The organism is Mesorhizobium sp. SP-1A (genome assembly GCF_032460275.1).
In the GTDB taxonomy this organism is placed as follows: domain Bacteria; phylum Pseudomonadota; class Alphaproteobacteria; order Rhizobiales; family Rhizobiaceae; genus Mesorhizobium.
Genome location: NZ_JAVXZD010000009.1, coordinates 56169 through 113839 on the forward strand (window position 1 = coordinate 56169; position 57671 = coordinate 113839).

Consider the following 57671-nt stretch of genomic DNA (forward strand, 5'->3'; position numbering starts at 1 on the left):
CACGATGCCGCTGCGGTCGGCCTTCAGCTGCGCATAGGAAACCTGGTTCGTCGTCTGGCGGAGCGCGGAAAACGCCGCGTCCCGGCTCGCCGTGGCCTGCTGGTAGCCCAGCGTCGCCGCGTCGAGCTCCGCTTGGGAAGAGAACTTCCGCTGGAAGAGCTGCTGGGCCCGTTTCAGCGTGAATCCGGCCGTTTCGGCCTGCTTTTTGGCTGCGTCGAGATTGGCCTCGGCCGTCTGCACGGCCAGCTCGTAGTCCGTCGCGTCGATGCGGGCCAGCACGTCTCCCGGCTTCACGCGGTCGCCGACGTCGACCAGCCGTTCGATGATCTTGCCGGGAACGCGGAAGCCGAGGCTCATCTCGGTGCGCGCCCTCACCGCGCCGGAATAGACGAGCTCGCGGCCGGCATCGGCGCTTGCGATTTCGACGACCTTGACCGGCCGGATGGTTTCGACCGCCTCCGTCTTCGCCTCGGTGCAGGCGCTGGCACCAGCGCCGATCGCGCCGAACAGCGCGGCCAGGGCGAGAAACCTCGAATATCTGTCGAAGACGCTGAACGAATGCATCGTCCGTACTCCTGAGCCTGCCCCGATTAGGCCGCCCGCCCTATTTCAATGCCCTGATCGCGTAGTCGACGAGCTCGTCGGGCCTGGCGCGGTTCTGTTTCGCAAGGCACTGGGCCACCATCTGCGGGTGGCAGAGCGTCACCGTCGCGGCGCCGATGCACCTGGCGGCGACATCGACGTCCTGCTCGGCGAACTCGCCCGCTTCGATCCCTTCGCGGATGATGTCGGCATAGACCGCATGGAGGCGGTCGATGTGCTTCTCGATGACATGCCAGTCGCGCTCGATCGCCACCACCACCATTTCATGCACCTTCTGCTCGTCGAGCATCGTCTCGACGGTCAGCCGGTGCTGCTCGATGATGCAGCGGCGCAGGCGCTCCGAAGCAGGAAGCGGCTGCTTCGAAATGCCGAGGGCGAGATGCAGGCTCGCCGCCAGCATGCGCCCGCAGATCGCCTGATGGATTTCGACCTTGGAGGTGAAGAAGCGATAGATGTTGGCCGGCGACATGCCGAGGTCGCGGGCGATGTCGGCGACCGTGGTCTTGTTGTAGCCGTAGTGCCGGAAAAGCCGCTCGGCCGCCGCGAGGATGCGCTCGACATTCTCCTGCCGGCCTGGGTCCAGGGCGTTTTCGGCTGCTTCACTCATGGCCGTTCTATGACTTCTTACGTGTGACGAAATTTGATTTTCGTCACACGTAACTCTTTATCGGCTGTCCGTCAAGCGCGCATCCGTCCCGCCGTCGTTGCCGAACTGGCCATCCGGAGCGGGTCAAGCGATGGTTCTGGGGACCGCGCTCGAAACGGGCCGTGTCGCTGCATCCGGCGGAATGTGCTACCCGTCCGAGCGCCCTCCCAACCCGCCGACTCCCAAACCCGCTGCCCGAGAGGGAAGGGGTCGGTTCATTCTTCCAGGACGAGTTCGTTGTCTTCGGAAAACCCGTTCAATCCTAGATTCAGCCCGATGGCCGTCAATGCTCCCAGGATGGCTGACGATCCGAAGATCGGTTGCGACCATTGGGGCATGAATTTGAAGAAGTCTGGGCTTACAAGGGGAATGACGGACATGACGATGCTTATGCCGATGGTGAAATAATTGTTGAACGTCGTGTCGAAGTCGATCTTCCGGACGACCTTTATGCCGAAGACGACGAGGCAGCTGAATATCACGAAGCCGACACCGCCAACGACCGGTTTGGGCAGGCTGGCCACGAACATCGCCAGGAAAGGCGAAAGGCCGAGCAGCACGAGCAGCACGCCCGCCAGGGCGACGACCCAACGGCTCTTCACCCCGGTGATTGTGATCAGGGCGACGTTTTCGGTGATCGAGACATAAAGGAACGAATTGAAAAAGCCGCCGATGATGGTGGCCAAGCCGTCGGCCCGCAGCAGATCCGAGAAGGTGCGGCGGGTGGGCTTCCTGTCGACGATTTCACCCAGAATGATGGTGGTTCCGATAGACTCCACCCAAGTGATGGCCAGGATCATGCACAGCATCAGGATGGGCACGAAATGAAAGGTGGGCGGACCGAAGTGCAACGGTGAGACGAGAGCGATCGGCGCGCTTGAAGACACCTCGCTCAGGTCCAACATTCCCATGAACCCGGCGATGACGGACCCGATGATCAGCCCCAGGAAAACGGCAATGTTGCGCACAAAGCCCTTGCCAAACACATAGATCAGGATGATCGTCGAGAGAACCGCGAGCGCGAGCATAATGTATCGGGGGTTTCCGGCATCCGCCACGAAGCCGCCCTTCGCATACTGGATGGCGACCGGGATGAGGCTGAGGCCGATCGTGATGAGGATCGACCCCACCACCACCGGCGGGAATATGCGCACCACATAAGCGCCGATGGGCGCGAGCAGCAGCGAAACGATACCGGCTATGATGACCGCTCCATAAATCGCCTGCAAGCCGCCGGTTGGCCCGAGCTGGGTAAAGCCCGGGTCCGTGCCGATGGCGATCAGCGGAGAAAGCGCGGCGAATGTAAGCCCTTGCATCATCGGCAGGCGCACACCGAATCTCCAGAAGCCGACCGTCTGGATGATGGTGGCAATACCGCAGGTGATGAGATCCGACTGGATCAGCACCGAGATCTGCTCGGTCGACAGATGCAGGGCATTGCCTATGATCAGCGGGACGGCGACCGCTCCGGTATACATGACGGCGACGTTCTGTATCGCCAGCAGGAGTATTCGGAGCGGCGGGATGAATTCATCGACCGGATGAACGGAACTGTCCCGACCGTAAGACGTGTCGTTGGCTAAGGCTGTCATTGCAACTGGCTCCTCCACCGGTTGTCAATTGATTACGGCTGATGCGACGTGCTTTCTGTTGTGCTCACCAAAAACCAATGTGGTCGGCGACGATTTCGTTTTCCAGTTCGGGATAGGGTCCGCGGACTTCGACCTTGCGCTGGCCGGCCGCGAAGACTTCATGGCAGCTCAGGTTCATCGTTAGGTTTTCGGGATTGTCGCCGGTCAGTTCGGCAAGGCGTTTTTCGGGAGTACCGTAAAGAAGGGACCCGATACCGGCCCAGTAGATGGTGCCGGCGCACATGCAGCACGGCTCCAGTGGGGTGACGAGCGTGCAGCTTGCGAGGAATCCGGGTTCATAGAGCTTCACCGCCTTGCGGGCCAGGTTCGTTTCCGCATGGCCCACGCCCTTGTCTTCCTTATAAGAATTGTGGGCAGTGAGAATGACGTTCCCTTCGCCGTCGACGAGTAACGCGCCGAACGGATGGTTGCCTTCCAGCTTGGCATCCCGCGAAACCTTTATGGCCTCGCGCAACAGCTCGATGTCCTTGTTCAATGGTCTGTCTTTCCTTTTGAAATGAGGCTGTGGCTGATCATCGCGATGGCGTCGCGCTTCTCAAAGTAGAATTAATCGTGCATCGTGTTGCGAAAATTCGTACACCTCACCTGCCATTTGCCTGAGAGGGAGCCAGCCAGTGTGGGCTTTTTCGCGCGAGCTGCAGTCGTTCGTTGTTGTCGCCCGCGAGAACTCCATCCGCCAGGCCGCCGAGAAGCTCAACGTGTCGGCATCGGCGCTGAGCCGCCAGATGCAGATCCTCGAACGCAGCCTTGGAATAACCTTGTTCGTCCGAGACCCGCAGGGAATACAGATCACCGAGCGGGGCCGCCTATTGCTTGGCCGGATGGAAAAATGGGCGATGGAAGGAGACGTGCTGAAATCGTCTTTGCGCCTGGACCCCGCGAAAGAAGGTAAACAGTTTCGGATCGGCATCATGGAATGCCTGGTTCCTCACGCCATTCCTCTTCTGGAGCTGACCAGGACCTATCCGGGATGCCGGCTGCAACTGACGATCGGCAACACCAGGCTGCTGACGACGCTTTTGAAGCGAAACGAACTGGATGCGAGCATCGCGTTCAACGTGCCACCACAGCCGCACATCCGCATCCACACCGAAAAGGAATTCCTCATCGGGCTGGCCCATGGCCACACCATGATCCCGGAAGGCACGCGGCCTTACCGGCTGGAAGACTGTCTCAAATGGCCCATCTGCCTGCCCGACCGTAGCCTGCAAATCTTCACCCGGCTGGAAGCCGAGATCAATCGCTGCAAGTCCGACGCCAACATTGTCTCGAGAACCAACTCTTTCGAGTTCATCAAGCTGTTCGTTGCCAGCGGGAAAGGCGTGGCCTTCGCAACCCACCTGGACGTTTCGAGCAGCGTGAAGCGCGGGGATTTCTTGTTCTCTGAAATCGCGAGTTATCGCCTGTCGCAAACCTTGCAATTGTGCAGTTCGCGGCATCAAAACCTGGAGCCGCCGATGCTGGGTATCTTGGAGAGGTTCTGGACGACCCTCTAGCGTCGGGCTCGTTCCGAGCCAAAGGCCCTTTCAGAGTCATACAGGCAAAAGACCGTAGGAGTGTGAAGCCGGGCGCCTTGAGACATGTCGACGCGTGGCCGAGTTTGCCCTGGGCGGCCTGCTTTTCCGGGTCGGATTGTTGCGAACTCGACTGGCGGCAGGTCAGCGAGCCGAATGTGCCGAGGCACCCGACCGGGAGCCCGATACAACCGACCGGCACCGCTTGTAGGTGATCGGTCACATGAGCCCGGCCTTGCGCAGGCCGTTCACCACCTTGTCCGTATAGTCCTGGCGAACGCGTTTGAATGCGAAATCGCTGTCCAGGTGACGTTCATATCCCGGCCGTAACGCCTGCAGCTCCTGCCAGGCGGCCATTGCCTGCTTCCTGTCGCCAAGAGAACCGAATGCAGCGGCGCGAAAGAGCGGGACCATGTAATATTTTTCGGCATTGGCCATGTAGAGATGCTCAATCGACTGCTTGTAGTCTGCGTTGAAAAACTCCCAATAGGCGTTCGGAAGATAGAAAATGTCCCCTGTCTGGTCCGCCTCGGCCTGTGCTTCGCGCGCCAGTTCCAGCGCCTCGTCGAAGCGGCCGAGCCGCGAGACGGTCAAGCCGATGCGGCCTTTCAAAAACGGATCGAGGGTGAAAAGCTGTCGTAGTTTCGCGGCGACCTGATCGAACGTGGCCAGCCTGCCGACGTTGAATGCCGTGAACATGCGCGCCTGAAGGGTGAGATAGGTGCCAGGCGCCAGATAATCGGCTTTCTCGGCCGCCTCGCGCTGCAATTCCACAAAGGGTTGCGGATCCTGGCCGTATGAGGAGGCAGCCTGCGACGACCAATTGTACGATAAACTCAACAAGGCCCATGCAAGGCCATTGTCAGGCTCGTTCGCCACGATCTGGCTCAGGCAATCGACTGAGTCAGACTGGAGCTTGTCGTCGTAGAAAAGCGCCCGCCGCTGGGACCGTGCAAGACATTTCAGGTTGGTGCTTGCCGCATTGTCGTTCTCGCTGAGCACGACGGACAACGCGCCCTCGGTGCCCAGGATGTCGCTGGCGATCGCAGCCACGATCGTTTTGGCATCGGCCCCGTTCCCGATCGTGCGCCCCGCGCCGACAACGCGTTGTTTGCCGATATAGGTCAAGCGCCAGTTGACGGTATTATCCGACGACGAACCGTCAACCGTCACCTGCAGCGCAAACGTGTCGTTCCGTTCGGTATCGGACAGCGTGTCGGCCCGCGACAGATCGTTGCTTTCCATGACGGTGACATTGCCATATCCGGACAGCGCGGGACTGAGACGCTCGGAAATGAACCCGACAAGTTCGTCCGCGTTTCGGGAACTGCCGATCGCTACCACCTTGTCCAACAGCAGGATCGGCCGTTGCGCGCCCGCTGGCGCGTTCGCAACGAAAGCGGCATATCCGCCGTAGAGTGCGATGGGCAACAAAAACAGGCCCAGAAGCGCATATGCTCCATTGGATCGGATTTCCCTGATCCAGCGCGGCGGCTTCGGCGCGGTTTCCGGTATCGAAGCGGGGGCAAGCAAAGCCGCCGAGTCCGAATTCGCGTTGTAGAGATGGAAGACGGGGACGTATGATCCCTTCTGCAGGCTGATCCTGACGCCGTCTTTAGCCGCCGAACTATAATTGTAGGCGTCGAGCGCCTTTCTCAGCCTGTTTGCCGTCGTGCGAACGATGGAATCGTTGAATGCGTCATAATCTATACGGCGTTTGAAGACTTCAAGACCGATCGTATAGGATTTCAGGTGGCTCGACCTGCCTTCAACGATCTCCATGACAATGAATCTTAAAAAATCTTCGAGCCGTTTTGCATTGGCAAAATGATCTGATTCGAGGATTTCTTCCAACGTCGCGAGTATAGAATCTCTGTTTAAATCATAATCGGATATTTTCTCAAATAGCAGATTTGTCACCCCGCCTCCTGTCAATTCCGATCAAATCTGCCCCCTCGTACCGTACGAACCCCCGTCTAACGGTTCTATCATTGAGCTGAATCAATCGCCCAGATCATCAGGGTATTTCACCTGTTACACACGGTATGAAACGCTCCGAATCTCGCAAATATCATTCATTGTTCGACTAGCTACTTGACCCAGTGACGTTGCAACAATGGCGGGTTTGTGACGAGTGAGTGTGGAAGATCCCATAGGCAGCAACACTTTGCCGACCGGCAAATCCGAGCTTCGGGAAAGTGTTGCCAATGATCAGTCGCTTGATTCGACCGCAGGGTTGCTGGGCCGGCGGGTTCAGAGCGCCTGGAAGGCGATCGAGCACGCATACGGCAACCGGCTAAAGCCGGCAGAGCTGGATTATATGGTTGGCCGTTACGTCCTCGGGCTGACCATTCCTTTTCATTCCCGGAGCGATCCGGGCCTTCACCTCGGCGAATGCCGGCGTCTTCTGGACGGCATCTGGTCTCGCGACAGGGTCGAGCGGGCTTTGCACAAGGCGCCGCGCGAGACCAGCGACTGGGTTTCGCAGGCGTTCGGGAAAGCCCAGGAACTCGGCCTCAAGGCCGGAACAGGCATCCGCCACAGCGCGGAATGCGGTGCCGATCATCCCATTCACAGAGAGGGAATCTAAATGGGTATTTCCAACATTCATGGTTTTGGCGCGCAGCGCCCGCACCGCTCCGAACGGCGCCGCCTGATGGCCGTGCTGCGCCTGGCGCACAAATGCCTCGGCTTCAAGCGCAGGGGTCTGGCGCTCGGTCTCGTCGGACCTGGCGCGCTCGCCGCCGTCGTGCTTGCATCGGCCGGCGCGCATGCCGCCGATGCCACATGTGTCATCCCCGGAACCAACACGCCGATCGGCGATGTTTCCGCCGCGGGCGATCAGGTTGCCTGCGGGCAAGGTGCGATCGCTTCCGGAACCGACGCCACCGCCATCGGCGTAGGCGCCCGGGCTGAAGGAAATTATTCCACCGCTATCGGTGAGGAAGCGCATACCACTGGTCCGTTTGCCAACGCCATGGGTTATCAAGCCACGGCGGGCGGCCAGCACTCCATTGCCATTGGCTCGCTTGCGACCGTGGCAGGCGATGGGACGATCGGGATCGGCGACAGCGCCGGTACGGGGTCCACCGCCACTTTCAGCACTTTCATCGGCAACTCGGCTGGCAACAACAGCTCTGGCTACAACCAAATCGCCATTGGTATGAACGCTGGCGATTCTTCATCCGGCCAGTCCGTTGTCTTTATCGGCTCACTGGCAGGCATGCAATCAAACGGCCATTTCAATTCCGCAATAGGTTGGCAGGCCGGTGCACGTGTCGAAGGTGACGCCAACACAGCCATGGGCACCAGTTCTGGCGATCAAGTCACCGGGACGGGTAACTCAGCACTGGGTTTTGCTGCGGGAACCGCTGTCACCGGAAACCAGAACCTTAGCCTGGGATTTGAGGCAGGATTCGGGACGCAGGGCAATGATAATATCGGTCTCGGATTCTTTGGCGGGGGTGCTACCCAAGGCAACGCGAATATTGCACTCGGCAATATGGCTGGCGTCGCGACTGTCGGCGATGACAACCTCACGATGGGAAACTTGGCCGGCGCCTCCCAGAAGGGTAATCGCAACATCAGCTTCGGTTACAATGCCGGTGCTACAATCGGTGATATAAACGACCCATCAACCTGGGTAGCGACGAACGCCAACGATACGATTGCGCTCGGTTCGCATTCGTTTGCCAATGCCGACATGTCGGTCGCCATCGGATCAGGCGCGCAAAGTCTTGTCACCAACAACGTTTCCCTCGGCGCCGGCTCGGTCGACCGGGCCTATACCCAGGTCACGGGCGCCGACGTGAACGGCATGCAGCTCACGGGCTTCGCGGGAACCGCGACAGGCGTCGTGTCGGTCGGCGCGCAGGGCGCCGAACGCCAGATCGTCAATGTCGCTCCGGGAGAGGTTTCCTCAACGTCCACCGACGCCGTGAACGGCAGCCAGCTCTACTCCGTCGCCACGAAAATCGACAGCATGGAAAACGGCGGTGGCATCAAGTACTTCCACGCCAACTCCACCGCCGCCGACAGCCAGGCGACAGGCGCTGAAAGTGTTGCTGCCGGTCCGGCTTCGGTTGCCAGCGGCACCGGCAGCGTCGCCATGGGCTCCGGCGCGAATGCGGCTGCCGATGGCGGCGTCGCGATCGGTCAGGGCGCCGTTGCCAACAATGCCGGCGATGTCGCCCTGGGCGAAAATTCGGTTACGCAGGCGGCCGTCGGCACGGCAGGCACGACGATCCGCGGGCAGGACTACAGCTTCGCGGGCGCCGCGCCGGCAGGAACGGTCAGCGTCGGTGACGTTGGCAGCGAGCGCACGATCACCAACGTGGCGGCCGGACGCCTGTCCCGGGACTCCACGGACGCCGTCAATGGCAGCCAGCTCAACGCCACCAATCAGGCGGTCGAGAACATCGAGGCCGGTGTCGGGCAACTGGACGAGTTCGCCGTCAAGTACGACAAGAACACGGACGGGACCAGAGCCAACTCGGTCACGCTCATAGGCGGCGATCCCAATGCACCCGTTGTCCTGTCCAATGTTGCCGACGGCGTGAAGTCGAGCGACGCGGCCAATGTCGGACAGCTTCAGGCAGGACTGTCCAACACGCTCGTCCAGGCCAACGACTACACCGACACGCGCGTAAACTGGGCGGTGGACACGGCCAACAGCTACACCGACCAGGTCGCCAAGACCACGTTGAACCAGGCGAACGACTATACCGACTACAAGTTCGGGCAGATGAATGCCGATATCGACGGGGTGCGTTCGGAAGCGCGCCAGGCCGCGGCCATCGGCCTTGCCGCCGCTTCGTTGCGCTATGACGACCGCCCCGGAAAGGCGAGTGTGGCCATGGGCGGCGGCGTCTGGCGCAGCAAAGGGGCGCTGGCCTTCGGCGCCGGATATACCAGCGAGAACAGTCGCCTGCGCGCCAATGTCTCGGCCACCACGGCCGGAGGACATTGGGGGGCAGGGGCGGGGCTGAGCTTCACCCTCAATTGAGGCTCGGCATGAGAAAGCAGGTCAACAGCCCCCTAATCCCGTTGGTCTGCCTGCTCCTGTCCGGAGCACCCGCCCACAGTGCCGGACAGGAGCCCCCATCCTTCCACGTCAAGAAGTCGGAGGTCGTACTGCCCGAGGGCGTCAAGCCCGGGCAGTACCGCAGAATGATCCAGCCGTTCACGAACTGGACCCTGATCTGCGACGAGGACCTCAAGGCCAAAAAGAGGGTCTGCAACATCAGTCAGATCATTGTCGATGCATCGGACCGGACCGTGTTCAGCTGGTCGTTGGCCGCAACCGAGGAAGGCAAGCCGTATCTGATCGTGCGCACGCCGGCGGACGCCGACACGAATGCGGATTTGTCGTTCGGATTCGCAGGCGGTTCTGCTTCGGTCAAGCTTGCGTTCGAAGGTTGCAATCAGTCGGTCTGCATCGGCAAGCTGCCGGTCGGTCCCATTCTTCGCGGCGAAATCGCCAAGGAAAGTGACGTCAGGATCACCTACCAGTCCCGCAATTCCGGTCGCATGGATGTGACCGCGCCGCTCGCGGGCCTGAAGGCTGCGCTCGCGGCGATAAAATGAAACCGACTACCCATGCAGCACCGCTCGATTGCCGACCTGATAACAGCGCATCATGAAGATGCTTGCGACGTGAAGCCTGCCGTTGCAGATGCGCCTCCCGTTCCCCGACGATCAAAGGTGAAGATTGCCGTGCTTTGCGCGATGGCGCTGATCACGCTCGGCATCATACCCCTCCTTGTGAAGGACATGGCGAATATCGCGGTCTTTCGCTCCAATTCGTCGGCCCCCGCAAAGGTCGATCTGCCGGCTTCTCCCTTTCTCGATCACGTGCAGCAGGCGAATTTGACGACATGCGGCGAGTTGTTTCCCGCTCTCGGCCAGCTCGTGAGCGACGGAGCTCAATACAAGATCCAGTCGCGATGGAACCAGCAAGCTCCCAATGAACATGCGGTCTCGTCCGTGGTCGGCCTCGAATACGCATCGAAACAATACACGGGACCGGCAGCGGGACTCATATTTGCAGCGCCGCTGAACGGCTCGACCTGTGCGGGCGCGGCAATCCGTATTGTCCCGTATCCCGCAAGTTGCGAGGCTCTCCAGGAGCAGCTCCCGAAAGGCAGCGCGCTGACCGGCAAGCTCGATTCGGTTTCCGTCTTCACCTTCAACAACGACACGGGCCAGATATTGTTTGTTCCGGATGACGGTCGTTGCGTTGCCGTGACATTCCTGCGCGCCGCAAACGACGAGGCCCGGAGATAAAGCGGCCGTTCCGGAATCCGTATGGCGGGGCAGCAACAGGGGACCGGCGGCATCGGCCGATTGCCGGACATGGAGGGGACAAGACCGCGAAGCGGAAGTTGATGTCTTGCCGACCCGGTTCCGTTCGTCGTATGGCATACCAAAAACCAGCTGGGGTGAACTCATGGCAGGCACGAAGCTGTCTTCATTGCGTGTCACGCGGCCGCAGAAGACGTTGCGGGAGTTGACCCTCGATCAGATGCGCAACGCGATCATCGACGGCCATTTCAAACCCGGCGAGAGGCTGGTCGAGCGGGATCTGTGCACGCAGCTCGGCGTCAGCCGCACCATCGTGCGCGAGGTGCTGCGGCATCTGGAATCGGAAGGGCTGGTGGCGACCGTCGGCACGCGCGGTCCGGTCGTTGCCGTCACCACCCCGGAACAGGCCCTGCAGATCTACGAGATCCGCGGCGCGTTGGAGGGCATGGCCGCCAGGGCCTGCGCGGAAAGGCGCGATCCCAAGCTGGCCGCAGCCTTGCAGGCGGCGCTCGACCGGATCAAGGCGGCCTATGGCAGGAAACGCATGGACCTCGTGCTGGAGGAGACGACGGAATTCTATCGCGCGCTGTTCGCGGGGGCGGAACGCGACGTCGCCTGGGGCATCGTCAGCTCGCTCACGGCGCGCATCAACCGGCTGCGCTCCATGACCATCAAGACGCCGGGCCGCGACCATGAGGGGCCGACGCAGATGCAGCGCATCGTCGACGCCATCCGCGACGGCGACGGCGACACCGCCTTCCGCGCCGCGCAGGAGCATGTCGGCATCGCCTCGTCCATCGCCCGCGCCCTGCTGGCCGAAACCACCGCCGCCTGATCCACCCGGATATTCCCCGGACATTCAATGAGTTGAACGAAATGTGCCTGCGGGTGCGCGGGGCCGCTTGACTCCGGCGAGTTTGGCATACCATAATACAGTCATAGAGATCAGGAATGGAGATCGAGGTGCCGCTCGTCATTCGCAAGACCCTGCTTCAGGTGGAAACGACGCTGGTCGAGGGCGGCAAGGAGGCAGGCGCGCCGCTGGTTCTCTATGCAGCGCTCGCGGTGCTGAAGAACCCCTGGGCCGGGCGCGGCTTCGTGGAAGACCTGAAGCCGGAGATCCATGCGGCCGCCCCCGTGCTCGGCAAGCTGCTGACGGGCATGATCGTCAAGGCGGTCGGCTCGGGCGCCGGCGTGGAGGGCTACGGCAAGGCTGCCGTGGTGGGGCTGGACGGCGAGATCGAGCACGCCTCGGCGCTGATCCACACGCTGCGCTTCGGCAACCATTATCGCGAGGCGGTCGGCGCCAAGAGCTATCTCGCCTTCACCAACACGCGCGGGCCCGCCAACGCGCCGGTCATGATCCCGCTGATGGACAAGGCCGACGAGGGCCGCCGCTCGCACTACCTCACGATCCAGACCTCCATTCCCGACGCCCCCGCCGCCGACGAGATCGTCGTGGCGCTGGGCGCCTCGGTCGGCGGGCGTCCGCATCACCGCATCGGCAACCGCTATCAGGATCTCAAAGAGCTTGGCCACGATGTCGACAATCCCGCAGCGGTCTAGCACCCGCCACGGCGCCGCCTATGCGGAGAAGGGCCAGGGCGAGCCCCTGCTCCTGATCCACGGCGTCGGCATGCGGCTGGAGGCCTGGGCGCCCCAGATCGAGGCGCTGTCGTCCAGCCGTCGCGTGATCGCCGTGGACATGCCCGGACATGGCGAAAGCGGGAGGCTGCCGGCCGGATCGCTGCTGCCGGACTTCGTCGCCTGGCTGGGCAGGATGCTGGACGATCTTTCGCTCGACAGCGTCAACATCGCGGGCCATTCCATGGGCGCGCTGATCGCCGGCGGCGCGGCCGCAACCTTCGGGAAGCGTGTCAGGCGCGTGGCGCTGCTCAACGGGGTCTATAGGCGCGATCAGGCGGCGCGGGCCGCCGTCCTTGCGCGCGCCAAGGCCATCCGTTCCGGCAGCATCGACGTGGAAGGGCCGTTGCTGCGCTGGTTCGGCGAGGACGGCCGCGACACGGAAGCCTACCGCCTGACATGCGAATGGCTGACGGGCGTCGATCCGGAAGGGTATGCCACCGCCTATGCCGCTTTCGCCGAAGGCGACGGCACCTATGCCGATGCCTGGCCGCGCGTCGCCTGTCCCGCCCTGTTCCTGACTGGCGAGGACGACCCCAACTCGACCCCGGCGATGGCGGAAGCCATGGCCGCCGCCGCGCCGCTGGGGCAGGCGCGCGTCGTCGTCGGACACAGGCATATGGTGAACCTGACCGCGCCCGAGGCCGTCAACGGCATGCTGGCCGAATGGCTGGCGCGGGAGGAGGTGCGCGCATGACCCTCGCCGTCGATCCCAGAGCCCTGCGTGACGCCTTCGGGGCCTTCCTGACCGGCGTGACGGTGGTGACGACCCACGATGCCGAGGGCCAGCCCGTCGGCTTCACCGCCAATTCCTTCGCCAGCGTGTCGCTCGATCCGCCGCTGCTGCTGGTCTGCCTCGCCCGCACCTCGCGCAATTTCGAAACGCTCACCCGGGCCGGACGCTTCGCCGTCAACATCCTCTCCGAAAGCCAGAAGGACATTTCCAACACCTTCGCGCGGCCGGTCGAGGACCGCTTCGCCGGGCTCGATTGGCAGCCCGGCCCGCATGGCTCGCCGGTCTTCGCCGGCGTCGCGGCGTGGTTCGACTGCTCCACCGACAAGATCGTCGACGGCGGCGACCACGTCATCCTGATCGGCAAGGTGGAAGCCTTCGAGAACGGCGAGATGAACGGCCTCGGCTATGCCCGCGGCGGCTATTTCACGCCCGGACTGGCGCAGAAGGCGGTGTCCGCGGCCAGCTCCGACGCCGAGATCATCGTCGGCGCGGTGGCGGCGCGCGACGGCAAGGTGCTTTTGGTGGAAGACGGCAAGGGCCGCTACGCGCTGCCTTCCCGCACCATCGCAGCGGGGCAGAGCCCGAAGCTGCTTCAGGATCATCTGGCGCGCGTCACCCGCCTGCCTGCGGCGCTCGGCTTCATCTACTCGGTCTATGAGGTGACGGGCGCGGGCCGGCACCACATCGTCTACCGCTGCGAGCTTGGTTCGGGCGAGTCGGCCAAAGGCCGCTTCTTCGACCTCGACGCGCTTCCCCTCGACAGGCTGGTCGATTCCCCCACAGCCGATATCCTCAGGCGCTACGCGGCCGAAAGCGCGCTCGGCAATTTCGGCATGTATGTCGGCAACGAGCGCAGCGGCCGTGTCCACCCCGTTTCCGGAAAGGCTCCGCAATGAAGTTCTCGCTGTTCGTCCATATGGAACGGCTGGACGCCGACCAGAACCAACAGACGCTCTATGACGAGTTCATCGCGCTGTGCGAGATCGCCGACCGCGGCGGCATGCATGCGATCTGGACGGGCGAGCACCATGCGATGAACTTCACCATCGCGCCCAATCCCTTCATCAACATCGCCGATCTCGCCCGCCGCACGAAGAACGTGCGCCTCGGCACCGGCACCGTGGTCGCCCCCTTCTGGCACCCGGTCAAGCTCGCCGGCGAGGCGGCGATGACCGACATCATCAGCGGCGGACGGCTGGACATCGGCATCGCGCGCGGCGCCTACAGTTTCGAGTATGAGCGCCTGTCGCCGGGCCTCGACGCCTGGACCGCCGGCCAGCGGATGCGCGAGATGATCCCGGCGCTGAAGGGCCTGTGGGCGGGCGACTACGCCATGGACGGCGAGTTCTGGTCGTTTCCCTCGACTACCTCGGCGCCGAAGCCGCTGCAACAGCCGCATCCGCCGCTGTGGGTGGCGGCACGCGATCCCAACAGCCACGAATTCGCCGTCGCCAGCGGCTGCAACGTGCAGGTGACGCCGCTCTGGCTCGGCGACGAGGAGGTGGAAAGCCTGATGGGGCGCTTCAACGATGCCTGCGCCAAGCATCCGTCCATGCCGCGGCCCAAGATCATGGTGCTGCGCCACACCTATGTCGGCTCGGACGAGGCGGATATCCGCCAGGCGGCGCGCGAGATCAGCGTCTACTACAATTATTTCGGCGCCTGGTTCAAGAACGAGCGGCCGATCAGCCAGGGCCTGATCGAGCGGCTGAGCGAGGCCGAGATCGAGGCAAACGCCATGTATGCGCCGGAGGCCATGCGCCGCAACAACATCGTCGGCACGCCGGGCGAGGTCATCGACCGGCTGAAGCGCTACGAGGCGCTCGGCTACGACGAATATTCCTTCTGGATCGACACCGGCATGAGCTTCGAGCGCAAAAAAGCCTCGCTGGAGCGCTTCATAGCCGACGTCATGCCGGCATTCCAGGGCTAGGAAGATGCAACGGTTCCAGCACTACATCGATGGACGCTTCGAGGACGCCTCGGCCAACTTCCCCAGCATCGACCCGGCCACCGGCGAGCCGTGGGCCGAGATGCCGGAGGCGCGCGAGGCCGACGTCGATCGCGCGGTCGAGGCCGCGCACCGCGCGCTGCGGGGAGGGCAGTGGGCGGGGCTGACCGCCACCCAGCGCGGCCGGCTGCTTTATCGGCTGGCCGACCTAGTGGCGGCCAATGCGGCCAGGCTTGCCGAGCTGGAAACCCGCGACACCGGCAAGATCATCCGCGAAACCTCCGCGCAGATCGCCTATGTGGCGGACTACTATCGCTATTATGCAGGGCTGGCCGACAAGATCGAGGGGTCCTACCTGCCCATCGACAAGCCGGACATGGACGTGTGGTTGCGGCGCGAGCCGATCGGCGTGGTGGCCGCGGTGGTTCCCTGGAACAGCCAGCTCTTCCTCGCCGCCGTCAAGCTCGGCCCGGCTCTCGCCGCCGGCTGCACCTTGGTGGTCAAGGCTTCGGAAGACGGGCCGGCGCCGCTGCTCGAATTCGCGCGGCTGATCGACGAGGCCGGCTTCCCGGCCGGCGTGGTCAACGTGCTGACCGGCTTCGGCGCGACCTGCGGCGCGGCGCTGACGAAGCATCCCAAGGTCGCGCACATCGCTTTCACCGGCGGCCCGCAAACCGCGCGCGCCGTGGTGCGCAATTCGGCGGAGAACCTGGCCAGCACCTCGCTGGAACTGGGCGGCAAGTCGCCCTTCATCGTCTTCGCCGACGCCGATCTTGAAAGCGCGGCCAACGCGCAGGTCGCCGGCATCTTCGCCGCGACCGGCCAGAGTTGCGTGGCCGGTTCGCGGCTGATCGTCGAGGCATCGGTGAAGGACCGTTTCCTGTCGGTCCTCAAGGCCAAGGCGGAGGCCGTGAAGATCGGCTCGCCGCTCGACAGGGCGACCGAGGTCGGGCCGCTCTGCACGGCGCGCCAGCGCGTCCTGATCGAGGACGTGGTCGGCCGCTCGGTCGCGGCGGGAGCGGTGCTGGTGGCGGGCGGGAAGACGCCCGACGGTCCCGGCTTCTACTATCCGCCGACGATCCTGGATTGCAGCGCCGTCAAGGCGCCGTCGGTGGAACGGGAACTGTTCGGGCCGGTGCTGTCGGTTCTGAGCTTCGAGGACGAAGCCGAGGCGCTGCGCCTGGCCAACGACACGCCGTTCGGCCTAGCCTCCGGCCTGTTCACCCGCGACCTGACGCGCGCCCACTGCATGATGAAGCGCATCCATGCCGGCGTCGTCTGGGTCAACACCTATCGCGCCGTTTCGCCGATCGCGCCGTTCGGCGGCTACGGCCAATCCGGCCACGGCCGCGAGGGCGGCATCGCCGCGGCGCTCGACTTCACCCGCACCAAGACGGTCTGGCTCAGGACATCGGACGACCCGATCCCTGACCCGTTCGTGATGCGGTGACAGGAAACCATTCATGGGAGGAATGACATGCGCAGATTGATGATGACGGCGGCCTTCGCCGCCGGACTGGCCTTGACCGGGGCGGCACTGACGAAGGCGGCCTCCGCCGCGGACCTCGTGTTCACGAGCTGGGGCGGCACCACGCAGGACGCCCAGAAGGCGGCGTGGGCAGACAAGTTCACCGCCCAGAGCGGCGTCAACGTGCTGCAGGACGGGCCGACCGACTACGGCAAGATCAAGGCCATGGTGGAAGCCGGCAACGTGTCCTGGGACGTCGTCGACGTCGAGGGCGACTATGCCGTGCAGGCCGGCAAGAACGGCATGCTGGAGAAGCTCGACTTTAGCGTCATCGACAAGTCCAAGCTCGACCCGCGCTTCGTCACCGACTACAGCGTGGGCAGCTTCTATTACTCCTTCGTCATCGGCTACAATGCCGACACCGTGAAGGATGGGCCCAAGACGTTCGCCGACCTGTTCGACACCAAGAAGTTTCCGGGCAAGCGCACCTTCTACAAATGGTCTGCGCCGGGCGTGATCGAGGCTGCCTTGCTGGCCGACGGCGTGCCGGCCGACAAGCTCTATCCGCTCGACCTCGACCGCGCCTTCAAGAAGCTCGACACGATCAAGAGCGACATCGTCTGGTGGACAGGCGGCGCGCAGTCCCAGCAATTGCTGGCTTCGGCCGAGGCGCCCTACGGCATCTTCTGGAACGGACGCCTGACGGCGCTGAAGCAGACCGGCGTCAATGTCGGCGTCTCGTGGGACCAGAACATCACCGCGGCCGACTCGCTGGTGGTGCCGAAGGGCACCAAGAACAAGGAGGCCGCGATGAAGTTCATCGCCTTTGCCACCAGCGCCGAGGCGCAGAAGGACATGTCGGTCGCCACCGGCTACGCGCCCACCAACACCGGCTCGGCCGCGCTGATGGACGAGGCCACCCGCAAGACGCTGCCGGACGCGCAGCAGGCGACCCAGGTCAATGCTGACATGAACTACTGGGCCGAGCATCGCGACGAGATCGGCGAGCGCTGGTACGCCTGGCAGGCGAAATAGCCCGCGAAGCCGCGTTGCGGTCGCAAGATCAGGCGCGGCGGCCCCGCCGCGCCGCGTGAGGAGAACAGGATGACACTGGCAGCGAATGTGCCCGCCGAGAGGCTGGAGGCCCGCCGGGAGCGCGCGGCAAGCGGCTTTGCCTACGCCCTGCCGGCGCTCGCCCTGATCCTCGTCTTTTTCGTCGTGCCGGTCGTCGCGCTGCTGCTGCGCAGCGTGCTTGAGCCGGTTCCGGGCCTCGGCAACTATGTCGAACTGCTCGGTTCCTCCACCTATCTGCGCATCTTCTTCAACACCTTCGTCGTGTCGGCGGTGGTGACGGTGCTGTCGGTGGCGATCGGCTTTCCCGTGGCGTGGATGCTGGCCATCATGCCGGCACGCTGGTCAGCGGTGCTGTTCGCCATCATCCTGCTGTCGATGTGGAGCAACCTTCTGGCCCGCACCTATGCCTGGATGGTGCTGTTGCAGCGCACCGGCGTCATCAACAAGGTGCTGATGGGCCTCGGCCTGATCGACCAGCCGCTGGCGCTGGTCAACAACCTCACCGGCGTCACCATCGGCATGACCTACATCATGCTGCCCTTCGTCATCCTGCCGTTGCGCGGCGTCATCAAGAACATCGATCCGGCCGTATTGCAGGCGGCTTCGGTCTGCGGCGCGACGCGCTGGCAATGCCTGACGCGCGTGCTGATCCCGCTGGCGCTGCCCGGCGTGGCGGCCGGCGCCCTCATGGTGTTCGTCATGTCGCTCGGCTATTTCGTCACGCCGGCCCTGCTCGGCGGCACCTCCAACATGATGCTGGCCGAGATGATCGCCCAGTTCGTCCAGTCGCTGGTCAACTGGGGCATGGGCGGGGCGGCGGCCTTCGTGCTTCTGGTGGTCACGCTCGCCATCTACGGCGTCCAGCTGCGCCTGTTCGGCGCCGGCCGCCTCGGTCAGGGAGGGTAGTTGCGATGCTGCTCGATTTCGACCGCCTCGGCGCCTGGAAATGGGTGCTCATGACCATCACGGTGCTGGTGGCGCTCTTCCTGCTCTTGCCCATCGTCTTCATCGCCGCGCTGTCGTTCGGCAATTCGCAATGGCTGATCTTCCCGCCGCCCGGCTGGACCCTGCGCTGGTATCGCGAGCTGCTCGCCGACCCGCGCTGGCTGGAATCGGCCTGGACCAGCGCGCGCATCGCTTTCTGCGTCACCGTGCTGTCGGTGGTGATCGGTCTGCTGGCCTCGCTGGCGCTGACGCGCGGCTCCTTCCGTGGCCGCGAGGCGCTGCGGGCGCTGTTCATCACGCCGATGATCCTGCCGGTCGTGGTGCTGGCCGTCGCGCTCTACGCCTTCTTCCTCAAGGTCGGGCTCAACGGCACGCTGCTCGGCTTCGTGCTGGCGCATCTGGTGCTGGCGCTGCCCTTCTCCGTCATTTCCATCAGCAACGCGCTGGAGGGGTTCGACAAGTCGATCGAGGACGCGGCCATATTGTGCGGCGCGACACCGTGGGAGGCGCGGTTCCGCGTCACGCTGCCGGCCATCAGCCACGGGCTGTTCGCGGCGGCGGTGTTCTCCTTCCTGGTCTCCTGGGACGAGGTGGTGGTGGCAATCTTCATGGCTAGCCCGACGCTGCAGACCCTGCCGGTCAAGATCTGGACCACGCTCAGGCAGGACCTGACGCCGGTCATCGCCGCCGCCTCCACGCTGCTTGTCCTGTTCACGATAATCTTGATGCTCGCCGCGGTGCTGGTGCGCAAGGGAATGAAAAGATGACGACCCCGTTTCTCCAGATCCGGAACGTGCGCAAGGTCTATGGCGACGTCGTCGCCGTGACCGACGTGACGCTCGATATCGCCAAGGGCGAGTTCATGACCTTTCTCGGACCGTCCGGCTCGGGCAAGAGCACCACGCTCTATGTGCTGGCCGGGTTGCAGGAGCCGACCTCCGGCGACATCCTGCTTCAGGGCCGCACCCTGCTCGACACGCCCTCGCACAAGCGCAATATCGGCATGGTGTTCCAGCGCTACACGCTGTTCCCGCATCTGTCGGTCGGCGAGAACATCGCCTTTCCGCTGCGGGTGCGGCGCAAGCCGAAGGCCGAGATCGACGCCACCGTGCGCCGCGTGCTGAAGCTCGTGCGGCTGGAAGGCTTCGAGGACCGCATGCCGGCCAAGATGTCGGGCGGCCAGCAGCAGCGCGTGGCGCTGGCCCGCGCGCTCGCCTACGACCCGCCGGTGCTTCTGATGGACGAGCCCTTGTCGGCGCTCGACAAGAAGCTGCGTGAGGAGATCCAGTTCGAGATCCGCCGCATCCATCAGGAGACGGGCGTGACCATCCTCTATGTCACCCACGACCAGGAGGAGGCGCTGCGCCTGTCCGACCGCATCGCCGTGTTCTCCAAGGGCGTGATCGACCAGGTCGGCACCGGGTCCGAGCTCTATGCCGATCCCGCCACACGCTTCGTGGCCGAGTTCATCGGCGACAGCGATTTCCTGAAAGGGCAGGTGGAAGCCGTCAACGGCAGGCATGCCGACATCCGCATCGGCGGCGACCTCGTGGTGCCGTCGGTCTCGGTGCATGGCGCGCCCACGAAAGGCAACGAAGCGGCGGTCATGCTGCGGCCCGAGCGCATATCGCTGTCACAGGCGCCGAACGGCAGCGCCGGCCTGCCGGTGACGGTGGTGGATATCACCTTCCTGGGCAACAACACCCATGTGCTGACCGAGACGAAGACGCGCGAGCGGCTGTCCGTGCGGCTTCCCTTCGGCCATGTCGCCGCCGACGGGCTGCGCCCGGGCCAGCCGGTCTGGGTGAGCTGGGAGCCGTCCGCCGCGCAGGCCTTCTGCGCCTGATCGGCATGCCGGCGCGCGGCACCGAGCCGTGGCCGGCTGACGACGACGTCCACCCGGTAATTGGAAGCCACCGGCTCTCGCTGTAGGTTGCTCCGGCGCTTGTGCCGTCCGGTGCCTGGAAAATTCCGCTGGCACGCAGAGTGGCAAAACAGGCGAAATTCGCCGAACAATGGTCGCTGCCTGTGGTGCGACGCCACGGAGGCGGCGGATATCGCCACCAATCCAATCGTGCTCATCGACAGCAGGGCGGCTTTCGCCGACCGGCTGTCATCCTCTGCACGCAGCACTGTGGCAAAAGAAACCAATCAGAAAATTCATATGAGATTCTTAGAAAGAACTAATGTTCATAAGACTTAGGACATTAAGACCTACTATTATTTTCCTCAAAACTTCGCTCAAAAAAAGAGCATTTTAACACTCGGTCATTACCAATTGAAGGGTGAGAGCGCATCTGTCGGCGTATCGAGAATAGCGTGCGAAGGAGATTGCCTTGACCGGCAAGAACACATTCAAAAACTTTGCGCACGCCCTTTTTATTCCGACAGAAGACCCGTCCATTTCCGTTGCGCAATGTTCCGCGCTTTCGCGGCTTGTTCCGCTCATGTATTTCATTCTCGTGGTGAACAGCTGGATGCTGGCCGCAAGCTTCTGGCATCAAGCGCCGTTTTGGCTGACGTTCTACGTATCGTCAGGACTTACGGTCGTATGCGGGCTTCGCCTGGCGGTGTGGTGGCGCAGTCAGGGCAAGCTGCTCACGCCGGCCCGGGCAAAGAGGGAGTTGAGGCGGCTTCCGATCATGACCGCGATACTGGCGGTGGCCTTCACCAGTTGGGCTATCGCGCTGTTCCCTTACGGCGACGAGCAGGCGAAGGGCCATGTCGTTTTCTATCTCACCATTTCCCTGATCAGCACGATGTTCTGCCTGATCCATGGACGCTATTCGGCGCTGATCCTGGCTGCGATTGCCGGCACCTCCGTTGTCCTGTTCCTGCTGTGGCAGGATTCGCGCACATCCTACGCGATCGCGCTGAACATAACCCTCGTCACCGTCGCGTCCGCCATTGTCATCCGCATTCAGAGCCGCGATTTCATCCGCATGGTCAATGCGCAGACGCGCACCGCCGCATTGAGCGACGAAAACTTCATACTGGCCAACCTCGACAGCCTGACCAAGCTGCCGAACCGACGCGCATTCTTCAGCCGGCTGGATGTCGCCTACAACCAGGCCGAACGCACGAACACCCGCCTTGCGCTGGGTGTCATCGATCTGGACGGGTTCAAGCCCGTCAACGATCTCTATGGGCACACGGTGGGCGACCGGCTTCTGGTGGAGGTCGCCACCCGCCTCGAGAGCTCGTTCTGCAACGACACGCTCATCTTCGCGCGTCTGGGCGGAGACGAGTTCGCCTTCATCATCACCGACGCCGCCGACAACGACACGCTTCGCAAACTGGGCAGCGAGATCTGCGCCGCATTGGGCTTGCCGTTTGTCCTGCCCGAGGCGACGGTCCAGATATCGGGATCGATCGGTGTTGCCGTCTATCCTGAAATGGCAACATCGCCGGCTCAGCTCTACGAACACGCGGATTATGCGCTCTATCACGGCAAGGCAACGCAGCGCGGCACCGCCATGCTGTTCTCCGCCCAGCACGAGCAGAAGCTCAACCGGGAAGCCCGCATCGAGCAGACGATGAAGTTCGCTAATCTCGACACCGAACTGTCCGTCGTCTTCCAACCGATCGTCGACATGCACAGCCGCAAGACGCTCGGCTTCGAGGCGCTGGCGCGATGGGAAAGCCCGTTGATCGGGAATGTTTCGCCGACCCAATTCATTCCGATCGCTGAGCGGGCCGGCATTATCGGCTCGCTCACGCGCCCTTTGCTGCGCAAGGCGCTGACCGCCGCTGCAACCTGGCCTGAGGGATTGCGGCTTTCCTTCAACCTGTCGGCGCATGACCTCAACACGCCCGAGAATGTGCTGGCCGTCATCGCCATCATCGAGACGGGTTGCTTCGACCCCAGGCGCCTGGATCTGGAAATCACCGAAACGGCTTTCCTGCATGATTTCGAGCTGGTTCGGCAGTCCATCGAGATGCTGCGACTGATGGGATGCGGCGTTTCGCTGGATGATTTCGGCACAGGCTATTCCAGTTTTTCGCGCCTCCACGCCCTGCCGCTGACAAAAATAAAGATCGACCGCAGCTTCATCAGCGGGATCGACCGCAATCCCACCGCCTACAAGATCGTGAAGTCGCTTCTGGCGCTGAGCCGCGACATGAACCTGGAATGCATCGTGGAAGGCGTCGAAACCCATGGCGAGGCGGATGCACTGAGAACGCTCGGAAAAGTGATGGCACAGGGATATTTCTATTCGCCTCCCATCGCTGCGACGGCGGCTGCGGATTTCGCATGCGAAGGCGCTGCCAAAAAGCCGTCGAGCCACCCCTGACGGTGCTGCTTGCGCTCTGGCCGCAGCGATCTTTGACGGCAGTCCGGAAATCGGCGTCACCCTGGCCCCGACAGGCGTGCTTTCCCTTTTACCGCTTTCGCCCGATCGGGTCCTGCCGGATTGAGGAGCGCGCCGGACATGTATCCCGACAACTATGCGCCCCGATCGACGCCGTGTCGATGCTGGACGTCGTCATGTCGGCGGATGCAGGCTGGCCATCATGTTAGATTTTCAACTTTCATGTTGACTGATGTGAGTAATATCACATAGCTTTCCCGAAGTGCCGAACGGCACATGGGAAGATCGGGAGGAAAACGAGATGAATTGCTGGAGCAGATCCCGTAAGCGGGCTGCGGGTGTGGTGTTGCGCGGGGCTACCCTCCTCGCGATGGGTCTGGGCTCGGCCATGCCGGCCTTCGCCGACGATGTCATCCGCGTCGTTTCGCCCTACCAGACCACGACGCTCGATCCGATGCGTTCCGCGGCCGCCGGCAACATCGAAACCTACGGCCAGCTCTATTCGCGCCTGCTGCGCCGCAACTCCGAAACCGGCGCGCTGGAGGCGGGCCTTGCCGAGAAATGGGAGATTTCGGCGGACGGCAAGACCTACACCTTCCACCTGCGCGACGCGCAGTTCTCCGACGGCTCGCCCATCACGGCCGCCGACGTGGCCTTCAGCCTCGACCGCATCCGCACCGACAAGAAGTCGGCCTATCCGGCCCCGCTGGGCGCGGTGGAGTCGGTTACGGCGTCCGATCCGAAGACCGTGGTGGTCCAGCTCAAATCGGACTTCGCGCCGTTCCTCGGCAATGTCGAGATCTGGAACATGGGCATCGTGTCCAAGGCCGATGTCGAAAAGCGTGGCGAGGAAGCGGCGTTCGCCACCGTTCCGGTCACCTCCGGCCCGTACGAGGTCCGGCAATGGAAGCCGAACGAGAAACTGGTGCTGGAGCCGAACCCGCACTATTGGCGCAAGGGCTATCCCAAGTCCGACGCCGCCGTCGAACTGATCGAGATCGCGTCGCCCGAAACCCGCATCGCCATGCTGAAGGCGGGCGAGATCGACGTGGTACGTGTCGTGCCTTGGGCGCAGATCGACGCGCTGAAGGTCGCCGACAACATCGACATGCGGCTGGAGCCTTCGACCACGATCTACATGACGCTGCTCAGCGAGAAGCGCGAGCCCTTCTCGAACATGAAGGCGCGGCAGGCGGCGGCCATGGCGATCGACAACAAGGCCATGGCCAAGGCCGTCACGCGCGGCTACGCCCAGCCGGCCAACACGACCCTGCCCGGCAGCATCGACTTCCACGACGACGACTATCCCGGCATCCCCTTCGACCCAGCCAAGGCCAAGGAACTGCTCGCCGAATCCGGCATGGCCGGCCACGAGGTGAAGATCCTGGCGACCGCCGACGCAACAGCGCAGCAGATGGCGCTGCTGCTCCAGGCGCAATGGGAGGCGATCGGGCTGAAGCCGGTCATCGTCAATGTCGACGGCGCCGCCTGGTGGGACGCCACCGGCAAGGGCGACTACGACGCGACCGCCAACTGGTGGTACAACGAAACGCCCGATCCCGACCTTGCGGTGCGCTGGGCGGTGTGCGGAAGCTGCGGCTCGAACTCCTACAACACCTTCTATAACAATCCGAAGGTCGACGAACTGGTGGAGCAGGGCACGAAGGAGTCCGACAAGGCCAAGCGCGCCGAGATCTACAAGGAGATCCAGAAGATCACCACGGAGGAGGTTTCGCAGATTCCGCTCTACTACGCGCCGAACGCGGTCGCCTATTCCAAGCGTCTCGACGGCCTCAAGCTGACGCCTTCGCTGCAGTGGACGCTGGAAGACACCACCCTCAAAAAGTGAGCCATGGAGCGCGGCGGCGCCCCTGCCAAGGGGCTGCCGCGGCATCCCGCATCGGAGAACCGGCTTGGCCCTTCTGCAACTCATCGCGCGGCGCCTGATGCAATTGATCGGCGTGCTGTTCGGCATCAGCCTAGTGACGTTCCTGCTGGTGCACATGGCGCCCGGCGATCCGGCACGGCTTTTGGCCGGCGACCGGGCGAGCGCGGAAACCATTGCGGCGATCCGTTCCCAATACGGGCTGGACCTGCCGCTCTGGCGCCAGTTCCTGACCTATCTGGCGAACCTTGCTTCCGGCGATATCGGCCTGTCGTTGCGATTCCAGCGGCCGGTCAGCCAACTCATCGGACAGTTCATATGGCCGACCCTGTTCCTGACCGTCTATGTCGTGTGCCTCGCCGTGCCGCCCACGGTCGTGCTCGCCATCCTCGGCGCCCGCCGCCCGGGTGGGACCGCGGACCAGGTCATCCGCCTTGTCGGCATCGCCGGCCTGACCATTCCGGTGTTCTGGCTGGGCATCATGATGTCGCGCTTCTTCGGCGTCACTCTCGGCTGGTTCCCGGTGTCGGGCTACGGCGCCGGCTTCACCGACCATCTTCATCATCTTTTCCTGCCCGCGCTTTCGACCGCCGTCTGGCTGGTGCCGGTGCTGACCCAGAGCCTGCGCGCCGCGCTGATCGAAAAGACCACCGCCGACTTCGTCACCGCCGCCCGCGCGCAGGGCGCGAGCGAGCGCGAGATTTTCTGGCGGACCATATTGCCCAACGCCGTTTTACCGACGCTCAACCTGCTCGGCGTCCTGGTGGCCTTCATGATCGGCGGCGCCATCATCGTGGAAACCGTCTATGCCGTGCCCGGCCTCGGCACGCTGATGGTCAACGCGCTGCTCGGGCGCGACTATTATGTCGTGCAGGGGCTGACGCTGGTGTTCGCGGTCTCGACCGTCCTGGTCACACTGGCCGTGGACCTGCTCACCGCCTTCATCGACCCGCGCGTCAGGCTTTGAGGAGATCGCGAATGGCCGACGCCTCGACATTGCCGCAGACCGCGCCGCGCGCGCGCCGCATCACGCCCGCCATGGCGGTGGCGCTCGCCATCCTTTCCGGATGGCTGCTGCTGGCGCTGGCCGGCCCGGCGATCGCGCCCTACGATCCCGACGCCGTCGACATATTGAACATGCTGTCGCCGCCGAGTGCGGCGCACTGGTTCGGCACCGACCAGGTTGGCCGCGACGTGTTCTCGCGGGTCCTGTCCGCCAGCCGGGTCGACATGTTCCTTTGCGTGGTCGGCGTGCTCCCGCCTCTCCTGATCGGCACGACGGTCGGCCTGCTGAGCGGCTATTTCGGCGGCCTGGTCGACAGCGTCTTCATGCGCGTTTACGACCTGACCGTCGCCTTCCCGTTCTTCGTACTGGTGCTGGCGATCGTCGGCGTGCTCGGGCCGGGGCTGGTCAACTTCATCATCGCGCTGACGCTGGTCGGCTGGGTCAGCTACGCGCGGCTGGTGCGGGCAGAGGTGCTGACGATCCGCGAGAGCGAATATGTCCAGGCGGCCAGGTGCCTCGGCTATCCGCCAGTCGCGATCCTCACCCGCCACATCCTGCCCAACGCCATCGGCCCCGTCATCGCCTATGCGGTCAGCGATGCGGTGCTGGTGATGCTGGCCGGCGCGAGCTTCGGCTTCCTCGGCATGGGCGCGCAGCCGCCGCTCGCCGAATGGGGCGTGATGATCGCCGACGGGCAGGCCTTCGTGCAGCAGGCGTGGTGGATATGCCTGTTCCCCGGCCTGGCGGCGATTTCGCTCGGCCTTGGCTTCGCGTTCCTCGGCGACGGTCTCGGCCAGATGCAGCGCGGGCAGGCGACGGCATGAACGGCATGGAAACCACGCAAGCACCGCTGCTCCAGGTCGAGGACCTCACCGTCGATTTCGGCGGCTTCGAGGCGGTCAAGGGCGTCTCGTTCGACCTGCGGCCGGGGGAAATCCTCGGCATAGTCGGCGAAAGCGGCTCGGGCAAGTCCGTGACCTGCCGCGCCGTCATGGGACTTCTGACCGGCGCGGCGCGCGCCAGCGGCAAGGTGACGCTCGCAGGGCGCGACCTTCTTGCGCTCGGCGAAAAGGACTGGTGCGCCATCCGCGGCCGCGAGATCGGCATGGTCTTCCAGAACCCGGCCTCGCATCTCGACCCGCTGCGCCGCATCGGCGCGCAGATCGCCGCACCCATGATCCGACATCTCGGCATAGGCCGGCGCGAAGGCATGCGCCGCGCGGTCCGGTTGCTCGATGACGTCGGCATCCGCGAGCCGGAACGGCGCGCGCGCGCCTATCCGCACGAATTTTCCGGCGGCATGAAGCAGCGCTCCATGATCGCCGCCGCCATCGGCTGCGCGCCGAAACTGCTGATCGCCGACGAGCCGACCACGGCGCTGGACGTCACTGTGCAGGCCCGCATCCTCAACCTGCTCAAGGACCTCAACCGCGAGCGCGGGCTGGCGATCATCCTCATCTCGCACGATCTCGGCGTCGTGGCCGACATCTGTTCGCGCGTGGTGGTGATGCGCAACGGCGAGGTGGTGGAGCAGGGGCCGATCGAGGATGTGATCCACCGGCCGCAACATCCCTATACGAAGCTGCTGATCGAATCCCAGCCGGGCCGCAGGACCTATGCTGCGGCCGGCCGGGAGCAGGGCGTCCCGCTGCTCAGCGTCGAGAAGCTCACGGTGTCCTTCCCCGTCCGCCGCGACCTGATCGGCGGCAGCGGATCGTTTCTCGCCCTCGACGCCATCGACATGCAGGTCGCCGCCGGCGAGACGGTTGGCATCGTCGGGGAAAGCGGCTCCGGAAAGAGCACGCTGGCCCGCGCCATCATCCGCCAGAACAGGCCGAGCGGCGGCACGATCCGCCTGAACGGACAGGATGTCGGCGCCCTTTCCGGCGAGGCGCTGACGGCGTTCCGCCGCCGCGTGCAGATGGTGTTCCAGAATCCCTACGACTCGCTCAACCCGCGCATGACGATCGCGGACGCGGTAGCCGAGCCGATCTGGCGGCACGGGCTGGCCGACCGCAAGGCGGCGCAAAAACAGGCCGACGAGCTGCTGGAATTGGTGGAGTTGCCGCGCGCCCTGCACGACCGCAAGCCGCGCCAGCTCTCGGGCGGACAGTGCCAGCGTGTCGGCCTGGCGCGGGCGCTGGCGCTCAGGCCGCAACTGCTCATCGCCGACGAGATCACCTCGGCGCTCGACGTCACGACGCAGGCGCAGATATTGGAGCTGCTGGTCAGGCTCCAACGCGAAAGGTCGCTGACGCTGCTCTATATCTCGCACGACCTCTCCGTGGTCGGGAGCCTGTGCCAGCGCGTCTATGTCTTCAAGGGAGGGCGCGTGGTGGAGCAGGGACCTGCCCGGCAGGTGCTTTCGACCCCGCAGGACGCCTACACGCAAGAGCTCGTCGGCTCGCTGGCTCAACTGGCTTCCGCGCAACCATCCCCCGTTTCAGGATCGGTCCCGACCCATGCGACTTGACGAATATGCGAGCCTCGACGGAACCAGCCTCGCCCGCCTGCTGGCGAAGGGCGAGGTCACGCCCGGCGAACTCGGCCGCTGCGTGGAGCAGGCGGTCGCTGCGGTCAATCCCGCGCTTAACGCCGTCGTCGAACTCTACCCCGATGCGCTGGAGGCCCTGCCGGAGACGGCCGCCGCCGGATCTTTCCACGGCATTCCGACTCTGACCAAGGATTTTCCGATCGAGGCGGGGCGGCCGGCGGAATTCGGCAGCCGGTTGGCCGAGGGATTCCGCGCTGCGCATGATGCCGTCTGGTGGACCCGGCTGCGCGCCGGCGGGCTGATCAATGTCGGCCGCACGACCAGCTCGGAATTCGGCGTGCCGGCGGCAACGGAATCGCCCCTTTACGGCGCGACCCGCAATCCCTGGAACCCGGAACGCGGCGTGGCCGGTTCCAGCGGCGGAGCGGCGGCGGCCGTGGCGGCCGGCATCGTGCCCTTCGCTCAAGGCAGCGACGGCGGCGGTTCGATCCGCAATCCGGCTTCGTTCTGCGGGCTGGTCGGGCTGAAGCCGTCGCGCGGCCGCGTCACCGGCTCTCCGCATGCGAACGCGCCGCTTCTGGGTCTGGGGACGGCCTTCATGCTGACACGCTCGGTTCGCGATACGGCGGCATTGCTCGACCTGTGCCACGGTCCCGACGCCGGCGACGGCTATGAGATCACCCCGCCCGAAACCTCTTACGTCGAGGCCATGCGGCGTGTCCCGAAGGGGCTGCGGATCGCGCTGTGCACGCAGTCATGGTCGGGCGTCCCGATCGACTCGCAAGTCGCGGCTGTGGCGCAATCGGCGGCCGAACGGCTCGCTTCCTTCGGCCACCACGTCGAGGAAGCCTCGCCGGCCTTCGACTATGCCGCTTTCCTCCATGCACAGAAGGTGATCTGGGCCGCGGACGCCGCCGCCGACATGCCGGCGATGGCAAGGCATATGAACCGGAAACTGGAGGACGCGCTCGGCGCGAGCGTGCTGGCGCTGTACCGCTGGGGGCTGGGCCTGAGCGCCGCGCAACTTATCGACGCGCTGGCCGTATACGATCACATCACGCGCCAGCTCGGCCGTTTCCTCGCCCGCTACGACCTGCTGCTGACGCCCACCGCGACCATCGTGCCGGAGCCGGTCGGGACGTTTGATCCCAACCGGCCCGGCATCGACGCGGACGGCGTGTTCGACGATCTGGCGCCCAAGGAGACGTTCACCGCGCTGTTCAATGGCACCGGGCAGCCTGCCATCTCCCTGCCGCTCGGGCGCAGCCGGGACGGCCTGCCGATCGGCGTCCAGCTCGCTGCCCGTTTCGGACGCGACGACCATCTGCTTGCGGTCGCGCGGCAACTGGAGGAAGAGTCGGCCGGCCGGCCCGGCATCTGGGGACAGGGCATCCCGGCCATATATGCCGGCAATTTCTAGGAGCGGGGACTGTGGCTAGAACGCGCAACGGCAAAGGCGCCAGCAAGACCAACGGCGGCGAGGAGAAGATCGACCTCGAAGCGATCCTGCGCGCGCGCATGTCCGATTTCTCGCCATCCGAGCAGAACCTCGCCGCCTATATGCTGGACAACATGCAGATGCTGCCCTTCGAGACGGGAAACAGCATCGCGCGGGCGGTGGGCGTCAGCGAGATGACCGTAACCCGGTTCGTGCGCGGTCTCGGCTTCGAGAACCTGCGCGATCTCAAGAACCGGCTGCGCGTCTCCGTCGCCGAAAAGGACAGCGACATCGACGATTACATGGCCCGCTTCCAGATGCGCGAAGGCCGCCAGCAGGCGCTGCAGGAGAGCCTGCGGCTCGAACTGGACGCCATCGTGAAGGCCTATGCCTTGACCACCACCGAATTGTGGGACGAGGCGGCCGGCGCGCTCGTCAAGGCGCGCACCATCTATGTGGTGGGTTTCCAAGCCTCCAAAGGACTGGCGATGGATTTTGCCAGCCGGCTGCTCTGGGCGCGCCCGAACGTCATCTTCGTGGACAACGCCTCGGGCACCTTCGGCGAGATCGTCAACGCCGATCCGAAGCAAAGCCTCGTGGTGCTGGTGGACACCGCCGCCTATGCTACGCGCGGCATCAAGCTGGCCGAAAAGCTGAAGGCGCTGGAGATGCCGCTCGTCATCGTCACCGACAAGTTCAGCCATTGGGCCTTCGCCTACACGCGCTTCGTCTTCGAGGCCCACACGCATGTGAAGACGTTCTGGGATTCGACGGCGAGCCTTGGCGTCGTGCTTAACCTGATGATCGACGCGGTGGCCACCCGGCTCGGCCCCAAGGCCAAGCGCAACTTCGCCATGATGAGCGACATGGGCAACCTGTTCGGCGAATTCGTCGGCGGCAGCTATCTGCGCCGCAAGGACTGACCCGTCCGCGCCTCCCCGAAAAACGAGAAAGTCGAGCAATGACCAGCACTCCCACGTTCCGCGACCCGACCATGCCGGGCAAGCCGATCATCCCCCGGATGGACTGGGACCGCGCGCCCTGGAACCGCTGGACGTTCCAGCATGTGCGCGACATGGTGCCGACCGCGCAGGTGTGGCGCGGACAGGGGCCCGTGAGCCCGCTGCCTGAAAACCCGCAGGACATCGACGCGGTCGGTTTCGACGCGGACGGCCGCCGCGACACGATCGGCGGCTTCCTGCAATCGAGCTATGCCGACGGCATGCTGGTGCTGCATCGCGGCAAGGTCGTCGCCGAGCGCTACCTGAACGGCATGACGCCGCACACGCCGCACCTGTCGCAATCGGTGGCCAAGTCCGTGGTCGGAACCGTGGCCGGCATCCTGATCGGGCGCGGCATCGTCGATCCGGCCGCGCCCGTCACGCAATATCTGCCGGAGCTGGAGGCGACGGCCTATCGCGGCGCGACCGTTCAGCAGGTGCTAGACATGACCAGCGGCGTGGTCTTCGACGAGACCTACACCGCGCTCGATTCCCACATGGCGCAAATGGACGTCGCCTGCGGCTGGAAGGAGCGCAGGGACCCGAGCTGGCCGGGCAATGTGTGGGAGCTGATCCTGTCGCTGAAAGAGTCCGAATGTGCGCACGGCGCCTCCTTCCGCTACCGCTCGATCGAAACGGACGTGCTGTCCTTCGTGCTGCAACGGGCCGCCGCGGCGCCGCTGGCCGAGCTGGTCAGCCGCGAATTGTGGGCGCCGATGGGGGCCGAAGAGGATGCCTATTTCACCGTCGATCCGGCCGGCTATGCCCTTGGCGACGGCGGCTTCAACGCGACCCTGCGCGACTATGCCCGGTTCGCGCTGCTGCATCTCGGCGGCGGCGAGATCAATGGCCGGCGCGTCGTTCCGGCCGCCTGGATCGAGGAGACGCGTTCGGGCGCCCGGCCGGACCTGTTCGGCGGCGTCTATCACGAGGTGCTGCCGGAAGGCGCCTATCACAACCAGTTCTGGGTCGAGGACGGCACGCGCCGCGCCTACATGGCGCGCGGCGTGTTCGGCCAGCTTGTCTATATCGACCCGGAGGCGGAGTTCGCCGCGGTGATCCTGTCGAGCTGGCCGGAATTCGTCAACGCCGGCCGCACCCGCACGGCGCTGGCGGCCGTTAGGGCCATCCGCCAGGCGCTGTCGTCATAAGAGCGGGATGCCGCAAGCTACGCATTTCGGTTTCACGAGCGCAGGAACCGAAGCGCAAGAACCGGACCAGCATGGGGGATGGCCGTTCGGCGCGAATGCCGGGTCGCCGCCGGAAAGCTCACAGGCAGGCAGGAACTTCAGGCGAGCATGGTGCGTTTCACTCCATTGCACTGATTTCAGCGACGGGGTGAGGAACGCCGGATGTTTGGCCTGCTCCAGGTCGTGGCTGTCATGATCGTCGCGCTGCCGACAGCGCTGTCGGTGGCGCACGCCTTGGAGCTTCCGGGCAAGATGCGGCTGGATGAGCGCACGTATCGGGTGGTACAGCGCATCTATTATCCTGGCTTCACAATCGGAGGCGCGTCCGAACCCCTCAGCATACTGGTGACCGGACTTCTGCTGTTCCGGACCCCGACCGGAACGGCCGCGTTCTGGCTGACCGGGGTCGTCCTGATCGCAATGCTGGCGATGGTTGCAATCTATTGGACCGTGGTTCACCCGGTGAACAAATACTGGATGGAGGGCGCGGCGGTGGGTCCGTCCGGTTCGACCTTCTTCGGAGCCGGGCGAAAAGATCGAGGCCAAGAGCCAGGCTGGACGGAACTTCGCGATCGGTGGGAATACGGCCATCTCGCGCGGGCCGTTATCACAAGCATGGGCTTTCTGGCGCTGGTGATCTCCCTTGTCGTCCGCTCATAGCGTGCCTTCGCCGAGGATCGACCGGCCTGATCGGGACGTCGACACAACCCGGTAAGTTTGATCAGATTCCTGAGGATATGGTCTGGCCGCCCGTGGAGTCCGGAGCTTGCGGCGGCCGGGGCGCCGATTGGCTATCCGTTGACGAAGGCGGGGCGTGCAAGAGGGTGGACGATCGTTTCATCGGGCTGCCCGGTCTCGAGCATCGTCACGACGAATTCGCATGGCGCCGCCAGCGGCGTGAATCCGAGGTGCCAGCAGTTCCGGGCATAGACCACGCCTTGATGGCCCTGCGCCAGGAAGGCGCGGATGCTGGCGGGGTCCGGCGCTCCCGACGCATCGGATTTCGCGACCACGACGATGTGGGGATGATCGCCGCGCGGGATGAATGTCTGTGGCGAATGCGGGTGCCGCTCCAAAGCCCTGATTTCCAGCGGAAGCGTAGAAGCGTCTTCGACCCTTGCGATCCAGATGACGGGCCGGCCCTCGTCCGCCGGAGAATATGCCGAAGGGATATGAAAGCGGCGGCCGGCGCCATCGTGGGCCACCACCCGGCCGAAGGGTTCGAACGCGCTCGCGGTAAGCGGTTCCAGCTCGATTGCATGGGTGACGGTCACGGGATTCCTCATGGCTTCCTATTTTTGATCATAAATTGAGATTAATACGGTTGACAACGGCAGATATCGCAAGTTTATGATCATATCCATGGGAGCAGATACAAGCACGATCATCGACCAGATCCGCAGCGACATCGTCGACGGAGCGTTCGGGCAGGGCGCCCGGCTGCGCATAGACGATCTCGCAGGGCGCTATGGAGTGAGCCCGATGCCGGTGCGTGAAGCGCTGAACAGGCTTCACGGCGAGGGCCTGGTCGTGATCGCCCAGAACCGTGGCGCTCGCGTGCGGCAGATCGATGCGCGTTTCGTGGAGAACCTGTTCGATATCCGCGCGGCCCTGGAAGCCATGCTGGCGCTGCGCAGCGCCGAACGCCGCACGGACGCCGATATCGAGGCGCTGAAAGCGGAGCAGGAGAGGTTCGAGGACTTCGTCTCCTGCCGCGACTATCCGGCAGTGCTGCAGTCGAACAAGCTCTTCCATCAGATCGTCAACGAGGCCGGCGCGAACGAGGAAGCCTACGCCCTGTCCAACAAGCATTGGGTGCTGATCGCGACCCTGTGGAAGCGTTTCGGCTACCAGGAGGAGCGTTTCGCCGGGGTCATCAGCGACCATCGCGAACTGATCGCAGCGCTGGAGGCGAGGGATGGTTCCGCAGCCTCGGCGATCATGCAGGCGCATGTGATCAAATCCAAGCTGAAGATGCTTCAGGTGCTGAAGCGCCACGAGGACGCGCAGTCGTGACCGTGGCCAGAATGACGGGCCTCCGCATCGCGCGGGTTGCGGTCTCGGAGCGCACGACGTGGCTGCTCGTCGCGCTGGAGCTGGACAACGGCGTCAGCGGTCTGGGCGAAGCGACGCTGGACGGAAGCATCGACACCGTGGCGCAGCATCTCGCGCGGCTCGGGCGGCAGGGGCTCGAGGCATCGGCGACCGCGGCCGACATGTTCGCCTGTCTTCCCGATCCCCAGGGCGATCTCGCCCTGGCGGCTGCCGTTTCGGCGCTCGACCATGCGCTGAACGACTGTCTTGCGCGTGAACGCCGGATGTCGGTGGCGAACCATCTCGGCGGGCAGCGGCGTTCGAAGATCGGTCTTTACGCCAACCTCAACCGCCGCACCGTCGACCGCAGCCCGGCCGGCTTCGCCGCCAGTGCGCGCGATGCGCTTTCGGCAGGCTTCGCGCACCTCAAGATCGCACCTTTCGATGAGGTCTTCCACGATCCGCGCGCCGAAGCGCCGGCCCGGGCGCTGGACAAGGGGCTGGAGCGCGTCGCTGCGGTGCGCAGCGCCATGGGGCGCGACGGGCGGCTGATGGTGGATTGCCATTGGCGCTTCACGCCATCGGGCGCGGGCGACCTGATCGATGCCTGTGCCGGGCTCGACCTGCATTGGATCGAATGTCCGCTGCCGGAGAGCGCGGAATTTATCCCCGACATCGCCAGGCTTCGCGGCAGGGCCAATCGCAAGGGCATGTTGCTTGCGGGGGCCGAGAACGTCGTGGGGCTCGCCGGCCTGGAGCCGTTCCTCGAGGCGTCGGCCTACGACGTGCTGATGCCCGACGTCAAATATGCCGGGGGGCTCGCCACGATGCTGCGCATGGCCGAGCGCCTGGAATCGGCGAAGGTCCGGTTTTCTCCGCACAATCCGAGCGGTCCCGTGGCGCATGCCGCGAGCGTGGAAGTCTGTTCGGCGGCCGGGACGGTCGATCTCCTGGAATACCAGTTCGAGGAATCGCTCCTGTTCGACGACCTTGTCGTGGCGCCGCTGGCGCGTGCGGGTGGAGAGATAGAACTGGGGCGCCGGCTCGGGCTAGGCGTCGATCTGAAGGACGAAATCCTGAAAGGAGCAGGTTTCGTTCAGGAGCTTACGGTGGAGGAATCGAATGTATCCGGTGTCGTTTAGGAATTTTCTGAGGGGTAGCGCCCTGGCGCTCCCCGTCGCGCTGGCAACCGCGCTGGGGGCGACGGCGCTCGCCCATGCCAAGGACAATCTCGTGGTGGGGCAGAATGCCGATCTGGCGTCGCTCGATCCGACCGAACTGCGCATGGGCACCTATGTCTCGACCCATCTGCTCTACAATTCCCTGATCCGCCTCGACCAGGACGGCAAACCGCAACCCGAACTGGCGAAGTCCTGGACGAAGAGCGACGACGGCAAGACGCTGACGCTCGACCTCGAGCAGAACGTCAAGTTCCACGACGGGCGCAAGATGACCTCGAAGGATGTCGCCTTCAGCCTGGATTACGCGAAAAACCCGTCCGTGGGCGCCAACATCCTGCCGCTGGCGCAGATGATCGAAGCGATCGACACGCCCGACGACAACACGGTCGTGCTGCATCTCAACGGCGATTCCGATGCCGTTTTCGATCTGCTCGATCTCGCTTTCGTGGTCGACTCCCAGAACCCGGACAAGATCAAGACCGGCGGCAACGGCACGGGACCGTTCAAGCTGGAAAGCTACGAGCCGGGGCAGGGCGCCACGTTCGCGCGCAACGAGGACTATTGGCGCAAGGCACCCGAACTGAAACAGGTCGAGCTGAAGATTATCCCCGATCCGCAGTCGGCGGTGGCGGAATTGCAGTCGGGCACGGTGGACTTTCTGCCCATCCTGAGCCGGGAATCGATCGAATACCTGGCCAATTCCGGCATCAAGACGGGCGTCGCGTCGGCCGAAGGGCGCGTGCTCGACGTCGGCATCAACGTCAAGTCCGCGGTCTTCCAGAAGCCCGAGGTCCGCAAGGCCATCAGCCTGGCGATCGACCGCGAGCGCATCGCCAAGGACATCGTCGGGCCGGGAGCCATCCCGAAATGCCTGCCCTGGGCGGAGCGTAGCAAGAAGGAGACGGCCGGCCTGGAAGGCTCGTGCAAATACGATCTGGCCGAAGCAAAGGCGCTGATCGAGAAGGCGGGAGCGAAAGGGGCTTCGGTGGAACTGCTCGCTTACAGCCAGGCCGAGCCGGCGCTCGGCGGCATGGCGCAGATCCTGCAAAGCTCCTTCCAGGAGATCGGCATCAACGCCAACATCTCCGAAATGTCGGAAGCCGCCTTCGTCGCCCGCTTCCGCAAGAGCAATTTCGAGATCACCACGCACGTCTATGTCCGCGCGGGGCGCAGCCCGTCCGCCATCCTGCTTTCGGCGGTGCCGTTCCGCTCCAGGAAGAATGTCGCCGGCGTGGAGTCCAAGGCCTACCAGGACGACGTGGGCTATGTGACGACGCACAGCGACAGCCCGGAGACCGAGGCCGCCTGGAAACGCATCGACGAGTTCCTGCTCAACGAGAACTGGGTCCTGCCGGTCTCCACGCTGCCGGTGCAGTGGGCGTCTTCGCCGCAGTTGAAGGACGTCCACTTCAATCTCGACGGCATGCCGATCTTCGAGGCGGCGAGCTTCGACCAGTAGCCGGAACGGAACCTGCTTCCGGGAGGGGAGCTGAACAATGGCGACTTACCTGACCCGCCAGATCCTTCAATGGATACCGGTACTGTTCATCTCGAGCGTGCTGATATTCGCTGTCGTGCGCGCCCTTCCCGGAGATCCCGCCGATGTGATCGCCGGGCCGGACGCGACGCCCGAGGTGGTGGAGCAGATCAGGTCGGACTACGGGCTCGACCGGCCCTTGCCCGAACAGTATTTCTCCTGGCTGAAACATGTCGCGCAGGGCGATTTCGGCCAGTCCTACATCTACCACCGTCCGAACGGCGAGCTGATCTTCAGCCGGCTGCCCTTCTCGCTGCTGATCGCCGTGACGGCGCTTCTGGTGGCCGTGGCCGTCGGCATTCCCGCGGGCCTGGCTGCCGGGATGAACGAGGGCCGGCTGCCGGACTGGCTTATGTCCATGGGTTCGGCGCTGTCGATCGCCACGCCCGACTTCTGGTTCGGCATCGTCATGGTCATCATCTTCTCCGTGTCGCTGGGCTGGCTGCCGCCGGGCGGTTTCGTCAGCGCCTTCGATTCTCCGTGGAGGTTCTTCCTGTCGCTGGTGCTGCCCAGCCTGACGCTGGCCCTGCATGGCTCGGCGGTGCTGGCCCGCTTTACCCGCAATGCGGTGATCGAGACGCTGGGCGAGGACTACATCCGCACCGCGCGCGCCAAGGGCCTGCGTCGCGGCCGCATCGTTCGCTGGCATGTCCTGCGCAATTCCCTGATACCGATCGTGACCATGATGGGCATTCTGCTCGGCCGCATGCTTGGCGGCGCGGTCGTCATCGAAACGGTGTTCGCTTGGCCGGGCGTGGGCAGGCTGCTGGTGCAGTCGATCATCAACCGCGACTATGGGGTGGTTCAGGGCATCCTCGTCATACTGGTGCTGTTCTTCCTCCTGCTCAATCTCGTGGTCGATATCCTCTACGGCTTCGTCGACCCCCGTATCCGCGTGGCGCAGGAGAAGGCGAAATGACGGACCTGTCCATCCGCCCGCCGAAACCTTCCCTGCTGGGCAGGCTGGGCAGAGGCCGGCCGCTCGGCAATTTTGCCGGTCCGATCGGCGTGGGGCTGGTCGGCATCGCGGTCCTGGTCGCGATTTTCGCACCGCTTCTGGCTCCCTTCGACCCGAACCAGCAATTCGCCGGCCTGCGCCTGGCGGCGCCGGGCACGGCGGGTCATCTGCTGGGAACGGACGAGCTTTCGCGCGACATATTGAGCCGGGCGATCTACGGCACCCGCATATCGCTGCTGGTCGGTTTCGCCAGCGTCGCGATGGGCGCCAGCATCGGCATCGTGCTCGGCATTCTTGCCGGTATGACGAAGGGTGTCACGGACACGCTGATCATGCGCGCCTGCGACATATTGCTGGCCTATCCCGGCATCCTGCTCGGCATCATCGCGGTGGCCGTGCTGGGCGCCGGGCTGACTTCGGTCTGCATCGCCGTGGCCTTCGTGAACATTCCCGTATTCGCACGGCTGACCCGCGCCTCCGTGTTGCGCGAGCGTGAACTGGACTATGTGAAGGCCGCCATCGTGCAGGGAGCCGGCAGATGGCGCATCATGACCCGGCATCTCCTGCCCAACAGCATCGGCAGCGTGGTCACCCAGCTTTCGGCCGCGGCCGGCCATGCCATCCTGCTGGAAGCGTCGCTGTCCTTCGTCGGCCTGGGCGTGCAGCCGCCGACCGCTTCATGGGGCTCGATGCTGAGCAAGAGTCGTGAATATCTCGGCATCGCTCCGCTCTACGCGATCGTTCCCGGCCTGCTGCTGCTTATTCTCGTGCTGGGGCTGAATTTTCTCAGCGACGCCATGCAGAAGGCGCTGAACCCGGCGAGCAAGAAACGATGACCATGCATGAAGCGAAGCGGCATGTGCGATCGGCCGGCCCGGTCCTGTCGGTGCAGGGCCTGACGATCGAACTCGGCCTGGCCCGCACCGGCTATCCGCTGGTTTCCGACGTCAGCTTCGACGTGATGCCGGGCGAGGTTCTGTGCATCGTGGGCGAATCCGGTTCCGGCAAGACGCTCACCGCGCTCTCCCTGATGTCGCTGCTGGCGCCCCCCGTGCGCCTCGCCGGAGGCAGGATCGAACTGGACGGCGAGGACATGCTGGCCATGCCCGAGGCACGGCGCGAGGAGATCAGGGGCGGTCGCATCGCCATGGTTTTCCAGGACCCGATGAGTTCGCTCAATCCCGTGCTGAAGATAGGCGCCCAGATTGCGGAAACCATCGCCCGCCACCAGCCCTCGCTCTCCAGGGAGCAGCGCATGGATCGGGCCGAACGGCTTCTGTCCATGGTCGGCGTGCCGGGTCCGCGAGAACGGCTGGACGTCTATCCGCACGAAATGTCGGGCGGCATGCGCCAGCGCGTGCTGATCGCCATGGCGCTCGCCAACAACCCGCAGGTGATCGTGGCCGACGAACCCACCACCGCGCTGGACGTGACCGTGCAGGCGCAGGTCATGGACGTCATGCGCTCGGCCTGCGAACAGGCCGGCGCCGCCCTCGTGCTGATCACGCACGACATGGGCCTGGTCGCCGAAAGCGCGGACCGCGTCATCGTCATGTATGCCGGCCGCATCGTCGAGGAAGGGCCGGTCGACGCGTTGTTCCGGCAACCGCGCCATCCATATACGAGCGCGCTCCTGTCGAGCATCCCCAATCCGCGCATGCCATCCGGCCAGGAGCTTCAGTCGATCGAGGGCGAACCGCCGAATCTTGCGAAGGAGATCAACGGCTGCGCCTTCCATCCCCGCTGCTGGCTGGCGCGCGGGCGCAGGCCATGCGCGACCGTCCGGCCCGAAATTCGCGATCTCGGGGAGGGACAGTACAGCGCATGCCACTTTGCCGAGGAGGTGGCGGAAGCGTGGCGGCTCTCGAATGGAGGCGTGCGATGAACGCGATCGTTGCCGGGCCTAAAGCCATGTCCGCCGCCGACGGCGCCGCGCCGTTGCTGCGCGTCAGCGGATTGAAGAAGCATTTCCCCATCCGCACCGGCGTGCTCCAGCGCGCGACGAGCTTCGTCAAGGCGGTGGATGGCGTCGATTTCCAGATCGCGCAGGGCGAGACCCTCGGGCTGGTGGGAGAGTCCGGATGCGGCAAATCCACCGTCAGTTCGATGCTGGTGGGACTGACGCCGCCGACCGAAGGCAGGATCGAGTTCGGCGGCCGCGACATCACCGATGTCGACAGGCGGAGCGACGCCCAGCTGTGCCGTGACCTGCAGATCGTCTTCCAGGACCCCTATGGCTCGCTCAACCGGCGCATGCGGGTGTTCGACATCGTCGCCGAGCCGCTCCTGATCCACAGGATCGCTTCCGGGGCGAAACTGAGAACCATGGTGCTGGACGTGTTGTCTACGGTGGGGCTGAACGCAGACCAGGCGCAGCGTTACCCCTCGCAGTTTTCGGGCGGCCAGCGCCAGCGCATCGGCATCGCCAGGGCGCTGGTGCTCAATCCGAAGCTGATCGTGCTGGACGAACCGGTCTCGGCGCTGGACGTGTCGGTCCAGGCACAGATCCTCAATCTCCTGAAGCGGCTCCAGCGTCAGCTCGGCCTGTCCTATCTGTTCATCTCCCACGATCTTTCGGTGGTGCGCTACATGGCCGAACGCATCGCCGTCATGTATCTCGGCAAGATCGTGGAGACGGCCGATCGCGATCCGCTGTTCGAGCGTCCGGCCCATCCCTATACGGAAGCGCTCCTGTCCTCGATCCCTTCGGACGATCCGGGCCGCAGGTCGCTCTCGGGCCGCATCATCCTGAACGGCGACCCGCCCAGCCCGGCAAACCCGCCGTCCGGCTGCGCCTTCCACAAGCGCTGCTTCCAGGCGCGCGACAAATGCCCGGCCGAGACGCCCCCGCTGTCTCCCGTCGCCGGCGGCAACCGCAAGGCTGCATGTTTCTTTCCACGAAACCTGCCGGCCGAACTCAACCAACCGGACTGAGCAGAAATGTACGAGATCGGAATCAGCCGCGACTTCCTCAACGGTCGCGGGGAAATCGCATGGGGCGATATCGGGCTGTCGCGCATCGAGGCCGATCCCCGGTTGCGCCATCGCATGATCGGCGATGGCGACGTGGCCGAGAACTTCGCCGGCTTCGACGCCGTTCTCGTGCTGCGCCAGCGGATCGACCAGAAGCTGCTCGACGCCGCTCCGCGCCTGCGGCACGTCAGCCGCTGGGGCGCGGGGCTGGACAGGATCGATCTCGACGCCTGCACCCGCGCGGGCGTCATGGTCACCAGCACGCCGCTGGGCGGCAAGGTGCCGGTCGCCGTGGCCGCGCTCACCTTCGTGCTGACACTTACCCATCGCGTGCTCGAAAAGGACCGCCTTGTGCGGGAAGGGCGCTGGGCCGAGCGGGCGGACTATATGGGCATGGGCCTCGCGGGGCGCACCATAGGCATCGTCGGCCTCGGCAATATCGGGCGGGAGTTCGCGCGCCTGGCCGCACCGTTCCAGGCGCGGCTGGCCGCCTACAGCCCGCGCGCGGAAAAGGCGCAGGCCGATGCCCTCGGCGTCGAGCTCGTCGGTCTGGATCAGTTGATGGAACGCTCGGATATCGTCGTGGTGACGGCGGCGCTCACCCCGGCGACGCAGGGCATGATCTCGGCGGAGCGCATCGCGCGCATGAAGCCCGGCTGCATATTCGTCAACGTGGCGCGCGGCGAGATCGTTGATGAGGACGCACTGATCGCCGCCCTGAAATCGGGCCGGATCGCCCGGGCCGGCCTGGACGTCTTCCGCGAGGAACCGCTGGCGCCGTCCAGTCCGCTCATGCGCATGGACAATGTGTTGCTTGCGCCGCACGCGCTCGCCTGGACCGACCAGATCATATCCGGAAACGCCGTGGACGCCATCGGCTCCCTGCTGTCGGTGGCCGCCAACAAGCGCCCGGGCTTCATCGCCAATCCACAGGTGCTCGACCACCCGCGCTTTGCGGACATGTCGTCGTGATCCGTCAAGACACGGGCCTGGGGCCGTTCGAAACCGAACTTCAGGGCTTCCTCGCCGGGCTCGATTGCAACCTGATGCTCAAGCCGGCGCATGTGTTGCTGCGCCTGCACCGCGCGCCGCTGGCCACGCCGATGAACACCGTCTTCGGGCCGCTGCACAGTCGGCCGTCGTTGGTCGTGACGGTGGAGGACGCGGACGGCACGCGCGGACTGGGCGAGATCTGGTGCAACTTCCCGCCGGCCGGCGTGGATTACCGCCATGCGCTCGCGCGCGACATATTGCCGGCCGTGGCGGTCGGCGCGAGCTTTCGCAACCCCGCCCACGCCACGGACGAGTTGCAGCGCCGGCTGCACACGCTGGGCCTGCAGGCGGGGGAGGCGGGTCCGGTCGCGCAGATCGTGGCCGGCCTCGATACCGCGCTGTGGGACCTAGTGGCGCGAAGGGCGGGAAAACCGCTTTTCGCCGTTCTCGGCGGCCGCGCGGACGTGCCCGTCTACGCAAGCTCCATCCCGCCGGACGAGCCGCTTCGCCTCGCGACGGCGGCGGCGGAGCGCGGACATACGGCCTTGAAGCTGCGCGTCGGCTTCGGCCGGGACAAGGATCTCGACAACCTGGCCGCGCTGCGCGGCGAATTCGGCGACGCCGCCCTGATGGTGGATGCCAACCAGTCATGGACGGCCCCGCAAGCGGTGGAGATGGCCGGCCTCATGCGCGAACACCGGATCGACTGGCTGGAGGAGCCGCTTCCCGCCGACCGGCCCTTCCATGAATGGCGCCGCGTGGCGCAGGAAGGCGAGGTGCCGCTTGCAGGTGGCGAGAACCTGCGCCGGCTCGGCGATTTCGCGGTGTCGATCGCGCGGCGCGCCGTGACGGTCGTCCAGCCGGACGTCGGAAAATGGGGCGGCGTCTCCGGCGCCCTGATCGTAGGCCGCGTCGCGAGGTCGGCCGGGCTGCGCTATTGCCCGCACTGGCTTTCAGGCGGCGTGGGGCTTGCCGCCAGCCTGCATGTCCAGGCCGGGCTGGGCGGTGCGGACTTCGTCGAATTCGACGCCAATCCCAACCCGCTGCGTGAACTCCTCTGCGATCCGCAGGTGAAATCCGGCCGCGTGACCCTGCCGGACCTGCCGGGTCTGGGCATCGATCCCGGGTTGAAAGCGATCGAGAAATTTCTCAGCAACTGAAACGACCGGCCGGAAGGACGCAAAAGTGAACGATCTCGACAACAAAACCACGCTCGTGACGGGTGCCGGGCAGGGCATCGGGCGCGCCATCGCGGCCGCTTTCGCCGCGCGCGGCGCAAAGGTCTGGGCGACCGACCTCAACGAAACGGCGCTTCACGGCCTCGATTGCGCCGAGCGCCGCAGGCTGGACGTGCGCGACGGCGCCGCCATCAAGGCCCTCATCGGCGAGATGGGAGCGGTCGATATCCTCGTCAACGCCGTCGGCTTCGTTCACAACGGCACCGTGCTCGAATGCGGCGAGCAGGATCTGGACTTCGCCTTCGACGTCAACGTGAAGTCGATGTGGCGCACCATCTCGGCAGCCCTGCCGTCCATGCTGGAGCGCGGTGATGGATGCATCGTCAACGTCGCGTCGGTGGCGGGCAGCATCAAGGGCGTGCCGAACCGCTTCGCCTACGGCACCACCAAGGCCGCCGTCGTCGGCCTGACGAAGTCGGTGGCCGCCGATTATGTGGCGCGGGGCATCCGCTGCAACGCCATCTGCCCCGGAACGGTCGAGAGCCCTTCGCTCGAACAGCGTCTGCGCGCGCAGGGCGATTACGAGAAGGCGCGCGCCGCCTTCGTGGCGCGCCAGCCGATCGGCCGTATCGGCACGCCCGAGGAAATCGCCGACCTGGCGCTCTATCTCGCCACAGCCACTTACACGACCGGCCAGACGCACATCATCGACGGCGGCTGGGCCAACTGACGCGCTACGGAAAGGAAACTGCCTTGAAACTGCTTCGCTACGGACCCGCCGGCCGGGAAAAGCCCGGACTGCTCGACAAGGACGGCAACATCCGCGACCTTTCCGGCCACGTCGCAGACATCGCCGGCGCGGCGATCCTGCCCGAGGGGCTGGACAGGCTGCGCGGCATCGATCCGGCCAGCCTGCCGCTTGTCGCAGGCTCGCCCCGTCTCGGCCCCTGCGTGGCGGGCACGGGCAAGTTCATCTGCATCGGCCTCAACTATTCCGACCATGCCGCCGAGACCGGAGCCACCGTGCCGCCGGAGCCGATCATCTTCATGAAGGCGACCTCGGCCATCGTCGGACCCAATGACGCCATCGAGATCCCGCGCAACTCGACCAAGACCGACTGGGAGGTCGAACTCGGCGTGGTGATCGGCAAGACGGCCAAATATGTCTCCGAGGCCGAGGCGATGGAGCATGTGGCCGGCTATTGCCTCATCAATGATGTGTCCGAGCGCGAATTCCAGGCCGAGCGCCAAGGCCAATGGACCAAGGGCAAGAGCTGCGACACTTTCGGCCCCATCGGCCCCTGGCTGGTGACGCGCGACGAGATCGCCGACCCGCAGAACCTGGCCATGCGTCTCGAGGTGAACGGTCGCCGCTACCAGGACGGCTCCAGCGCCACCATGGTCTATGGAGTGGCTTACCTCGTCTCCTATCTCAGCCAGTTCATGAGCCTCCAGCCCGGCGACGTCATCTCGACGGGAACGCCGCCCGGTGTCGGCCTTGGCCAGAAGCCGAATGTGTTCCTGAAGGCCGGGGACGTGGTCACGCTTTCCATCGAGGGCCTTGGCGAACAGCGGCAGGACGTCGTGGCCTATGGAGCGGACGGCAGGTAAAGCCGGAAGGGACCCTGCCGGAACAGGCGCAGATCGTATCGCAAGCCGCAGCCGAGGCGGGCATGAAATAGCGTGCCCGCCGCCGGGCCGATGCCGTCACCGGAACGCCGATCCGGCACCGTAGCCTCATGCGGCCAGGCGGTGCACCTGCGGCCGGCTCACGGCCCTCGCGTCCCGTTTCGATCTGAAGCCCTATGGCTTGCCGCCTTTCAAGGCGAACGCCATCACATAATCACCCTTGTCGGGCGAATAGGGAGCTCCGCCGATGGAAATCAAGACATATTGCTTCCCGCTCGCCGGCGAGACGTAGGTCATCGGCGTGGCGCTCGAACCGACCGGCAAAGGATATTTCCACAGCTCCGTGCCGTCCTCCGCATCGTAGGCGCGCAGATAGTAGTCCTGGAAGCCGGCAAAGAAAACCAGTCCGCCCGCGGTAGCGCTGGTCCCCGCATAGGTCGGCAGGCCCATTGGCATGGGCATGTGCGACTTGATCCCGAGCGGACCGAGCTGCTCGGCCGTACCCGCTGGCACCTGCCAGGCGATCTTGCGGGTGTTCATGTCGATGGCGGTAATGGTGCCGAAAGGCGGGTTGACGCAGGGAACCCCCAATGGCGAGGTCCACATCTCGGTCGCCATTCCATACGGGGTTCCTTGCTGCGGCGAAGGGCCGTGGCCTGTGCCGTCGGCATGGGCTTTCTTGGCAAATTCGGGATACGCCTCGCGCCGCACGAGCGAGAACAGGCTCGGCGCGCGCACGTCGTTCATGAAGACCCGGTTGTTGGGTATGTCGACGGAGACGCTGCCCCAGTTCAGCCCACCGATGTTTCCGGGCTGCTCGATCGCATAGCCGCCCAGGCCGATGGGGGTGAAGTCGCCCTCGTAGCGCAGTTTGCGGAATGCGATACGGCAGGCGAGCTGATCGAACATGGTCACCCCCCACATCGATCGCTCGGTCAGCCGCTCGGCGCCGATCGTGGGCATGCCGACCGAATAGGGCTGCGTGGGCGAAAGCCGTTCCTCGGGCGCGGCCCCGGTCTGCGGAACGGGCTTTTCCTGCACCTCGGCCAACGGCTTGCCGGTTTGGCGGTCGAGCAGGAAGAGTTGCCCGCGCTTGGTGGTTTGCAGCACCGCCGGAACCGTGCCGCCCTTGCCGTCGGGTACGTCCAGCAGAGCCGGTTGCGAGGGCAGGTCGTAGTCCCACAGATCGTGGTGGACGGTCTGGAACTTCCAGCGCTCGCGTCCGGTCGTCACGTCGAGGGCGACGAGGGTGGCGTTGTATTCATCCGAGAAGGCCGGACGGTCAGCGCCGAAATAGTCGGGCGTGGTGTTGCCGAGCGGCGCATAGATCAGGCCGAGCTTGTCGTCGAAGGCGGCCGTCGTCCACATGTTGGGCGTGCCGCGGGTATAGGTCTTTCCTTCGGGCGGCAGTTTCGTGATCGATGGGTCACCGAGGTCCCAGGCCCATTCGAGCGCGCCGGTGACCGCGTTGAACGCGCGGATGACGCCGGACGGCTCGCCCACCTCCTGATTGTCGACCACCCATCCGCCGACCACGATGAGATTGCGCGCGACCAGCGGGGCAGAGGTCTGGAAGTAGAAACCCGACTTCACTTCGCCCATGCCCTGGGAGAGGGCAACGGTGCCGCGGTCGCCGAATTCAGGGCACAACTCGCCCGTCTTGGCGTCGATGGCGAGAAGACGCGCGTCGATCGTCGTTTCGATGAGACGTTCGTTGCAGGGCTTGCCGGCGACCTGCTCGGCCTGGGGCATCTTGTAGTAGCCCAGCCCTCGGCACCGCTGCCAGAAGGGGGCCGACGCCTTGGGATCGAACTTCCAGACCGGTTTGCCCGTATCGCCGTCGAGAGCGGCGATGACGTTGCTGGTGTTGCAGGAGTAGACGAGGTTGTCGATCTGCAACGGGGTATTCTGGTCGAGCCCGATGCCGCCATTGTCCGTGCGGTAGGTCCAGGCCAGTTCGAGCTGGCCGACATTGTCGCGATTGATCTGGTCGAAAGGCGAATAACGCAGGCCTTCGGTCGTGCGCCCGTAGGAGTCCCAGTTCGCCGGCGAATTGTTTCCCTTGGCCGGCGCGTAGGCCGCGATCTCCTGCGAGGGCCTCACGATGCCATGGGGAACGAACGCCATGCCGAAGCCGACGACGAAGAGGGCGGCGGCAATTGCCGCGCCGCCAAAGGCCAGTGCGCGGCGAACCTTGCCGGCGAGCCAGGGCGCGAACAGCAACGCAAAGCCGGCTATGGCGATCGGCGACATCAGCCGGGCGAACAGTCCCCAGAAATCGCTGCCGGCCTCCAACCATGCCCAAGGCACCGACAGGACCGCGACGAGCACGGCGAGATAGGCACCCGAGGCCTTGCCCCGCAGCAGCAGGAAGGCCGACGCCAGATAGGCGATGCCGACGACGCAATAATAGAAGGAACCCCCAAGACCTATGAGCCAGGCTCCGGCGGCCGCCAGTCCGATCCCGATAAGTGCCAGGGCGATGAGGTACAATTTTGCGAGAATGTTCAACGCCCTGCTCCTATGCCTTGTGGTCGGCGACGGCACGGACCGTAATGCACGGATGAACAATTACAAGGGCTTGCGACAGGTTTGTTCCTTTCCGTGCCGGCAAAAAGCATTTGCGTCCTTTCCAGGACGGAGGTCGAGTTAAACGATCTGACAGACTTTGGCGCTATCGTGAACGGCGCTCCACCTGAGAGGATGGCATGTCACCGATCTGGCAATCACTGCTCGCGAATCTCGCGCTCGTTTCGAGCCTCCTGGTGGCCTGGGACCTGGCATCGGACTTGACCGACCGCCTTCCGCAACGAACGCAGTCGCTGCTCCTGGGTGTCATCCTGTGCTTTGGCACGCTGGTTTCGATGGCCAGCGCGCAGCAGTTCGTGACGGGCTTTTTCTTTGACCTGCGCTCGCCGCTCGTCGCCGCCGCAGCGTTCTTCGGCGGTTGGCCCGCCGCGCTCATCGCGGCCGCCGGAGCGATCGCCTACCGGCTGCATCTCGGCGGCCTGGGCACCGCTTCCGGAGTGATGGGCATCTTCCTTGCGGCGGCGCTCGGGCTGGCCTGGCACAACATCGCCGAGAACCGCGGCCGCACGCTTGCCACGATATTCGGCCTCGGCCTGTCGCTTGCCCTGGCAAGCCTCATCAATCTTTTCACCGTTACCGCCGAGATTCGTGCCAGCCTGATCGAGAAAAGTACGGTTCCTGTTTTCTTCCTCACCCTTTTGAGCACCGTCATCATCGGCGTTCTGCTCGACCGCCAGATCAGACGTCGCGAACTGTCGACGGCAAACATGATCTACAGCGCGATGGTTCGTGAGCTGCCCGATTGCCTCAACATGAAAGACCTGGACGGCCGCTTCCTCGCGGCAAATCCCGCTACGGCGAGCCTTATGCGGGCCGGATCGGTCGAAAACCTGATAGGCAAGACGGATTTCGACTTCTATCCGCGGGATCTCGCCGATCAGTTCCGCAAGGACGAGCTGGCGGCGCTGCAAAGCGGCTTCACCTTGAGGATCGACCAGCCGGCCACCTTTCCGGATGGCAGGGAAGGCTGGCTTTCCACTGCAAAAACGCCGTTCAGGGATCAGAGCGGGCGCGTCGCCGGGCTGATCACCTACAATCGCGACGTGACCGACCAGAAGCGCAGCGCCCAGCTGAAGGACGAATTCATCTCCACCGTGAGCCATGAGTTGCGGACACCGCTTACGTCGATCCGCGGCTCTCTGGGGCTCATTTCCGCAGGGGTGACCGGAGAGTTGCCGCCGAAGGCGGCCAATCTCATCAAGATCGCGCACGCGAACAGCGAAAGGCTGGTTCACCTCATCAACGACATTCTCGACATAGAAAAGATCGAGTCCGGCAAGATGAGCTTTCAGATCAGCCGGATGCCGGTGCGTCCGCTGGTGGAGCAGGCCATTGCCGCCAGCTCGAACTACATGTCCGACAAGAATGTCCGCATCGTCCTGGTCGACGATGCGCCCCGGGCGGAGGCGAACGTCGATCCCGACCGGCTCCACCAGGTGCTGGCCAACCTGCTGTCGAACGCCATCAAGTTTTCGCCCGCCGATGAAACGGTCGCCGTCAGGTTCGAACGTCGCCCGAAAGACATGCTTCGGATATCGGTCTCGGATCGGGGGGAAGGCATTCCGGAAGCGTTCCGCGATCGCATATTCGGCAAGTTCGAACAGGCCGACGCATCGAGCACCCGGGCCAAGGGCGGCACCGGCCTCGGCCTGAGCATCGTCAAGATGATCGCGGAAAAGTTCGGCGGCTCCGTTTCCTTCGATTCGGAAGAAGGCAAGGGCACGACTTTCCATGTCGACCTGCCTGAAGCGCGCGCCGAGAAGGCCCGCACGCACGAAGTGAACGGCGTCGCGGCACTCGACGACAGGATGCGCGTGCTGATCTGCGAGGACGAGGCCGACATTTCGGCGGTGATCGCGGCACTGCTGGACGCGGAGGGGTTTTCTTCCGACGTCGCGCCCGACATCGCGTCCGCCAAGGCGCTGCTCAAGGCTCGCAGCTATGCCGCCCTGACACTGGACATCAAGCTGGCAGGCGAATCGGGGATAACGCTTTTCCGCGATGTGCGCGCTTCGTCCCTGAATTCCGATGTCCCGGTCATCGTCATCTCGGCGGTCGCCGACGAGGCCAGAAGGTCATTGAACGGTTCCGCGGTCGGCATCATCGACTGGCTGGAAAAGCCGATCGAACCCGAGCGGCTGCATGCCGCCCTGGGCAAGATCGTGAACAGCAAGGTCGACCGCCGCCCAAAGATACTTCACGTCGAAGACGACGAGGGCGTGCTCGCGGTGATGTCGGAAGGTTTGGGATCGGACGCCTCCGTCACCTTCGCGCGGACGCTGCAGGAGGCGCGCAACGCGGTCACGCGCGATCGTTTCGATCTGGTGATCCTCGATATAGGGCTTCCGGACGGCTCCGGTCTGGATCTGCTGTCGGACTTGCCGCACGAAACGGCCGTGATGGTGTTTTCCGCGGCCGAGTTCGACGGACAGCTTGGCGACCAGGTCAAGATGGTGATGACGAAGACGAAAGCCTCGGAACTCGACGTGGCGCGGCTGGTCAGGGCTTTCCTGCCGGCGGCCCAGGGCGGTTCGGCAACAGCATGACACTGGCAGGGACGAAGCAGATGGCGGCACGAATCCTCTATGTCGATGACGACGACGACATCCGCGAGATCGCCCAGATGTCATTGGAACTGGAACCCGGATTCGAGGTGCGTGCCTGCGCTTCGGGACGCGAGGCGCTCGTGGAAGCCGCCGCCTGGCGACCCGATCTGATCCTGCTCGACGTGATGATGCCTGAAATGGACGGGCCCGAAACGTTGCGGCAACTTGCGGCCTCGACCGGCACCGCCGAAATTCCTGTTGTCTTCATCACGGCGCGGACGCAGACGCATGAAGTGCAGCGCTATCTGGAAATGGGCGCCGTAGGAACGATCGCGAAACCGTTCGATCCGATGTCGCTGGCCGGCGATGTCAGGAAGCTGCTCGCCGACCGATGACGGGGCAAACCGCCTGATGGGAAAAAGCGCGATGTCGCCGGCCGCCATTGTCGGCACGCGGGCCCGGGGCTTTGCGCGGATTGCGTTTTCGGCGCTTCTTCTACAGGGTGCCGGGATGATGTCTTCCGCGTCCGCCGGCCAGCCTGCCGAAGTCATCTGGTCCTATCAGGCTGACCGGCTCTCCGGCACGCCGGACCGTCTCGTCGTGACGGGAACCAAGACGGATGGCACGTTCAGGCCGACCGGCGTGGCGTTGCCCGAACCGCAAGAGGCCGAGCCGCCGGTCAAGCCGTTTCCGCTGAACGCCAATCTGCTGCCGCTGTTCGACATCCGGCCCTTCGGCGCTGAGGAGCGCGCCAGCGCCACTGCGCAGGACGACGGCATCGCGCTGTCATGCGCGGCCGGGCAGCGACCGGCCGGCCTGGTGTTCAAGGCGCAAGGCTATCGCTATCCCGGTGCGATGCGTGGCGTGCTGGCGGTCGAAGGCAGTAGTCAGGCCGGCCTGTCCTTTGCCGTCGTTCAGGAAGGGCAGGACGCTCCCCGGACATTGCCGGCCCGGCCTGACGGCGACACGCTGGCGTCCGTCCCCTCCACCGACTGGGCCCCTGCCGGCGGCGCCGCGCGGCAATTGGTGATGCTCTGCCCGAATTCGGCCTCCACTGCGACCATAACGGCGATACGGCTCGTTCCCGCCGGCCGCCCGCCTGCCGGAATCGGAACCTGGCTCTGGGATGCGCGTGCCTGGCTCGATCGGCCCGACCTGCTGGTTTCGGCGCTGCGGCGTGACGACGTCCGCGATCTCTTCCTGCAGATAAGGGTCGATGGCGAAGCGATCGCCGACCGGACCAAGCTCATCCACCTGATCACGGCGATGTCTAACGCCGGCATCGCCGTCCATTCGGTGGAAGGGGACCCCGATATGGCGAGCGCAGCGGGCCGAACGGAAGCGCTACGGCGCGCGCGCATCCTGCGCGGCTTGCGGGAAGCCGGCATGGTGCGGTCCTTCCAGTACGACATCGAGCCCTATCTGCGGCCGGGCTTCGCGTCCGATCCGGTCGCCGGCTGGCAGGAGTGGGCGACGACGATCAACGCCCTTTCCGACGCGCTCGGCGAGAAGGTCTCGGTCGTGGTGCCCTTCTGGATGCTGGGCAGGCCGGGCGGAGAGCGGGCGCTCGAAGCGGCCGCAGGCTCCATCGCCGGTATCACCGTGATGGCCTATCGAACCGACAGCGCGCAAGTCGAGCAAGCGGCCCAGGATTGGCTGGACTGGGGAGCATTTCACGATTTGCTGATAAGCATCGCGATCGAGAACGGGCCCCTGCCGGCAGAATACAACAGGATCTACCGGAGGGCCGAATACGGGGACCTCATCCTTGATCGGTCGGGTCAACAGCCGATGGTTAGAATGTTGGGCTCCGCTGTTTCCAACTCCTATACCAAACCGACTTATTCCTTTAGTCAGGAACTGGAGATCGACCCGGCGCGAATCAGTTTCTTGAACGATCGCGGTGCGTTGGCTCAAGCAAGGGAACGACTCGGGCGCGTTCTCTCGGGCTGGATGGCGTTCGAACGGTTGATGATCCATGGTTTGATTACTCCGGGGGGCTGATCGACACACTGGGTGTGACCGGAGCGAGGCTGGTGGAAGGCGGGAAGACAAAAGTTCTGATCTGCGACGACGATGCGCTGTTGCTGGAATTGATGGAATTCCGGCTGCAGGCCAAAGGCTATTGCGTGGTCAAGGCGGTAGACGGCGCGGAGGCCCTAGCCATGGCGGAGCAGGAGGACCCCCATATAATCGTGCTCGATGCCATGATGCCGAAATCGGACGGCTTCGAGGTGTTGACCCGGATCAAAAACGACCAGCGCCTGTCGGATATCCCGATCATCATGCTGACGGCCCGCAAGGGTGAGCGGGACATCGTTTCGGCACTGGAAAAGGGCGCGGACGACTATCTCGTCAAACCGTTTATCCCGGAGGAGCTGCTCGCCAGGCTGGCGCGCCTCGTTGCCCGGAAAGGCGGCAAGCGCTGATGCCCCGCAGACATGCGGCTGCGCTGGCTTCCATGCTCCTGGCCGTGACGCTGACGGCCGCGTCGGCCCAGACTGTCGACGAGCTCTATTCCTCGGGCGTGAAGGCGAGGCAGGCGCAAAAATTGGATGAGGCGGCGGACCTGCTCACGCGCGCGCTCGCGCTGAAGCCCGACAATGCGGACGCGCTCGTCCAGCTTGGTTTCGCGGAGCTTGGCCGCGGCAACCTCGCACCCGCGCGCGCGGCATTTTCGAAGGCACTGTCGCTGGCTCCCGATTACTGGGACGCCAGGTTCGGTCTGGCCGAGATCGAGTTCCGGTCCGGCAATCCGGACAAAGCCCTGGCGCTGGCCGAGCCCGTGGTGCGCGCACAGCCCGGCAACAAGGACGCCGCCGCGCTGCTTGCCAATATCCGCAAGGCGCAGCAGGCACAGAGCGACAAGAGACCGGACAGGGTTGCGACGGCGGCAGCGGCACGCAACAAGCCTTCGGCAAAGCGCCCGGACCCGGTGACCGCGCTGATGGACCAAGGCCGAAAGCTTCGCGCCTCCGGACGGCTTGCCGAGGCCGAAGCCGTGTACCGGAAGGCATTGCGGCTGGCGCCCCGCGACACGGATGCGCTGGTGGCCCTGGGGCTAACGGAAGGCTCGCAGCAGAAATTCGAAGAGGCAGGCCGGTCGTTCGATGCAGTCCTGGCGATCCATCCGGGCCTGATGGATGCGAGGCTGGGCAAGGTGCGTCTCGCAGTCTGGCAGGGAGATGTGGCTCGCGCGCGCAAACTGATCGACGAAATCCTGCCTTCGGCGCCGCGCAACGCCGAAGCGATGGCCCTGGACGGCCGGATAGCGCTTCTCGAAGGCGATCATGATCGCGCTCAGGGGGCCTTCCAGGCAGCTCTCGCCGCCAATCCCGAAGACGCGGAGGCGCTGGCGGGCATCGGCGATGTCCGGCGGGCGCGCGGCGATGACGAGGGCGCGCGGCAAGCCTATCGGCAGGCGCTGTCGCTGGAGCCCGGCTCGAAGGACATCGAGGACCGGCTGGCGCAGCCTCCCCCCCGAAAATGGCGGCTCGATATCGGCAGTGAAGTCAGCGACCTCACCGGAGGACGCGGCACATGGACCGACAGTTCGGTGGGAATCGCCTACAAGGCAACGTCCCGAACCACGGTCTCGGCGCGCTCTCGCCTGGCCACCCGCTACGGACGAACCGACGTCCAGATCGAGGGCCGGATCGACCAGGCATTCTCGCAATCCTTCTCCGCCTACGCGCTGGCGGCGGCCTCGCCGCACAGCGATTTCCTGGCCCGCTACTCGGTCGGCGCAGGAGCGTCATGGCAGGCGCTTGCGCCTCTGAACGGCTTCGGTCCGCTGCTTCTCAACGTCGATACCCGCTACGACCGGTTCACGGATACCGGCATCACGACGGTGTCGCCATGGATGCAGGGCTACCTGTTCGACGGCCGGCTGGGCCTTTCCGCGCGGTGGGTCCATGCCTTCGACGACGGTGACGCGCGTGCGGACGGATATGTATTGAGGGCCGACTTCGCGGCCACGCCCAAAGTGAACCTGTTTGTCGGATATGGCGATGCGCCGGAGATCGACGACGGCTCGCTGGTGCCGACACGCACGGTCTTCGGCGGCGCGTCCTGGGACGTGCTGGACGACCTGACGGTGCGCGCGAGCCTGGCCCGCGAGCAGCGTCCGGCCTTCGACCGCAACATATTCGGCTTCGGGATCACCAAGCGGTTCTGACCCATGCTGCGGTTCATCTGGTCCCTTTCGATCTTCCTCAGTCTGGTTTCGCTTGCGGTGATGGCGCTTTTGATCCTGCGCCGCACCTACATCCAGCGCCGTAGCTCGGCCGATGCGCAGATGCGCCAGCACCTGCTGAAATCCTTGATCGCGTTTTCGCATCACCGGGATCGGGAAACGCTTAAGCGCGCCGTGCTCGAGGTGCCCGCGCGCGTCGCACTCGAAGCCGGCTTCGAGTTCCTGGCGCTGCTGCGCGGGGAAGAACACGCGGACGTCATCGCGACCCTTATCGAATGCGGCCTGCCTGCCGAGGCCGAGCGCCAGCTTGCCGGCGGCAACGGGGCCGAGCGCATCCAGGCGACGGAAATGCTCGGGACCATGCGTTCCGAAAACGCCGTGCCCCTGCTGCTTGCCACGCTGGACAATGATCGGTCGCGGGAAGTGCGCATCGCCGCCGCCATCGCGCTCTGCGACCTCGACGCCTTGCCGCCTCTGGACGTCGCGCTCGGCAAGATCGGCATAGCCGGCCAGCGCTCGAGGCGTCTCATCGAGCTCTTCCGCCGTCTTCCGGCCGAGCGCATGCCGGAACTGAAGGACTGCGCCGCCAGGACGGATGCCGCTCCTTTCGTTCGGGTCGCCGTCATCGATGCGCTGGCCCGTTCCGGCGACTTCCGGCTTGCCGGCTTCTACGGGAACATCGCGCAAAGCGGTCCCGCGGAGGTCACGGCGGCAGCCATCCGCGCCATCGGGCGGACAGGCCATCCGTCGGCCGTCGCCATTCTCTTTCATGGGCTCGAACACGAGGATTGGGGCGTGCGCTGTGCGGCGGCGGAGGCAGCCGGCCAACTCGGCCTGCCGGATCTGGCCGCTCCGCTCGCAAGGCTGTTGGACGACGAGACATGGACCGTCCGCTATGCGGCGGCCAAGGCGATGAGCGCGATCGTTCCGGAAGGAGAGCGTATCTTGAGGGAAATCGCGGCGAACCAGAGTTCGCGCAGCCAGCGCACCGCATCGCTCATCCTGGCGGAAGGGCCGATCCCGTGACGGCCGGCTGGAGCCATGAAGTCGTCCTGGCGGCGACCGTCGTGTCCTGGCTGATCATCGGGCTGGGGCTGGCGCAGACGGTCGTCTACCTGCTTCAGCTCGTCATAGCCGCCTATGCGCTTTCCCAACGCCCGCCGGTAGCTCGCTCGGCACTGCTGTGGGACCGCTACGGCGATGTCGCCCCTCCCATCGCGCTCATCGTGCCCGCGTACAATGAGGAGGTGAACATCGTTGAATCGGTGCATTCCATGCTCGCGCTCGAATATCCCAACTACGAGGTGGTCGTGGTCAACGACGGTTCGAAGGACCGGACGCTCGAACGCCTCATCGAAGCATTCCAGATGGTGAAATTCGAGCGCCCCTACGAGGAAGCGCTGGCGCACGCACCAATCCGCAGCCTCTATGCGTCGCCGAGAACGGAGCGCCTGTTTGTCGTCGACAAGTTCAACGGCGGCAAGGCCGACGCGCAGAACGCCGGCATCAATGTCTGCCGCGCCCCGATCTTCTGCGTCATCGACGGGGATTCGATCCTCGAAGCCGATGCCCTGATCCGCGCGGCCCAGCCCTTCATCGACGATCCCGAGCGAACGGTCGCCGTGGGCGGCACCATCCGCATCGCCAACGGCTCGCGCATCGAGAGCGGCAGGGTGACCGAGGTGCGCCTGCCGCGCAGGGTGCTCCCCCTTTTCCAGGTCGTGGAATATCTGCGCGCCTTTCTCATGGCGCGGCTGGCCTGGAGCCGCATCAATACCCTCATGCTGGTTTCGGGCGCGTTCGGGGTTTTCCGCCGAGCCGAAGTGGTCGCCGCGGGCGGTTTCACCAAGGGTTCCATGGGGGAAGACCTCGACCTGGTCATCAAGCTGCACCGCCACATGATCGACAGCGGGCGCAGATATCGCATCCAGTTTATCCCGGAGCCCGTGTGCTGGACGGAGGCGCCGGAGACGCTGAACGTCCTCGGGCGCCAGCGCTCGCGCTGGCAGCGCGGTGCGCTCGAATGCTTTTTCCGCTACCGCTCCATGCTGTTCAATCCCCGCTACGGCCGGGTTGGCTTCCTCGGCTTCGGCCATATCCTGATCGTCGACGTGCTCGGCCCGATCGCCGAAGTGCTGGGCTATATGCTGATGCCGGCTTTCTGGTTGCTGGGTATCCTTGCCGCCGACTACCTGCTGGCCTTCACCGCGCTCATCTTCGTCTACGGCGTTTGCGTCAGCGTCTGCTCGCTCATCCTCGAGGAAGCGGAACTGCAGCGGTTTCCGCGCGCCCGCGACCTTGCCGTACTGGCGATGGCAGCCGTACTGGAGAATTTCGGCTACAGGCAGATCAACAATCTGTGGCGGGTGAAGGGCTGGTGGCAGTATCTGCGCGCCGACCAGAGCTGGGGAGAGATGACGCGAACGGGCCTTGGTTCGGGCAAGTGAATTGCTGCCCGACTTAGGCAACTTCGTGTTCGATCTCCAGAATAAGCGCCTGGAGCGCGTGCCACACCGCGCCGGCATCGGCGTCGTGGTCCGCGATAAGCAGCGTCTCCAAGTCCGAAGCGCGCGCGCTGATGTCCGGAAAGCCGAAGGTGCCGCCGGCGCCGGCCAAAGAGTGCGCGATCTTCAAAAGATCGCTGCTGTCCGTTGAAGACGAAAGCGGACCGCCGCCATCGGCGATGGCCTTCAATGCCGCAAGCTGGTCGCGGCATCGCATGAGAAACCGGTCTCGCAGCAGAGCGAAGGCTTCGTCTGGAGTGGTCACGCCATTGCCTCATGTTGAGCTCGAGTGCCGTCGCGCCGAGCATAGTGATCGAACGGTCTGAGGTCAGCACCAATCTGGCCGGCGACATGGCCGGGCATCGCTTCCGGAGGGATCTCGTTCGGCGGGAGGAGCCGGCCGGGATAGCGCTCCAGGCCTTGAATGCCGGTCATCCTGACGCTATATTGCGTCAAGATGAATGAGTTTAAGGAAAAAGGTGCGCGCCATGGGTCTTGCACAATATGCCGATGACGGGCTCTTCTCGCCGCGCAAGATCGCAGATGCGCTGCGCACGACGAGCGAGGAGATCGCGCGCACGGCCGGGCTTGGGAAGGACGCGGTCCAGCGCAAGGACAGGATCCGTTCCGACAGGACGCAGCGGCGGCTGCGCGAGATGGCCGAGATCGTCAACAAGGTCGAGCCGCGCTTCGGCTCGGCGCTGATGGCCTATGCGTGGTATCGGTCCGAGCCGCTGCCCGGCTTCTCCGGCCTGACCGCGATGCAGCTCGTGCGCGACGGCCGCGCTGCCGACGTGCTCGACTATATCGATGCGGTCGACGCCGGCATCCACGCCTGATGCGCTTCGAAGGAGCGCTCTATCGCGCGCTGAATCCGATCCATGCGCGAACGCCGCTGTCGGGCCGCGGGGCGGAGCTTTACGGCGGCCGTTTCAACCGGAAGGGCACGCCGGCGCTCTACACCTCGCTGTCGGTCATGACGGCGCTGCGGGAGGCCAACCAGGTCGGCAGCCTCCAGCCGACGACGCTCGTTTCCTATGCCGCCGACATCGAGCGTGTGTTCGACAGCCGGGACGAAGCCGCCCTGCGCGCGCAAGACATGGACGCGGCGGCGCTCGCCGACGCTGGCTGGCGCGACCAGATGAAGGCGCACGGGGAAGCGCGGACGCAGGCCTTCGCCCGCCGGCTCGCGGCGGCCGGCTATCACGGCCTGCTCGTCAGGAGCTTCGCCTCCGGCGCGGCCGGCGACGACCTCAACCTCGTTCTGTGGAAATGGGGTGCAGCGGCGCCCTGCCGCCTGACATTGATCGACGACGAGAACCGCCTGTCGCGGCTGTGACGCCCGACAGGAGCCGCCGAAGGCGCGGTCGCGCTCGATCAGCGGCGGGCGAAGGCAAGATTCCCGGACAGGGCTCCGACAGCCCCGGCGCATCGGCCGCGATGGGCGGCCGGTCGGAGGCGCGATGGAACGATTCAGGCCCGCTCCAGTTC

Annotated in this window: 52 protein-coding genes (1 of these 52 only partly in view); 44 read left to right on the forward strand and 8 right to left on the reverse strand. The window is 64.8% G+C overall.

Annotated features, from left to right (window positions below):
- The 4 genes from QU595_RS26805 to QU595_RS26820 form a co-directional block, all read right to left on the reverse strand.
- Positions 1-564, reverse strand: the 5' portion of a protein-coding gene (locus QU595_RS26805) for an efflux RND transporter periplasmic adaptor subunit (protein ID WP_315927751.1). Its footprint begins 576 nt before the window's first position; the window shows 564 of its 1140 coding nt (coding positions 1-564); the start codon lies at positions 562-564; its stop codon lies off the left edge, out of view.
- A gap of 40 nt (positions 565-604) precedes the next feature.
- Entirely contained in the window at positions 605-1210 is a 606-nt protein-coding gene (locus tag QU595_RS26810) for a TetR family transcriptional regulator (RefSeq protein ID WP_315927753.1), read from the reverse strand.
- Positions 1211-1464: 254 nt separating this feature from the next.
- The gene (locus QU595_RS26815) at positions 1465-2859 is read right to left on the reverse strand and encodes a nucleobase:cation symporter-2 family protein (protein ID WP_315927755.1); all 1395 of its coding nucleotides are present in this window, start codon (positions 2857-2859) and stop codon (positions 1465-1467) included.
- Positions 2860-2905: 46 nt separating this feature from the next.
- The gene (locus tag QU595_RS26820) at positions 2906-3376 is read right to left on the reverse strand and encodes a nucleoside deaminase (RefSeq protein WP_315927757.1); all 471 of its coding nucleotides are present in this window, start codon (positions 3374-3376) and stop codon (positions 2906-2908) included.
- Between the two features lie 139 nt (positions 3377-3515).
- Here QU595_RS26820 and QU595_RS26825 point away from each other — a divergent pair, with 139 nt between their 5' ends.
- The gene (locus QU595_RS26825; protein ID WP_315927759.1) at positions 3516-4397 is read left to right on the forward strand and encodes a LysR family transcriptional regulator; all 882 of its coding nucleotides are present in this window, start codon (positions 3516-3518) and stop codon (positions 4395-4397) included.
- A gap of 237 nt (positions 4398-4634) precedes the next feature.
- On the opposite strand, the gene QU595_RS26830 is transcribed toward QU595_RS26825, so the two are convergent.
- Positions 4635-6350: a hypothetical protein gene (locus QU595_RS26830; protein WP_315927761.1), complete on the reverse strand. Its 1716-nt coding sequence runs from the start codon at positions 6348-6350 to the stop codon at positions 4635-4637.
- Positions 6351-6555: 205 nt separating this feature from the next.
- Between QU595_RS26830 and QU595_RS26835 the strand changes: the two genes are divergently transcribed.
- The 23 genes from QU595_RS26835 to QU595_RS26945 all read left to right on the forward strand — a co-directional run bounded on the left by QU595_RS26835 (position 6556) and on the right by QU595_RS26945 (position 32523).
- Positions 6556-7005 (forward strand): hypothetical protein, encoded by a 450-nt coding sequence (locus QU595_RS26835; protein WP_315927763.1) that lies wholly within the window; start codon positions 6556-6558, stop codon positions 7003-7005.
- A complete protein-coding gene (locus tag QU595_RS26840) occupies positions 7006-9420 on the forward strand; it encodes a YadA-like family protein (protein WP_315927765.1) in 2415 nt (804 codons plus the stop codon).
- Between the two features lie 8 nt (positions 9421-9428).
- Complete coding sequence (locus QU595_RS26845) at positions 9429-10001, forward strand: invasion associated locus B family protein (protein ID WP_315927767.1); 573 nt, start codon at positions 9429-9431, stop codon at positions 9999-10001.
- Between the two features lie 12 nt (positions 10002-10013).
- Positions 10014-10700 (forward strand): hypothetical protein, encoded by a 687-nt coding sequence (locus tag QU595_RS26850; protein WP_315927769.1) that lies wholly within the window; start codon positions 10014-10016, stop codon positions 10698-10700.
- A 163-nt stretch (positions 10701-10863) separates the two neighbouring features.
- Positions 10864-11553 carry a GntR family transcriptional regulator gene (locus tag QU595_RS26855; protein ID WP_315927771.1) on the forward strand — a complete coding sequence of 230 codons (690 nt, stop codon included), beginning with the start codon at positions 10864-10866 and terminating at the stop codon, positions 11551-11553.
- A 128-nt stretch (positions 11554-11681) separates the two neighbouring features.
- Complete coding sequence (locus tag QU595_RS26860; RefSeq protein WP_315927910.1) at positions 11682-12284, forward strand: amino acid synthesis family protein; 603 nt, start codon at positions 11682-11684, stop codon at positions 12282-12284.
- Positions 12259-13059, forward strand: a complete 801-nt coding sequence (locus tag QU595_RS26865) for an alpha/beta hydrolase (RefSeq protein ID WP_315927773.1) — start codon at positions 12259-12261, stop codon at positions 13057-13059. The genes QU595_RS26860 and QU595_RS26865 overlap by 26 nt, the downstream gene beginning before the upstream one ends.
- Entirely contained in the window at positions 13056-13994 is a 939-nt protein-coding gene (locus QU595_RS26870) for a flavin reductase (protein ID WP_315927775.1), read from the forward strand. The genes QU595_RS26865 and QU595_RS26870 overlap by 4 nt, the downstream gene beginning before the upstream one ends.
- Positions 13991-15031, forward strand: coding sequence for an LLM class flavin-dependent oxidoreductase (locus QU595_RS26875; RefSeq protein ID WP_315927777.1), 1041 nt, complete (start codon positions 13991-13993; stop codon positions 15029-15031). Before QU595_RS26870 ends, QU595_RS26875 begins: the two co-directional genes overlap by 4 nt.
- Positions 15032-15035: 4 nt before the next feature.
- Positions 15036-16499, forward strand: coding sequence for an aldehyde dehydrogenase (locus QU595_RS26880; RefSeq protein WP_315927779.1), 1464 nt, complete (start codon positions 15036-15038; stop codon positions 16497-16499).
- A gap of 42 nt (positions 16500-16541) precedes the next feature.
- Entirely contained in the window at positions 16542-17552 is a 1011-nt protein-coding gene (locus QU595_RS26885) for an ABC transporter substrate-binding protein (protein ID WP_410000581.1), read from the forward strand.
- A 69-nt stretch (positions 17553-17621) separates the two neighbouring features.
- Positions 17622-18497, forward strand: a complete 876-nt coding sequence (locus QU595_RS26890; RefSeq protein ID WP_315927783.1) for an ABC transporter permease — start codon at positions 17622-17624, stop codon at positions 18495-18497.
- Positions 18498-18502: 5 nt separating this feature from the next.
- Entirely contained in the window at positions 18503-19303 is an 801-nt protein-coding gene (locus QU595_RS26895; RefSeq protein WP_315927785.1) for an ABC transporter permease, read from the forward strand.
- Positions 19300-20382 carry an ABC transporter ATP-binding protein gene (locus QU595_RS26900; protein ID WP_315927787.1) on the forward strand — a complete coding sequence of 361 codons (1083 nt, stop codon included), beginning with the start codon at positions 19300-19302 and terminating at the stop codon, positions 20380-20382. Before QU595_RS26895 ends, QU595_RS26900 begins: the two co-directional genes overlap by 4 nt.
- Before the next feature lie 601 nt (positions 20383-20983).
- Complete coding sequence (locus QU595_RS26905; protein ID WP_315927789.1) at positions 20984-22831, forward strand: putative bifunctional diguanylate cyclase/phosphodiesterase; 1848 nt, start codon at positions 20984-20986, stop codon at positions 22829-22831.
- A 319-nt stretch (positions 22832-23150) separates the two neighbouring features.
- Positions 23151-24698: an ABC transporter substrate-binding protein gene (locus QU595_RS26910; protein ID WP_315927791.1), complete on the forward strand. Its 1548-nt coding sequence runs from the start codon at positions 23151-23153 to the stop codon at positions 24696-24698.
- A gap of 64 nt (positions 24699-24762) precedes the next feature.
- Complete coding sequence (locus tag QU595_RS26915) at positions 24763-25701, forward strand: ABC transporter permease (protein WP_315927793.1); 939 nt, start codon at positions 24763-24765, stop codon at positions 25699-25701.
- Between the two features lie 11 nt (positions 25702-25712).
- The gene (locus QU595_RS26920; RefSeq protein WP_315927795.1) at positions 25713-26564 is read left to right on the forward strand and encodes an ABC transporter permease; all 852 of its coding nucleotides are present in this window, start codon (positions 25713-25715) and stop codon (positions 26562-26564) included.
- Positions 26561-28213, forward strand: coding sequence for an ABC transporter ATP-binding protein (locus QU595_RS26925; protein ID WP_315927797.1), 1653 nt, complete (start codon positions 26561-26563; stop codon positions 28211-28213). The genes QU595_RS26920 and QU595_RS26925 overlap by 4 nt, the downstream gene beginning before the upstream one ends.
- Positions 28203-29654 carry an amidase gene (locus QU595_RS26930; RefSeq protein WP_315927799.1) on the forward strand — a complete coding sequence of 484 codons (1452 nt, stop codon included), beginning with the start codon at positions 28203-28205 and terminating at the stop codon, positions 29652-29654. The genes QU595_RS26925 and QU595_RS26930 overlap by 11 nt, the downstream gene beginning before the upstream one ends.
- Before the next feature lie 11 nt (positions 29655-29665).
- Positions 29666-30595 (forward strand): MurR/RpiR family transcriptional regulator, encoded by a 930-nt coding sequence (locus QU595_RS26935; protein WP_315927801.1) that lies wholly within the window; start codon positions 29666-29668, stop codon positions 30593-30595.
- A gap of 38 nt (positions 30596-30633) precedes the next feature.
- Positions 30634-31824: a serine hydrolase gene (locus QU595_RS26940; protein WP_315927803.1), complete on the forward strand. Its 1191-nt coding sequence runs from the start codon at positions 30634-30636 to the stop codon at positions 31822-31824.
- Positions 31825-32025: 201 nt separating this feature from the next.
- A complete protein-coding gene (locus tag QU595_RS26945; RefSeq protein ID WP_315927805.1) occupies positions 32026-32523 on the forward strand; it encodes a DUF1772 domain-containing protein in 498 nt (165 codons plus the stop codon).
- Positions 32524-32654: 131 nt separating this feature from the next.
- On the opposite strand, the gene QU595_RS26950 is transcribed toward QU595_RS26945, so the two are convergent.
- Positions 32655-33149, reverse strand: a complete 495-nt coding sequence (locus QU595_RS26950) for an ureidoglycolate lyase (protein ID WP_315927807.1) — start codon at positions 33147-33149, stop codon at positions 32655-32657.
- 76 nt (positions 33150-33225) lie between these two features.
- On the opposite strand from QU595_RS26950, the gene QU595_RS26955 reads away from it, so the two are divergent.
- The 11 genes from QU595_RS26955 to QU595_RS27005 are packed head-to-tail and all read left to right on the forward strand — an operon-like array spanning position 33226 to position 44328.
- A complete protein-coding gene (locus QU595_RS26955; protein WP_315927809.1) occupies positions 33226-33879 on the forward strand; it encodes a GntR family transcriptional regulator in 654 nt (217 codons plus the stop codon).
- Positions 33876-35039, forward strand: a complete 1164-nt coding sequence (locus tag QU595_RS26960) for an enolase C-terminal domain-like protein (RefSeq protein ID WP_315927811.1) — start codon at positions 33876-33878, stop codon at positions 35037-35039. Before QU595_RS26955 ends, QU595_RS26960 begins: the two co-directional genes overlap by 4 nt.
- On the forward strand, positions 35020-36537 hold the full coding sequence (locus QU595_RS26965; protein WP_315927813.1) for an ABC transporter substrate-binding protein: 1518 nt from the start codon (positions 35020-35022) through the stop codon (positions 36535-36537). Before QU595_RS26960 ends, QU595_RS26965 begins: the two co-directional genes overlap by 20 nt.
- 37 nt (positions 36538-36574) lie before the next feature.
- On the forward strand, positions 36575-37534 hold the full coding sequence (locus QU595_RS26970) for an ABC transporter permease (RefSeq protein ID WP_315927815.1): 960 nt from the start codon (positions 36575-36577) through the stop codon (positions 37532-37534).
- Positions 37531-38409, forward strand: coding sequence for an ABC transporter permease (locus QU595_RS26975; RefSeq protein WP_315927817.1), 879 nt, complete (start codon positions 37531-37533; stop codon positions 38407-38409). The genes QU595_RS26970 and QU595_RS26975 overlap by 4 nt, the downstream gene beginning before the upstream one ends.
- Positions 38406-39458: an ABC transporter ATP-binding protein gene (locus QU595_RS26980; protein WP_315927819.1), complete on the forward strand. Its 1053-nt coding sequence runs from the start codon at positions 38406-38408 to the stop codon at positions 39456-39458. Before QU595_RS26975 ends, QU595_RS26980 begins: the two co-directional genes overlap by 4 nt.
- Entirely contained in the window at positions 39455-40507 is a 1053-nt protein-coding gene (locus tag QU595_RS26985) for an oligopeptide/dipeptide ABC transporter ATP-binding protein (protein WP_315927821.1), read from the forward strand. Before QU595_RS26980 ends, QU595_RS26985 begins: the two co-directional genes overlap by 4 nt.
- Positions 40508-40513: 6 nt before the next feature.
- Positions 40514-41518 (forward strand): 2-hydroxyacid dehydrogenase, encoded by a 1005-nt coding sequence (locus QU595_RS26990; protein WP_315927823.1) that lies wholly within the window; start codon positions 40514-40516, stop codon positions 41516-41518.
- Complete coding sequence (locus tag QU595_RS26995; RefSeq protein WP_315927825.1) at positions 41515-42699, forward strand: mandelate racemase/muconate lactonizing enzyme family protein; 1185 nt, start codon at positions 41515-41517, stop codon at positions 42697-42699. Before QU595_RS26990 ends, QU595_RS26995 begins: the two co-directional genes overlap by 4 nt.
- Before the next feature lie 25 nt (positions 42700-42724).
- The gene (locus QU595_RS27000; RefSeq protein WP_315927827.1) at positions 42725-43447 is read left to right on the forward strand and encodes an SDR family oxidoreductase; all 723 of its coding nucleotides are present in this window, start codon (positions 42725-42727) and stop codon (positions 43445-43447) included.
- A gap of 23 nt (positions 43448-43470) precedes the next feature.
- The gene (locus QU595_RS27005) at positions 43471-44328 is read left to right on the forward strand and encodes a fumarylacetoacetate hydrolase family protein (protein WP_315927829.1); all 858 of its coding nucleotides are present in this window, start codon (positions 43471-43473) and stop codon (positions 44326-44328) included.
- 192 nt (positions 44329-44520) lie between these two features.
- On the opposite strand, the gene QU595_RS27010 is transcribed toward QU595_RS27005, so the two are convergent.
- On the reverse strand, positions 44521-46857 hold the full coding sequence (locus tag QU595_RS27010; protein WP_315927831.1) for a membrane-bound PQQ-dependent dehydrogenase, glucose/quinate/shikimate family: 2337 nt from the start codon (positions 46855-46857) through the stop codon (positions 44521-44523).
- A 197-nt stretch (positions 46858-47054) separates the two neighbouring features.
- Here QU595_RS27010 and QU595_RS27015 point away from each other — a divergent pair, with 197 nt between their 5' ends.
- From QU595_RS27015 to QU595_RS27045, 7 genes are read left to right on the forward strand one after another with little or no spacing between them, the layout of a single operon-like run.
- The gene (locus QU595_RS27015) at positions 47055-49481 is read left to right on the forward strand and encodes an ATP-binding protein (RefSeq protein WP_315927832.1); all 2427 of its coding nucleotides are present in this window, start codon (positions 47055-47057) and stop codon (positions 49479-49481) included.
- Between the two features lie 20 nt (positions 49482-49501).
- Complete coding sequence (locus QU595_RS27020) at positions 49502-49876, forward strand: response regulator (RefSeq protein WP_315927834.1); 375 nt, start codon at positions 49502-49504, stop codon at positions 49874-49876.
- 31 nt (positions 49877-49907) lie between these two features.
- The gene (locus QU595_RS27025; RefSeq protein WP_315927836.1) at positions 49908-51485 is read left to right on the forward strand and encodes a hypothetical protein; all 1578 of its coding nucleotides are present in this window, start codon (positions 49908-49910) and stop codon (positions 51483-51485) included.
- Positions 51486-51517: 32 nt separating this feature from the next.
- On the forward strand, positions 51518-51910 hold the full coding sequence (locus QU595_RS27030; protein ID WP_315927839.1) for a response regulator: 393 nt from the start codon (positions 51518-51520) through the stop codon (positions 51908-51910).
- Positions 51910-53658, forward strand: a complete 1749-nt coding sequence (locus tag QU595_RS27035; protein ID WP_315927841.1) for a YaiO family outer membrane beta-barrel protein — start codon at positions 51910-51912, stop codon at positions 53656-53658. The genes QU595_RS27030 and QU595_RS27035 overlap by 1 nt, the downstream gene beginning before the upstream one ends.
- A gap of 3 nt (positions 53659-53661) precedes the next feature.
- Entirely contained in the window at positions 53662-54702 is a 1041-nt protein-coding gene (locus QU595_RS27040; RefSeq protein WP_315927843.1) for a HEAT repeat domain-containing protein, read from the forward strand.
- Positions 54699-56123: a glycosyltransferase gene (locus QU595_RS27045; RefSeq protein WP_315927845.1), complete on the forward strand. Its 1425-nt coding sequence runs from the start codon at positions 54699-54701 to the stop codon at positions 56121-56123. The genes QU595_RS27040 and QU595_RS27045 overlap by 4 nt, the downstream gene beginning before the upstream one ends.
- Before the next feature lie 13 nt (positions 56124-56136).
- Here the strand turns inward: QU595_RS27045 and QU595_RS27050 are convergent, their stop codons facing one another.
- Entirely contained in the window at positions 56137-56445 is a 309-nt protein-coding gene (locus tag QU595_RS27050) for an Hpt domain-containing protein (RefSeq protein WP_315927847.1), read from the reverse strand.
- 223 nt (positions 56446-56668) lie between these two features.
- Here QU595_RS27050 and QU595_RS27055 point away from each other — a divergent pair, with 223 nt between their 5' ends.
- Positions 56669-57019: an antitoxin Xre/MbcA/ParS toxin-binding domain-containing protein gene (locus QU595_RS27055; protein WP_315927849.1), complete on the forward strand. Its 351-nt coding sequence runs from the start codon at positions 56669-56671 to the stop codon at positions 57017-57019.
- Positions 57019-57519: an RES family NAD+ phosphorylase gene (locus tag QU595_RS27060; protein ID WP_315927851.1), complete on the forward strand. Its 501-nt coding sequence runs from the start codon at positions 57019-57021 to the stop codon at positions 57517-57519. Before QU595_RS27055 ends, QU595_RS27060 begins: the two co-directional genes overlap by 1 nt.
- The last annotated feature ends 152 nt before the right edge of the window (positions 57520-57671 follow it).

Excerpts from the sequence above, each read along its gene's own strand:
- QU595_RS26920 (WP_315927795.1), top strand. The coding sequence starts at position 25,713 with ATGGCCGACGCCTCGACATTGCCGCAGACCGCGCCGCGCGCGCGCCGC.
- QU595_RS27015 (WP_315927832.1), top strand. The coding sequence starts at position 47,055 with ATGTCACCGATCTGGCAATCACTGCTCGCGAATCTCGCGCTCGTTTCG.
- QU595_RS26870 (WP_315927775.1), top strand. The coding sequence starts at position 13,056 with ATGACCCTCGCCGTCGATCCCAGAGCCCTGCGTGACGCCTTCGGGGCC.
- QU595_RS26890 (WP_315927783.1), top strand. The coding sequence starts at position 17,622 with ATGACACTGGCAGCGAATGTGCCCGCCGAGAGGCTGGAGGCCCGCCGG.
- QU595_RS26955 (WP_315927809.1), top strand. The coding sequence starts at position 33,226 with ATGGGAGCAGATACAAGCACGATCATCGACCAGATCCGCAGCGACATC.
- QU595_RS26845 (WP_315927767.1), top strand. The coding sequence starts at position 9,429 with ATGAGAAAGCAGGTCAACAGCCCCCTAATCCCGTTGGTCTGCCTGCTC.
- QU595_RS26880 (WP_315927779.1), top strand. The coding sequence starts at position 15,036 with ATGCAACGGTTCCAGCACTACATCGATGGACGCTTCGAGGACGCCTCG.
- QU595_RS26930 (WP_315927799.1), top strand. The coding sequence starts at position 28,203 with ATGCGACTTGACGAATATGCGAGCCTCGACGGAACCAGCCTCGCCCGC.
- QU595_RS26895 (WP_315927785.1), top strand. The coding sequence starts at position 18,503 with ATGCTGCTCGATTTCGACCGCCTCGGCGCCTGGAAATGGGTGCTCATG.
- QU595_RS26905 (WP_315927789.1), top strand. The coding sequence starts at position 20,984 with ATGTATTTCATTCTCGTGGTGAACAGCTGGATGCTGGCCGCAAGCTTC.
- QU595_RS26885 (WP_410000581.1), top strand. The coding sequence starts at position 16,542 with ATGACGGCGGCCTTCGCCGCCGGACTGGCCTTGACCGGGGCGGCACTG.
- QU595_RS26980 (WP_315927819.1), top strand. The coding sequence starts at position 38,406 with ATGACCATGCATGAAGCGAAGCGGCATGTGCGATCGGCCGGCCCGGTC.
- QU595_RS27040 (WP_315927843.1), top strand. The coding sequence starts at position 53,662 with ATGCTGCGGTTCATCTGGTCCCTTTCGATCTTCCTCAGTCTGGTTTCG.
- QU595_RS26970 (WP_315927815.1), top strand. The coding sequence starts at position 36,575 with ATGGCGACTTACCTGACCCGCCAGATCCTTCAATGGATACCGGTACTG.
- QU595_RS26910 (WP_315927791.1), top strand. The coding sequence starts at position 23,151 with ATGAATTGCTGGAGCAGATCCCGTAAGCGGGCTGCGGGTGTGGTGTTG.
- QU595_RS27020 (WP_315927834.1), top strand. The coding sequence starts at position 49,502 with ATGGCGGCACGAATCCTCTATGTCGATGACGACGACGACATCCGCGAG.
- QU595_RS26850 (WP_315927769.1), top strand. The coding sequence starts at position 10,014 with ATGCAGCACCGCTCGATTGCCGACCTGATAACAGCGCATCATGAAGAT.
- QU595_RS26965 (WP_315927813.1), top strand. The coding sequence starts at position 35,020 with ATGTATCCGGTGTCGTTTAGGAATTTTCTGAGGGGTAGCGCCCTGGCG.
- QU595_RS26900 (WP_315927787.1), top strand. The coding sequence starts at position 19,300 with ATGACGACCCCGTTTCTCCAGATCCGGAACGTGCGCAAGGTCTATGGC.
- QU595_RS27035 (WP_315927841.1), top strand. The coding sequence starts at position 51,910 with ATGCCCCGCAGACATGCGGCTGCGCTGGCTTCCATGCTCCTGGCCGTG.
- QU595_RS27025 (WP_315927836.1), top strand. The coding sequence starts at position 49,908 with ATGTCGCCGGCCGCCATTGTCGGCACGCGGGCCCGGGGCTTTGCGCGG.
- QU595_RS26925 (WP_315927797.1), top strand. The coding sequence starts at position 26,561 with ATGAACGGCATGGAAACCACGCAAGCACCGCTGCTCCAGGTCGAGGAC.
- QU595_RS26875 (WP_315927777.1), top strand. The coding sequence starts at position 13,991 with ATGAAGTTCTCGCTGTTCGTCCATATGGAACGGCTGGACGCCGACCAG.
- QU595_RS26855 (WP_315927771.1), top strand. The coding sequence starts at position 10,864 with ATGGCAGGCACGAAGCTGTCTTCATTGCGTGTCACGCGGCCGCAGAAG.
- QU595_RS26985 (WP_315927821.1), top strand. The coding sequence starts at position 39,455 with ATGAACGCGATCGTTGCCGGGCCTAAAGCCATGTCCGCCGCCGACGGC.
- QU595_RS26990 (WP_315927823.1), top strand. The coding sequence starts at position 40,514 with ATGTACGAGATCGGAATCAGCCGCGACTTCCTCAACGGTCGCGGGGAA.
- QU595_RS26945 (WP_315927805.1), top strand. The coding sequence starts at position 32,026 with ATGTTTGGCCTGCTCCAGGTCGTGGCTGTCATGATCGTCGCGCTGCCG.
- QU595_RS26940 (WP_315927803.1), top strand. The coding sequence starts at position 30,634 with ATGACCAGCACTCCCACGTTCCGCGACCCGACCATGCCGGGCAAGCCG.
- QU595_RS27060 (WP_315927851.1), top strand. The coding sequence starts at position 57,019 with ATGCGCTTCGAAGGAGCGCTCTATCGCGCGCTGAATCCGATCCATGCG.
- QU595_RS26975 (WP_315927817.1), top strand. The coding sequence starts at position 37,531 with ATGACGGACCTGTCCATCCGCCCGCCGAAACCTTCCCTGCTGGGCAGG.
- QU595_RS26810 (WP_315927753.1), bottom strand. The coding sequence starts at position 1,210 with ATGAGTGAAGCAGCCGAAAACGCCCTGGACCCAGGCCGGCAGGAGAAT.
- QU595_RS26865 (WP_315927773.1), top strand. The coding sequence starts at position 12,259 with ATGTCGACAATCCCGCAGCGGTCTAGCACCCGCCACGGCGCCGCCTAT.
- QU595_RS26840 (WP_315927765.1), top strand. The coding sequence starts at position 7,006 with ATGGGTATTTCCAACATTCATGGTTTTGGCGCGCAGCGCCCGCACCGC.
- QU595_RS26950 (WP_315927807.1), bottom strand. The coding sequence starts at position 33,149 with ATGAGGAATCCCGTGACCGTCACCCATGCAATCGAGCTGGAACCGCTT.
- QU595_RS27055 (WP_315927849.1), top strand. The coding sequence starts at position 56,669 with ATGGGTCTTGCACAATATGCCGATGACGGGCTCTTCTCGCCGCGCAAG.